The 55398-nt window shown below is 73.7% G+C and carries 53 protein-coding genes and 5 tRNA genes (1 of these 58 only partly in view); 30 read left to right on the top strand and 28 right to left on the bottom strand.

Annotated elements, in window-relative coordinates:
• The 3 genes from PUR71_RS22475 to PUR71_RS22485 form a co-directional block, all read left to right on the top strand.
• A partial coding sequence (locus tag PUR71_RS22475) for a carboxyl transferase domain-containing protein (RefSeq protein WP_329928876.1) occupies positions 1-424 on the top strand: 424 nt, incomplete at its 5' end.
• Positions 425-444: 20 nt separating this feature from the next.
• Positions 445-681, top strand: coding sequence for an acyl-CoA carboxylase subunit epsilon (locus PUR71_RS22480; RefSeq protein WP_329928877.1), 237 nt, complete (start codon positions 445-447; stop codon positions 679-681).
• A gap of 117 nt (positions 682-798) precedes the next feature.
• Positions 799-3783 (top strand): AfsR/SARP family transcriptional regulator, encoded by a 2985-nt coding sequence (locus PUR71_RS22485; RefSeq protein WP_329928878.1) that lies wholly within the window; start codon positions 799-801, stop codon positions 3781-3783.
• 21 nt (positions 3784-3804) lie between these two features.
• On the opposite strand, the gene PUR71_RS22490 is transcribed toward PUR71_RS22485, so the two are convergent.
• On the bottom strand, positions 3805-4041 hold the full coding sequence (locus PUR71_RS22490) for a hypothetical protein (protein ID WP_329928879.1): 237 nt from the start codon (positions 4039-4041) through the stop codon (positions 3805-3807).
• A 218-nt stretch (positions 4042-4259) separates the two neighbouring features.
• Here PUR71_RS22490 and PUR71_RS22495 point away from each other — a divergent pair, with 218 nt between their 5' ends.
• Entirely contained in the window at positions 4260-6071 is a 1812-nt protein-coding gene (locus PUR71_RS22495) for an AfsR/SARP family transcriptional regulator (RefSeq protein ID WP_329928880.1), read from the top strand.
• Positions 6072-6105: 34 nt separating this feature from the next.
• Here PUR71_RS22495 and PUR71_RS22500 read toward each other — a convergent pair whose 3' ends face one another.
• Positions 6106-6333: a DUF6269 family protein gene (locus PUR71_RS22500; protein WP_329928881.1), complete on the bottom strand. Its 228-nt coding sequence runs from the start codon at positions 6331-6333 to the stop codon at positions 6106-6108.
• A 157-nt stretch (positions 6334-6490) separates the two neighbouring features.
• Here PUR71_RS22500 and PUR71_RS22505 point away from each other — a divergent pair, with 157 nt between their 5' ends.
• The gene (locus tag PUR71_RS22505; protein ID WP_329928882.1) at positions 6491-7966 is read left to right on the top strand and encodes an FAD-dependent oxidoreductase; all 1476 of its coding nucleotides are present in this window, start codon (positions 6491-6493) and stop codon (positions 7964-7966) included.
• Positions 7967-8573: 607 nt separating this feature from the next.
• Here PUR71_RS22505 and PUR71_RS22510 read toward each other — a convergent pair.
• Positions 8574-8646, bottom strand: a tRNA-Lys gene (locus PUR71_RS22510).
• Positions 8637-9431 carry a nucleotidyltransferase domain-containing protein gene (locus tag PUR71_RS22515; protein ID WP_329928883.1) on the bottom strand — a complete coding sequence of 265 codons (795 nt, stop codon included), beginning with the start codon at positions 9429-9431 and terminating at the stop codon, positions 8637-8639. Before PUR71_RS22515 ends, PUR71_RS22510 begins: the two co-directional genes overlap by 10 nt.
• 156 nt (positions 9432-9587) lie before the next feature.
• Between PUR71_RS22515 and PUR71_RS22520 the strand changes: the two genes are divergently transcribed.
• The 3 genes from PUR71_RS22520 to PUR71_RS22530 all read left to right on the top strand — a co-directional run bounded on the left by PUR71_RS22520 (position 9588) and on the right by PUR71_RS22530 (position 12384).
• The gene (locus tag PUR71_RS22520; protein ID WP_329928884.1) at positions 9588-10823 is read left to right on the top strand and encodes a DNA glycosylase AlkZ-like family protein; all 1236 of its coding nucleotides are present in this window, start codon (positions 9588-9590) and stop codon (positions 10821-10823) included.
• A gap of 9 nt (positions 10824-10832) precedes the next feature.
• The gene (locus tag PUR71_RS22525; RefSeq protein ID WP_329928885.1) at positions 10833-11591 is read left to right on the top strand and encodes an SDR family oxidoreductase; all 759 of its coding nucleotides are present in this window, start codon (positions 10833-10835) and stop codon (positions 11589-11591) included.
• Positions 11592-11679: 88 nt separating this feature from the next.
• Positions 11680-12384, top strand: coding sequence for a tyrosine-protein phosphatase (locus PUR71_RS22530; RefSeq protein ID WP_329928886.1), 705 nt, complete (start codon positions 11680-11682; stop codon positions 12382-12384).
• Positions 12385-12413: 29 nt separating this feature from the next.
• On the opposite strand, the gene PUR71_RS22535 is transcribed toward PUR71_RS22530, so the two are convergent.
• A complete protein-coding gene (locus tag PUR71_RS22535) occupies positions 12414-12854 on the bottom strand; it encodes an RICIN domain-containing protein (protein ID WP_329928887.1) in 441 nt (146 codons plus the stop codon).
• Positions 12847-14001 (bottom strand): low temperature requirement protein A, encoded by a 1155-nt coding sequence (locus tag PUR71_RS22540; RefSeq protein ID WP_329928888.1) that lies wholly within the window; start codon positions 13999-14001, stop codon positions 12847-12849. The genes PUR71_RS22535 and PUR71_RS22540 overlap by 8 nt, the downstream gene beginning before the upstream one ends.
• 119 nt (positions 14002-14120) lie before the next feature.
• On the opposite strand from PUR71_RS22540, the gene PUR71_RS22545 reads away from it, so the two are divergent.
• Together PUR71_RS22545 and PUR71_RS22550 are read left to right on the top strand one after the other, a co-directional pair.
• Complete coding sequence (locus PUR71_RS22545; protein WP_329928889.1) at positions 14121-15215, top strand: hypothetical protein; 1095 nt, start codon at positions 14121-14123, stop codon at positions 15213-15215.
• 99 nt (positions 15216-15314) lie between these two features.
• On the top strand, positions 15315-15653 hold the full coding sequence (locus tag PUR71_RS22550; protein WP_329928890.1) for a hypothetical protein: 339 nt from the start codon (positions 15315-15317) through the stop codon (positions 15651-15653).
• 53 nt (positions 15654-15706) lie between these two features.
• Here PUR71_RS22550 and PUR71_RS22555 read toward each other — a convergent pair whose 3' ends face one another.
• Both PUR71_RS22555 and PUR71_RS22560 read right to left on the bottom strand, forming a co-directional pair.
• Complete coding sequence (locus PUR71_RS22555; RefSeq protein ID WP_329928891.1) at positions 15707-16531, bottom strand: TIGR02452 family protein; 825 nt, start codon at positions 16529-16531, stop codon at positions 15707-15709.
• Positions 16532-16760: 229 nt separating this feature from the next.
• Positions 16761-19097: a DEAD/DEAH box helicase gene (locus tag PUR71_RS22560; protein ID WP_329928892.1), complete on the bottom strand. Its 2337-nt coding sequence runs from the start codon at positions 19095-19097 to the stop codon at positions 16761-16763.
• Positions 19098-19404: 307 nt separating this feature from the next.
• On the opposite strand from PUR71_RS22560, the gene PUR71_RS22565 reads away from it, so the two are divergent.
• Entirely contained in the window at positions 19405-19965 is a 561-nt protein-coding gene (locus tag PUR71_RS22565; protein ID WP_329928893.1) for a hypothetical protein, read from the top strand.
• Between the two features lie 379 nt (positions 19966-20344).
• Here PUR71_RS22565 and crcB (PUR71_RS22570) read toward each other — a convergent pair whose 3' ends face one another.
• From crcB (PUR71_RS22570) to crcB (PUR71_RS22580), 3 genes are read right to left on the bottom strand one after another with little or no spacing between them, the layout of a single operon-like run.
• On the bottom strand, positions 20345-20719 hold the full coding sequence (crcB, locus tag PUR71_RS22570; RefSeq protein WP_329928894.1) for a fluoride efflux transporter CrcB: 375 nt from the start codon (positions 20717-20719) through the stop codon (positions 20345-20347).
• The gene (locus PUR71_RS22575) at positions 20716-21138 is read right to left on the bottom strand and encodes a DUF190 domain-containing protein (RefSeq protein ID WP_329928895.1); all 423 of its coding nucleotides are present in this window, start codon (positions 21136-21138) and stop codon (positions 20716-20718) included. Before PUR71_RS22575 ends, crcB (PUR71_RS22570) begins: the two co-directional genes overlap by 4 nt.
• On the bottom strand, positions 21135-21638 hold the full coding sequence (gene crcB, locus PUR71_RS22580) for a fluoride efflux transporter CrcB (RefSeq protein ID WP_329928896.1): 504 nt from the start codon (positions 21636-21638) through the stop codon (positions 21135-21137). Before crcB (PUR71_RS22580) ends, PUR71_RS22575 begins: the two co-directional genes overlap by 4 nt.
• 70 nt (positions 21639-21708) lie before the next feature.
• Here crcB (PUR71_RS22580) and PUR71_RS22585 point away from each other — a divergent pair, with 70 nt between their 5' ends.
• From PUR71_RS22585 to PUR71_RS22600, 4 genes are all read left to right on the top strand, one after another.
• Positions 21709-22050 carry a metallopeptidase family protein gene (locus PUR71_RS22585; RefSeq protein WP_329928980.1) on the top strand — a complete coding sequence of 114 codons (342 nt, stop codon included), beginning with the start codon at positions 21709-21711 and terminating at the stop codon, positions 22048-22050.
• A gap of 174 nt (positions 22051-22224) precedes the next feature.
• Positions 22225-22297, top strand: a tRNA-Glu gene (locus PUR71_RS22590).
• Between the two features lie 57 nt (positions 22298-22354).
• Positions 22355-22428, top strand: a tRNA-Asp gene (locus PUR71_RS22595).
• A 27-nt stretch (positions 22429-22455) separates the two neighbouring features.
• Positions 22456-22529, top strand: a tRNA-Phe gene (locus PUR71_RS22600).
• A gap of 118 nt (positions 22530-22647) precedes the next feature.
• On the opposite strand, the gene PUR71_RS22605 is transcribed toward PUR71_RS22600, so the two are convergent.
• Positions 22648-23052 (bottom strand): type II toxin-antitoxin system VapC family toxin, encoded by a 405-nt coding sequence (locus tag PUR71_RS22605; RefSeq protein ID WP_329928897.1) that lies wholly within the window; start codon positions 23050-23052, stop codon positions 22648-22650.
• On the bottom strand, positions 23049-23279 hold the full coding sequence (locus PUR71_RS22610; RefSeq protein ID WP_329928898.1) for a FitA-like ribbon-helix-helix domain-containing protein: 231 nt from the start codon (positions 23277-23279) through the stop codon (positions 23049-23051). Before PUR71_RS22610 ends, PUR71_RS22605 begins: the two co-directional genes overlap by 4 nt.
• 165 nt (positions 23280-23444) lie before the next feature.
• Here PUR71_RS22610 and PUR71_RS22615 point away from each other — a divergent pair, with 165 nt between their 5' ends.
• Positions 23445-23636 carry a hypothetical protein gene (locus PUR71_RS22615; RefSeq protein WP_329928899.1) on the top strand — a complete coding sequence of 64 codons (192 nt, stop codon included), beginning with the start codon at positions 23445-23447 and terminating at the stop codon, positions 23634-23636.
• A gap of 17 nt (positions 23637-23653) precedes the next feature.
• Here PUR71_RS22615 and PUR71_RS22620 read toward each other — a convergent pair whose 3' ends face one another.
• On the bottom strand, positions 23654-24730 hold the full coding sequence (locus PUR71_RS22620) for an alpha/beta hydrolase family protein (protein ID WP_329928900.1): 1077 nt from the start codon (positions 24728-24730) through the stop codon (positions 23654-23656).
• Positions 24731-24753: 23 nt separating this feature from the next.
• A complete protein-coding gene (locus PUR71_RS22625) occupies positions 24754-25674 on the bottom strand; it encodes a zinc-binding dehydrogenase (protein WP_329928901.1) in 921 nt (306 codons plus the stop codon).
• A 159-nt stretch (positions 25675-25833) separates the two neighbouring features.
• On the opposite strand from PUR71_RS22625, the gene PUR71_RS22630 reads away from it, so the two are divergent.
• Positions 25834-26835 carry a LysR family transcriptional regulator gene (locus tag PUR71_RS22630; protein WP_329928902.1) on the top strand — a complete coding sequence of 334 codons (1002 nt, stop codon included), beginning with the start codon at positions 25834-25836 and terminating at the stop codon, positions 26833-26835.
• Between the two features lie 15 nt (positions 26836-26850).
• Here PUR71_RS22630 and PUR71_RS22635 read toward each other — a convergent pair whose 3' ends face one another.
• Positions 26851-28041, bottom strand: a complete 1191-nt coding sequence (locus tag PUR71_RS22635; RefSeq protein WP_329928903.1) for a serine hydrolase domain-containing protein — start codon at positions 28039-28041, stop codon at positions 26851-26853.
• A gap of 652 nt (positions 28042-28693) precedes the next feature.
• Here PUR71_RS22635 and hrpA point away from each other — a divergent pair.
• Both hrpA and PUR71_RS22645 read left to right on the top strand, forming a co-directional pair.
• Positions 28694-32677 carry an ATP-dependent RNA helicase HrpA gene (gene hrpA / locus PUR71_RS22640; RefSeq protein ID WP_329928904.1) on the top strand — a complete coding sequence of 1328 codons (3984 nt, stop codon included), beginning with the start codon at positions 28694-28696 and terminating at the stop codon, positions 32675-32677.
• A 119-nt stretch (positions 32678-32796) separates the two neighbouring features.
• Positions 32797-32870 (top strand) — tRNA-Asp (locus tag PUR71_RS22645).
• Between the two features lie 348 nt (positions 32871-33218).
• Here the strand turns inward: PUR71_RS22645 and bldC are convergent.
• Positions 33219-33425, bottom strand: coding sequence for a developmental transcriptional regulator BldC (bldC, locus tag PUR71_RS22650; protein WP_014137253.1), 207 nt, complete (start codon positions 33423-33425; stop codon positions 33219-33221).
• Positions 33426-33922: 497 nt separating this feature from the next.
• Positions 33923-34831 carry a hypothetical protein gene (locus PUR71_RS22655; protein WP_443077526.1) on the bottom strand — a complete coding sequence of 303 codons (909 nt, stop codon included), beginning with the start codon at positions 34829-34831 and terminating at the stop codon, positions 33923-33925.
• A 197-nt stretch (positions 34832-35028) separates the two neighbouring features.
• Between PUR71_RS22655 and PUR71_RS22660 the strand changes: the two genes are divergently transcribed.
• Both PUR71_RS22660 and PUR71_RS22665 read left to right on the top strand, forming a co-directional pair.
• Entirely contained in the window at positions 35029-36186 is a 1158-nt protein-coding gene (locus PUR71_RS22660) for a Glu/Leu/Phe/Val dehydrogenase dimerization domain-containing protein (protein ID WP_329928906.1), read from the top strand.
• Positions 36187-36581: 395 nt separating this feature from the next.
• The gene (locus PUR71_RS22665; protein WP_280674041.1) at positions 36582-36839 is read left to right on the top strand and encodes a DUF3073 domain-containing protein; all 258 of its coding nucleotides are present in this window, start codon (positions 36582-36584) and stop codon (positions 36837-36839) included.
• Positions 36840-36997: 158 nt separating this feature from the next.
• On the opposite strand, the gene purM is transcribed toward PUR71_RS22665, so the two are convergent.
• From purM to PUR71_RS22680, 3 genes are all read right to left on the bottom strand, one after another.
• Complete coding sequence (gene purM / locus PUR71_RS22670) at positions 36998-38083, bottom strand: phosphoribosylformylglycinamidine cyclo-ligase (RefSeq protein ID WP_329928907.1); 1086 nt, start codon at positions 38081-38083, stop codon at positions 36998-37000.
• Between the two features lie 109 nt (positions 38084-38192).
• Complete coding sequence (gene purF / locus PUR71_RS22675; RefSeq protein ID WP_329928908.1) at positions 38193-39773, bottom strand: amidophosphoribosyltransferase; 1581 nt, start codon at positions 39771-39773, stop codon at positions 38193-38195.
• Positions 39774-40028: 255 nt separating this feature from the next.
• Entirely contained in the window at positions 40029-40874 is an 846-nt protein-coding gene (locus tag PUR71_RS22680) for a diacylglycerol kinase (RefSeq protein ID WP_329928909.1), read from the bottom strand.
• 126 nt (positions 40875-41000) lie between these two features.
• Between PUR71_RS22680 and PUR71_RS22685 the strand changes: the two genes are divergently transcribed.
• On the top strand, positions 41001-42284 hold the full coding sequence (locus tag PUR71_RS22685; protein WP_329928910.1) for an adenylosuccinate synthase: 1284 nt from the start codon (positions 41001-41003) through the stop codon (positions 42282-42284).
• 143 nt (positions 42285-42427) lie between these two features.
• Positions 42428-43030 (top strand): GNAT family N-acetyltransferase, encoded by a 603-nt coding sequence (locus PUR71_RS22690; RefSeq protein WP_329928911.1) that lies wholly within the window; start codon positions 42428-42430, stop codon positions 43028-43030.
• A gap of 53 nt (positions 43031-43083) precedes the next feature.
• Here the strand turns inward: PUR71_RS22690 and PUR71_RS22695 are convergent, their stop codons facing one another.
• Entirely contained in the window at positions 43084-43239 is a 156-nt protein-coding gene (locus tag PUR71_RS22695) for a hypothetical protein (RefSeq protein ID WP_329928912.1), read from the bottom strand.
• A 307-nt stretch (positions 43240-43546) separates the two neighbouring features.
• Between PUR71_RS22695 and PUR71_RS22700 the strand changes: the two genes are divergently transcribed.
• The 3 genes from PUR71_RS22700 (at position 43547) to metG (ending at position 46478) form a co-directional block, all read left to right on the top strand.
• Positions 43547-44401 (top strand): helix-turn-helix domain-containing protein, encoded by an 855-nt coding sequence (locus PUR71_RS22700; protein ID WP_329928913.1) that lies wholly within the window; start codon positions 43547-43549, stop codon positions 44399-44401.
• Positions 44398-44616: a DUF397 domain-containing protein gene (locus PUR71_RS22705; RefSeq protein WP_329928914.1), complete on the top strand. Its 219-nt coding sequence runs from the start codon at positions 44398-44400 to the stop codon at positions 44614-44616. The genes PUR71_RS22700 and PUR71_RS22705 overlap by 4 nt, the downstream gene beginning before the upstream one ends.
• Positions 44617-44750: 134 nt before the next feature.
• Positions 44751-46478, top strand: coding sequence for a methionine--tRNA ligase (metG, locus tag PUR71_RS22710; RefSeq protein WP_329928915.1), 1728 nt, complete (start codon positions 44751-44753; stop codon positions 46476-46478).
• Positions 46479-46498: 20 nt separating this feature from the next.
• Here the strand turns inward: metG and cutA are convergent, their stop codons facing one another.
• The 3 genes from cutA to PUR71_RS22725 form a co-directional block, all read right to left on the bottom strand.
• The gene (gene cutA, locus PUR71_RS22715; protein WP_329928916.1) at positions 46499-46843 is read right to left on the bottom strand and encodes a divalent-cation tolerance protein CutA; all 345 of its coding nucleotides are present in this window, start codon (positions 46841-46843) and stop codon (positions 46499-46501) included.
• A 66-nt stretch (positions 46844-46909) separates the two neighbouring features.
• Complete coding sequence (locus tag PUR71_RS22720; RefSeq protein ID WP_329928917.1) at positions 46910-47815, bottom strand: class I SAM-dependent methyltransferase; 906 nt, start codon at positions 47813-47815, stop codon at positions 46910-46912.
• 185 nt (positions 47816-48000) lie between these two features.
• The gene (locus tag PUR71_RS22725) at positions 48001-48933 is read right to left on the bottom strand and encodes a hypothetical protein (protein WP_329928918.1); all 933 of its coding nucleotides are present in this window, start codon (positions 48931-48933) and stop codon (positions 48001-48003) included.
• A gap of 156 nt (positions 48934-49089) precedes the next feature.
• Here PUR71_RS22725 and PUR71_RS22730 point away from each other — a divergent pair, with 156 nt between their 5' ends.
• Complete coding sequence (locus PUR71_RS22730) at positions 49090-50145, top strand: aldo/keto reductase (protein WP_329928919.1); 1056 nt, start codon at positions 49090-49092, stop codon at positions 50143-50145.
• A 45-nt stretch (positions 50146-50190) separates the two neighbouring features.
• Here PUR71_RS22730 and PUR71_RS22735 read toward each other — a convergent pair whose 3' ends face one another.
• Together PUR71_RS22735 and PUR71_RS22740 are read right to left on the bottom strand one after the other, a co-directional pair.
• Positions 50191-50763, bottom strand: a complete 573-nt coding sequence (locus PUR71_RS22735; RefSeq protein WP_329928920.1) for a GNAT family N-acetyltransferase — start codon at positions 50761-50763, stop codon at positions 50191-50193.
• 23 nt (positions 50764-50786) lie between these two features.
• Entirely contained in the window at positions 50787-51671 is an 885-nt protein-coding gene (locus PUR71_RS22740) for an NAD(P)-dependent oxidoreductase (RefSeq protein WP_329928921.1), read from the bottom strand.
• A 96-nt stretch (positions 51672-51767) separates the two neighbouring features.
• On the opposite strand from PUR71_RS22740, the gene PUR71_RS22745 reads away from it, so the two are divergent.
• The 3 genes from PUR71_RS22745 (at position 51768) to PUR71_RS22755 (ending at position 54563) form a co-directional block, all read left to right on the top strand.
• The gene (locus PUR71_RS22745) at positions 51768-52118 is read left to right on the top strand and encodes a winged helix-turn-helix transcriptional regulator (protein ID WP_329928922.1); all 351 of its coding nucleotides are present in this window, start codon (positions 51768-51770) and stop codon (positions 52116-52118) included.
• A gap of 18 nt (positions 52119-52136) precedes the next feature.
• Entirely contained in the window at positions 52137-52649 is a 513-nt protein-coding gene (locus PUR71_RS22750; protein ID WP_329928923.1) for a GNAT family N-acetyltransferase, read from the top strand.
• 78 nt (positions 52650-52727) lie between these two features.
• On the top strand, positions 52728-54563 hold the full coding sequence (locus PUR71_RS22755; protein WP_329928924.1) for an NHL domain-containing thioredoxin family protein: 1836 nt from the start codon (positions 52728-52730) through the stop codon (positions 54561-54563).
• A 63-nt stretch (positions 54564-54626) separates the two neighbouring features.
• Here PUR71_RS22755 and PUR71_RS22760 read toward each other — a convergent pair whose 3' ends face one another.
• Positions 54627-55398 carry the 3' portion of a M18 family aminopeptidase gene (locus PUR71_RS22760; RefSeq protein ID WP_329928925.1) on the bottom strand. It continues 536 nt past the right edge of the window, so 772 of the gene's 1308 nt are visible here — the last part of the coding sequence; its start codon lies off the right edge, out of view; it ends in the stop codon at positions 54627-54629.

Consider the following 55398-nt stretch of genomic DNA (forward strand, 5'->3'; position numbering starts at 1 on the left):
CATCATCCGGCACGGCGCCAAGCTGCTCTACGCCTACTGCAACGCCACCGTCCCGCGCATCTCGCTCATCCTGCGCAAGGCGTACGGCGGCGCCTACATCGTCATGGACTCCCAGTCCATCGGCGCCGACCTCACCTACGCGTGGCCCTCGAACGAGATCGCCGTCATGGGCGCGGAGGGGGCGGCCAACGTCGTCTTCCGCCGCCAGATCGCCGAGGCCGAGGATCCGGCGACGATGCGTCAACAGCTCGTCAAGGAGTACAAGACCGAGCTGATGCACCCGTACTACGCGGCCGAGCGCGGCCTCATCGACGACGTGATCGATCCCGCCGGGACCCGCGCCACCCTGATCCACGCCCTCGCCATGCTGCGGACCAAGCACGCCGTCGGACCGGCCCGCAAGCACGGCAACCCCCCGGTGTAGGCGAAGGAGTGAGCAGAGGAGTGAGCAGAGGAGAGAGCGTCATGCCCGGCGAGAGCGCGTCCGCGCTCGAAGGCCCGCTCGGGCCCGCCCTGTTCCGGGTCATCGGCGGCAGCCCCACCCCGGAGGAACTCGCCGCGATCGCCGTCCTGCTGAGCGCCCGCGCGAGCGCGCGGGACACCGCCGACGACCGGGCCCCGGCCGCCCGCTGGGAGGCGGGCGAGGTGATCCCGCCCGCCTCCTGGGCCGCACGGCACTAGCGTCGCTGGCAGCTTGCTGCCGTCCGCGTTGCGGCCCCGCTCCGACGACCTGTAACTCAGAGTGAAGAGGTCGGGGCCATTCCGGATGTGGCGGCGGCCGAGTCGAGGAGGGCAGCCGTGCTTCAGGTGGTGTTCCGGATCCTGGGGCCGCTGGACATCAGCGCCGACGGACGGCCGGTCGCCCTCCAGGGCGCCCGCCAGCGCACCGTGATGTCCATGCTGCTCCTCGCGCCCGGCCGGGTGGTCTCCGTCGACACCCTGGCCGACGCGGTCTGGAACGGCAGCCCGCCCGCCACCGCCCGCAACCAGATCGCCATCTGCGTCTCCGGCCTGCGCAAGACCCTCAAGACCGCCATCGGCATCGACGACCTGATCGTCACCAGCCACCCCGGCTACCTGCTGCACCCCGGCGAACACCGCATCGACGCCGTCGAGTTCGAGGAGCGCGCCGCCGAGGGCCGGGAGGCCGCCCGGCGCGGGCGCCCCGAGGAGGCCCGCGCCCACTACGAGGACGCCCTCGCGATGTGGCGCGGCCCCGCCCTGGCCGGCATCACCGCCGACGCCGTCGAGGCCGAGGCCGCCCGGCTGGCCGAGCTGCGCCTGGACGTCCACGAGCAGCTCACCGCGCTGCGCCTGGACCTCGGCGAGCACCGCGAACTCATCGGCGACCTCACCGCGTTCGTCCGCGAACACCCGCTGCGCGAGCAGTCCCTCGCCCACCTGATGCTCGCCCACTACCGTGCCGGCCGACGCGCCGAGGCCCTGGAGGCCTACCGCGACGGCGCCCGGCTGCTCGCCGACGAGCTCGGCATCGACCCCGGGCCGACGCTCCAGGAGCTGCACGAGGACATCCTCAACGACGCCCCCAAGCTCACCCTGCCGACTGCCCCCGCGGCGGCGCCGGCCCTGGCCGTACCAGCCCACCTGCCGCCGGTGCCCGCCGCGTTCACCGGCCGCCACCAGGAACTCGCCGCGCTGGACCGGCTGCTGGAGCACCAGGGCGGCGCGTCGCTGCCGGTCGGCTCGATCATCGGCACCGGCGGCGTCGGCAAGACCGCGCTCGCCGTCCACTGGTCCCACCAGGTCGCCGCGCGCTTCCCGGACGGCCAGCTCTTCGCCGACCTGCGCGGCTACGACGAGGAGGAGGAGCCGCGCCGCCCGGCCGCCGTCCTCGACCGCTTCCTGCGCGCCCTGGGCGTGCCCGGGCCGCAGGTCCCGGCCGACCCGACCGAGCGCACCGCGCTGTTGCGCAGCGTCCTGTACGACCGGCGGGTACTGATCGTGCTCGACAACGCGCGCTCCTTCGAACAGATCCGCCCGCTGCTGCCCGGAGGGTCGAACTGCTGCGTGCTCGTCACCAGCCGCGACAGCCTGAGCAGCCGGCTCGCCGGCGACTACGCGTTCGTCCCGCTGCACCTGGCCTCGCTCGGCGAGGACGAGGCCGTCGCACTGCTGTCCCGGGTGGCCGGCCCCGAGCGCTTCGCCGCCGACCCGGCCGGCGCGGCCCGGCTCAGCGAACTGTGCGACCGGCTGCCGCTCGCGCTGCGGATCGCCGCGGCCCGCCTGGCCGCCAAGCCGCACTGGACGGTGCGCACCCTCGTCGCCCGGCTGGAGGACCAGCACCGGCGGCTGGACGAACTCAGCCTGGACGCCCGCGGGGTGCGGGCCGGCTTCCGGCTCAGCTACCGCGACCTGCCTGCCGGCGCGGCCCGGATGTTCCGGCTGCTCGGCTCGCTCAACGTCACCGAGTTCTCCGCCTGGGCCGGCGCCGCCGTGCTCGACATCGACCCGGTCGACGCCGAGGACCTCATCGAACAGCTCGTCGACGCCCAGCTGCTGGAGCCGCTCAGCGCCAGCGCGGGCCACGTCCGCTACCGCTTCCAGGACCTCCTCCGGCTCTTCGCTCGCGAGTGCGCGCTTGCCGAGGACGGAGAAGGTGACCTGAGGCAGGCCCTGCGGCGGGCCTGCGCGGTGTGGCTGGGGCTGGCCAAGGAGGCCCACCGCCGGGTCTACGGGGGCGACTTCACCGTGGTACCGGGCACCGCCCCGCTGCATCCGCTGCCCCGCCACCTCACCGACGACCTGGTCGAGGACCCGATGGAGTGGTTCGAGGCCGAGCGCGGCGCGATCAACGGGCTGATCCAGCAGGCCGCCCGCGACGACGAGTCCGGCTACGCCTGGGACCTGGTGATGACCACCGTCACCCTCTACCAGAACCGCAACTACCTGGAGGACTGGCGCGAGGGCGCCGAGGCCGCGCTCGCCACCGCCCGCCGCACCGGTGACGCCCTCGCCGAGGCGGCGATGCTGCACTCGCTCGGCACCCTGGAGATCGTCCAGTACGAGCACGACAGCGCCTACCGGCGGCTCGGCCTGGCCCTGCGCCTGTTCGAGGAGCAGGGCCAGGACCAGGGCCGCGCCCTGGTCCTGCGCAACCTGGCGCTGTGCGAACGCCAGCGCGGCGACCTGGACCGGGCCGTGGAGACCGGCCGGCGCTCCCTGGAGATCTTCCGCAGGGGCGGCGACCGCTACGCCGAGGCCCATGTGCTGGGCCTGCTGGCGCAGATCGAACTGGAGCGCGGGGACGCGCAGGCGAGCCTGGTGCTGTCGTCGGAGGCGGTGGCGCGCAGCAGGGGGCTGGGCACCGTGCGGGGCGAGGCGCAGAGCACCGTCCGGCTGGCGGAGGCGCTGATCCGCGCGGGCGACGGGGTGCGGGCCGAGGAGGCCTGCCGGCGCGCGCTGGAGCTGGTGCTCGGCAGCGGCGACCGGCGCGGGGAGACGCACGTGCTGCGGGCGCTGGGCGAGGCCCTGTGGTGCCAGGGCCGGGGCGAGGAGGCGGAGCCGGTGCTGCGCAGCGCGCTCCAGGCCGCGGAGGCGGTGCCGGACACGTTCCTCCAGGCCAGGGCGGGCGCGGTGCTGGGCTGCGTGCAGGCGCTGCGCGGGGACCGCGACGGCGCGGTGGCGATGCTGCGGACCGCGTCGGGCCTCTTCGCGGAGGTCGGCGCGGGCGGCTGGTCGGAGCGGGTCGACGGGCTCATGGTGGCGATCGCGGACGGCGGACCGGTCGACTCGGGGCGGCTGTTCGGCCTCGTGCAGCCCTGACGGGGAGCGTTCCTCGCGGGATCAGGTCCACGGGTCGTCCTTCTTCAGGGTGGAGCCGACCGGGTGGGTGCTGGCAGCGGCGGCCCGGACCGAGGCGTTCGTGGCGTTCGAGGAGTCCGCCGCGACCGCGGTGCCCTGGCCCGCCGCCACCCCGCCGACCGCGACGAGGAGCACGGCCGCGCTCGCGGCGAGCCTGCCGAGCGGGGCGACCACCGCGGTGTGAGCGGTCTTGCGGGCGGAGAGAAGAGCGCTGTTCACGGTGGCCTCCAGGACCTCTCGTTCGTCCGCCTGACCCGGTGTCCTGCGGTACGCCGTGAACGCTACGGAGACCGCGTTTTGGGGCGCTTTCAAAGCGCTTTCGATCCGCCGAAATCGATCCGAGAGCGGCCCGACAGCGGGATATAACCGCAGGTCAATAGCGTTTCGCCCAGGTCGGCCCGCGGGCGTTCGCGGGCCCTGGACGGTCGGGGGCCGGCATGGACTTCACGCTTCTCGGGCCGGTGTCGGCCGCCGTCGACGGCCGCGCGGTCGAGCTCGACGGCGCCAAGCAGCGCACCGCGCTGGCCGCCCTGCTGCTCGCGGGCGGCCGCCTCGTGCCCGACGAGCGGCTCACCACCCTGCTGTGGGGCTGGGAGCCGCCCGCGACCAGCACCAACCAGCTCTACACCTACGTCTCCCGGCTGCGCACCCGGCTCGGCGCCGGCCACGGCCTGCACCGCCACGGCGCCGGCTACCGGATGGACACCGCCGGCACCACCGTCGACTGGGACCGCTTCCGCGAACTCGCCGACGCCGGCCGGGCCGACCTCCGGGCCGCCCGCCACGCCGAGGCCGAACGCCGCCTCGCCGACGCGCTCGCGCTGTGGCGCGGGCCGGCCCTCGGCGACGTCACCGAGCACCTGGCCGCCGCCGAGGGCCCCCGGCTGGCCGAGGCCCACCTCGCCGCCGTCGAACTGCACGCCGAAGCCGCCCTGGCGCTCGGCCGGCACGACGAGCTGCTGCCCGCGCTCACCCGGCACGTCACCGCGCACCCCGTCCGGGAGCGGGCCCGCGCGCAGCTGATGACCGCGCTGTTCCGGGCCGGACGGCAGGCGGACGCCCTCGCGCAGTACGAGCAGGCGCGGCGGCTGCTCGCCGAGGAACTCGGCATCGACCCCGGCCCCGAGCTGCGCGCCCTGCACCAGGAGATCCTCACCGGCACCCTGGCGGGACCGGCCGCGCCCGAGCGGACGGCCGTCACCGTCGCCCCGGCCGCGGCCGCCGAGGAGCCCGCCGTCTCCTGTGCCGAAGAGCCCGCCGCCCGCCCCGCGCTGCTCCCCGCCGCGCCGCGCGACTTCACCGGCCGCGAGAGCGAACTCCGGTTCGTCCTCGACGCGTTGCAGGACGGGAGGGACGTCACCGTCACCGGTGCCCCCGGCACCGGCAAGTCCGCCCTCGCCCTGTACGCCGCCGAACGCGCCCGCGACGCCTTCCCCGACGGCCAGCTCCACGCCGACCTGCGCGAGACCGACGGCACCCCGCGCAGCCCCCGGCAGGTCCTCGGCTGGTTCCTGCGCGCCCTCGGCACCGCGCCCGCCCACATCCCCGACGGCCTCGACGAACGCGCCCACCGGTACCGCACCCTGCTGGCCGGCCGCCGCATGCTCGTCGTGCTCGACAACGCCGCCGACGACGCCCAGGTCCGCCCGCTGCTGCCCGGCGGCGGCGCCACCCGCACCCTGGTCACCGGCCTGCGCCCGGCCCTCGCCGCCCTGGAGGGCGCCCGACTCGTGCGGCTCGGCCCGATGAGCCCCGCCGAGGCCGCCCGACTGCTCGCCTCCGTCGCCGGCCCCGAACGCCTCGCCGCCGACCCGGAGTCCACCGCCCGGATCGCCGAGTACTGCGACCGCCTCCCGCTCGCCCTGCGGATCGCCGCCGCCCGCCTGGCCGACCGCCCGCACTGGCGCCCGGCCCGGCTCGCCGACCGGCTGGCCCCCGCCGAGCGCCGGCTCGGCGAACTGCGCATCGGCAGCCTGGACATCACCACCGCGCTGCGCCCCGCCCTGGCCGCACTCGACGCCCCGGCCGCGCGCGCCCTGGCCGTCCTGGCCGCCGCCGGCCTCGCCGCCCTCACCGCGGCCGACGCGGCGGCCCTGCTCGACCTGCCCCTCGACGACGCCGAGGACGTCCTGGAGCGGCTCTGCGACGCCCGGCTCCTGGAGCCCGGCTCCGGCGCCGACCGCCCGGCCCGCTACCGGATGCCGGCCCTCGTCGGCCTGCTCGGGCGCTCCGCCGTCCTGGCGGCCTGAGGCCCTCTCCCTCAGGCCGCCCGCCGCTCCGCCCTCACCCGCACCCACCGGCGTGGCCCTCGTCCAGCCCGAAGGTCGCGATGTACCCGTTCTCCGCGGTGCCCCGCACGGCCAGCTCGCTCAGCGCGTCGACGTAGTCCGCCAGCAGCTCGGCCCACGGCGTGCCCCCGTCCTGCAGCAGCACGTCCTGGTCCAGGGCCGCGGTGCGCTCGATCTCGGACAGGACGTCCAGCGGGTGCTCGACCTTCAGTTCCTCGAACATCGTTCCCTCGTTTCGGTTCCGTCGGTGGCGTCGGGCCGTCGCCGGCCCCGCACCAACAGACTGGAACCGGCGCCTGTACCCGCCCTCCGCTCCGCCTTGCACCGCCCGTACAGATCCCCTATGGGCCTGCCACACAAGGTCGTTGAAGGATCCGGCCATGACCCTCGACGCCCGCACGCCCGCCCCCGTCGACCGCATCGTCATCGTGGGCGGCACGCTCACCGCCTGGATCGCCGCGGCCCGGCTGGCCTCCGCCCTGCGGGACACCGTCCGCGTGACGGTCGTCGAGACCGCCGAGCGCCCCACCGCCCAGGTCACCGCGCTCGCGCCCACCTTCCGGCGCGACCTGCTCGACCGGCTCGGCACCCCGGAGAGCGCCTGGCTGCGCGCCTGCTGCGCCTCCTTCAACGCGGCCACCCGCTACCGGGGCTGGCGCCCCGAGCCGGTCTACCTGCCCAACCCCGGCGCCGCCCCCAGCTGCGAGGGCTTCCCGCTCACCGACTTCTGGCAGCTGCGCCGCACCAGCGGCCACACCCTGGAACCCGTCGACCACGCGTGCTTCGTCACCCCGCCGCTGCTCGACGCCCGGAAGTCACCGCGCTGGCTCGACGGCCGCACCGCCTTCCCCCACGGCTGGCACGCCGACACCGCGATGCTCACCCACTTCCTGCGCCGCACCGCCGTCCGGACCTGCGGCGTACGGCTGCACAGCGCGGAGGTCCTCGGCGCCGAACGCGACCCGGCGGGCCTGGTCACGGCGCTGCACACTACCCGCGGCCGCGAGGAGGCCGACCTCTTCCTCGACTGCACCGGCCGCGCCGCCCGCCTGCTCACCGGCGTCCTCGGCGAACCGTTCCGGCCCGCCGACGACGGCCTCCTCCCCGACGCACTCGCCACCGTTACCCTCCCCCACGACAGCGCCCACCACGGCGTCGCGCCCTACACCACCGTCACCACCCGGCCCGAGGGCCACACCTGGCAACGCCCCCTCCTCGACCGCCGCACCACCGGCCTCGCCTACGCGAGCGGGTGCACCGACGCCGCCGAGGCCGAACGGATCCTCGGCGCACCGCCCGGCGCCGTCGTCACCCACACCGCCGCCCCCGCCGGACGGCTGCGGCGCAGCTGGGTCGGGAACTGCCTGGCCCTCGGCACCGCCGCCGCCAGCGCCGACCCCCTCGACGAGGACCACGCCGACACCCTCGCCCTGCTCGACCAGCTGGTGCGCGACTTCCCCTCCCGCGACGGCCGCACCACCCCGGCCGCCCGCTTCGACGCCACCGCCGCCGCCCTGCACGAGCGCGCCCTCGACCTCGCCCGGCTCCGCCGCCTCACCTCCCCCTACGCACCGCCCGTCCCCGCCCCCGACCACCTGCGCCGGGTCCTCGACGCCCACGCCGCCGGCCTCGCCCCAACCGCCGACGAGCTGCCGCTGCGCGCCCTCCTCACCGCCCTCACCCCGCACACCGCCACCCCGCCCCCGTCCCTCGCCCACCACCCGCACGCGATCCGCACCGCCGACGACGCCTTCACCCGCATCAAGCGCCACCAGCGGACCCTGCTGGAAACCCTCCCCGACACCCACACCTACCTGACCGCCGCCACCTCCCTCCCGACCCCGGCCCTCACCTGACGGGGGCAACGTGAACCGATCACCGAATGGGGTGGAAGAGCTTCGGACGCATCGGCTACCGCCGGACAACGGACGGAGACGTGCCGCACGTACCGATCGTCGACGGCCACGCTGTCCGCCGCACCTCTGGGCCTCCGGCATCGAGGACGCCGCGAGCGTCGAGCCCGTCGACGTCGCCCCCGAGGGACGCTACCGTGCCGCCCCCGCGTGGCTGGACTTCCTGCGCTCGGCCCACGACCGCAAGCTGTCCCCCACCCAGGTCCTCACTGAGCTGACCGGCCGCCCACCGGAGGACACCGAAGGCCCGGCCGGGCGACCCTGCGCAACCGCGCCCTGTGGTTCGCGAAGAGCCTGCCGCTCGACCAGGAGGACACCACCAGACTCAGCCTGGATCACGGCAGCGAACGGTTGGGCACGCGACACCATCGACTTTGACCTGCTAGGAGCCGACCTCTCCGACACCGCCGCGCCGAACACCTCGTTCACCGACCACGCCGTGATCACCCGAGCCGAGGCCGAGGCCTCACCACGCCCGCACATGGCCGTCCAGTTCGTCGCCGCTGCTTGGCCCCGCCCTGCGAACGACATGTGGTCACCCCGTCCTTTGTGGGCCACCAGGGGCTCGAACCCTGAACCTACGGATTAAAAGTCCGCAGCTCTGCCAATTGAGCTAGTGGCCCGCAGCCCCGTCCCGTGTGGGGAGGGCCACCGCGATCCTACCCGGTGGGCACCAGGGGTCCGCCAGTGGATTGGGGGGACGCGCCGGAGCCGGGGATGCCGACGGTGGGGTGTAGTGGGCGGCACGGACGCGGCGGAGCCAGGCCTCGGCGGGACGCGGGTCGGGGGCGGCGGGGAGGACGCCAGGGTGGTCGAGGCGGTCGGCGGCGGCGGCGAGGAGCGGACGGGCGGCGGCCGGGTCGTCGGCGATGCGTTCGCCGAGGTCGCGGATGCGTTCGGGGTCGGGCAGGCGGACGAGGTTGGTGCCGGTCTCGTGCAGGCGGACGGCCTGTTCGACGAGCCGCGCCAGGTGGCGGGCGTGCTTGGCGGCGCGGCGCCGCGAGGTGGCGTCCGCGGTGTCGCGAGTCGACAGCTTGCGCAACTGCTGGTCCGCGTAGCCGAGGTAGGCCCTCCGGACGGCCGGCGCGCTGAGGAACGAGCTCCGGATGCCGATGAGTTCGTCGCCGAGCGGGGTGCGCGTGTCGTACAGGTCGTCGGGCAGCCAGACGAGTTCGGACGCGGTGGGGTTGCAGGAGAGCGCGAGGCGGCACCACTTGGCGGCCTCGTGCAGGGTGGCGTCCGGCCGGGTGGTCACGTGGGACTCGGCCGGGCGGTGCAGACCGTGCAACTCCTCGGTGGGGGTGGCGAACAGGCCGAGCCGGTCGATGTCGGAGCCGGCGTGGGCGAAGCCGTACGCGGTCGAGCCGACGATGCCGGCGAGGAGGACGGTTCCGGGTGCTGCGGGCATGCGGGTTCCCCTCTCGAACAGCTCGAACAGCTCGGACAGCCGCGGCGATGGTGCGCAGCGATGGTGCGCGGCACTTGACCGCATCCTCCCCGAGCAGGGCCGCGCCGGGCGACCGATTTCCTGCTCGGAGCCGGTCCGGCGGCCGATACTGGCCCCATGGAGCACGGACCGGAGACCCCCACCGAAGCCCACGCGGACGCCGACACCGCGAAGCTGCGCGCCTGGTGGTCGCACCGCCAGTGGCTGGACCGCCCGCGCCCCGGCGCGCCCGCCGCCGAGGTGCTGGCCGCCACCGGGTGGGCGCGGTCGGTGGGCGGCGCGGCGCCGTACCTGGGGCTGTTCGCGCGGGCCGGGCTGCGCCGGGCGGCGGTGGACGCGGCCGTGGCACGGCTGGAGGTGCACGAGCTGCCGGCGGCGCGCGGCTGCACGTACGTCCTGCCGGCCGCCGACTTCGCGCTCGGGCTGGCCGCCGGCGCCGGTGGGCCGGTCGCCGAACTGGTCGCCGCCGAGAAGCACTTGGGGGTCGGTCGGGACGAGGTGGAGAAGCTCTGCCTGGCCATCGAGCGCGTGCTGTCGGAGGCGGAGCCGCTGGACCCGACGTCGATCCGGGAGGCGGTCGGCGATGCGGTCCGTCCGCTCGGGGAGGCGGGGAAGAAGCGCGGCGTGTCGACGACGCTGCCGCTCGCGCTCGGGCTGATGCAGTCGCGCGGCCGGATCCGCCGGGTGCCCGTCAACGGCCGTCTGGACCAGCAGCGTTACGGTTACGTGGGCTGGGACCAGCCGGTGGCCGGGGGCGCCGTCGACCTCGCCCGCCGCTACTTCGCCTGGGCCGCCCCGGCCACCCTGCGGCACTTCCGCTGGTTCTCCGGCTTCACCGCGGCCACCGCCCGCCGGGCCGTCACCGAGGCCGGACTGGTGCCGCTCGCGCCCGGTTCGGAGTTCCTCATGCCACCCGAACTACTCGATGCATACGCCGAGTTCACGGCCCCGGACGAGCCGCACTACACGCTGCTCGCGGGCATCGACGGCATCCACCTCCTGCACCGCGACCTCTCCCGGCTGCTCGACCCCGCCGACGCCGCGCGCCCACTGCCCGCCGGCCGGGCCGGACGGTCGTTCGGCAGCGAGGCCGACCCGCAGACCCACGTGGTGCTCGACCGGGGCCGGATCGTCGGGCTGTGGGAGTACGACACCGACCGCGCGGAGATCGTCCTCCAGTCCTTCGTGCCGCCGGACGACGCGCTGCGCGAAGCGGTGGCCCGCACCGAGGCCTTCGTCCGCGACGAGCTCGGCGACGCGCGCGGGTTCAGCCTCGACTCGCCGAAGAGCCGCGCACCGAAGATCGCGGCCCTGCGGGCGATGGCGGGCACCGCCGGCCGGGCCACCGGGTAGCGTACGGACATGTCGACCACTCCTCCCGAGGTCCTGCTCGTCACCGGCGCGGGCCGCGGCATCGGCGCCGCCACCGCCCTGCTCGCCGCCCGTCGCGGCCACCACGTGTGCGTCAACTACCGCTCCGACGAGGCCTCCGCGGACGCCGTCGTGGCCGCGATCCGGGCCGAGGGCGGCACCGCCGCCGCCGTCCGGGCGGACGTCACCCGCACCGCCGAGGTGGAGCGGCTGTTCGCCACCGTGGACGGCGAACTCGGACCGCTCACCGGCCTGGTGAACAACGCGGGCACGCTGGAGCGGCAGTGCCGGCTCGAGGACCTCGACGAGGACCGGCTGAACCGGATCTGGGCGGCCAACATCACCGGCCCGTTCCTGTGCGCGGCGCAGGCCGTCCGCCGGATGTCCACCCGGCACGGCGGGCGCGGCGGGGCCATCGTCAACGTCTCGTCGGCCGCCTCCCGGCTCGGCTCGCCGAACGAGTACGTCGACTACGCGGCCGCCAAGGGCGCCGTCGACTCGATGACCCGCGGCCTCTCGCTGGAGGTCGCCGCCGAGGGCATCCGCGTCAACGCCGTCCGCCCCGGCCTGATCCACACCGACATCCACGCCCTGGGCGGCGAGCCGGGCCGCGTCGACCGGGTCGGGCCCCACCTGCCGATGGGGCGCGGCGGGCAGCCGGAGGAGGTCGCGGAGGCGATCCTCTTCCTGCTCTCCCCGGCCTCCTCGTACATGACCGGCGCGTTCCTGGACGTCGCCGGCGGCCGCTGACCGGGCTCGCGCGCAGCGGCCGGAAGGCACCGAAAGGCCTCTTCCGGTTTCCTTCCGCCGCCACCGCCCGCACCCGTACCGTGGTGCCATGACCGACGCCATCGACGCCTTCATCGACATCCCCGGCGTGCGCAACTTCCGCGACGCCGGGGGCATCGGCGCCCTCCGCCGCGGCGTGCTCTACCGCTCCGGCTCCCTCCACACCCTCACCGAGGAGGGCGCCCGGCGCCTCAAGGCCCTCGGCCTGCGCACCGTGATCGACCTGCGCAGCGCGTTCGAGCTGGAGGTCTGGCCCGACCTGCGGCACGGCCTCGACCACCAGACCCTCCACGTGCCGACCCTCCCCGCCGACCGCGAGGACGACGAGCACCCGTGGCCCGAGGACCAGGCCGCGCTCTATCCCTTCATGGCCCGCACCGGCGCCCCGTCGATCGCCGCGGCCGTCCGCCGCCTGGCCGCCCCGGAAGCCGTCCCGGCCGTCATCCACTGCGCCGTCGGCAAGGACCGCACCGGCCTCACCATCGCGGTCGTCCAGTCCCTCCTCGGCGCCTCCGAGGCCGAGATCACCGAGGACTTCCTGCGCTCCAACACCGGCCTCGGCCTCCTCGACGGCCCCACCCCGTACGTCGACGAGACCGGCACCGAACGCGTCTCCCGCCCGGTGTCCGCCGCCCTCCTCGCCTCCTCCCTCACCTGGATCGAAACCCACCACGGCTCCATCGCGGCCTACCTCGCCCCCCACGGCATCACCGCCGCCGACCTCACCGCCCTCCGCACCAACCTCTCCGCCTGACCCGAGCCGACGGGCGAAGCCCCGCCGACCTACCCCCGGCGTTCCAGGTGCCACCACTGGGTCGGGGAGTCGGCGTCCTCGCGCTGCTCCACGCCGGTCTCGGTGGCGGTCAGGGGCTTGCCGCCGATGAAGCTCGTGATGGTGTAGGTGCCCGGGGCGTCGTCGTGGTGTTCGAGGAGCCATTCCTGGGCGCCGAAGGCGTTGGCGGACCACTGCTGGATGGGGACGCCGTCGTCGGGGGAGGCGTTGGTGACGTCGAGGCGCTTGCCGCTGTTGGCGTTCTCCAGGTGGTAGAGGGCGCCGCCGGGGTGGACGGCGGTGAGGTGCCAGAGCTGGGCGTCGGTGCCGGTGGCCGCGCCGCAGCGGACGCGGGCTCCGCTGCGGCGGCTGCCGTCGGCGACTTCGAGGAGCAGGCCGTCGGCGGCGTTGCGGATCAGGTAGGTACCGTCCGTGATCGCGGTGTCAGTCACGGGGGAAGTCTGCCACCGGGGACCGACGGGCCTCGTAGGTGAAGGCGGCGGCGAGGACGGTGGCGGTGGCCGCGACCTGGGCGAGGGCGGAGACGGTGGTGCCGAGCCGGACGGTGGCGAGCAGGAGTGCCGCCGCGACGAGCCGGGGCGCGTTGGGGGTGAGGCCGAAGGTGCGGCGGATGGCGGTGTTCACCACGAGGTAGAGCGCGATGCCGCCGGCGAGGGCGCCGGCCTGCGGGAGGGTGATCGGGGCGCCGGGGTGGGCGACGGCGGACTTGACCCCGGCGGCGAACAGCAGGATGCCGAGCAGGAGTCCGCCGTGCCCGAGGTAGTAGACGGTGACGGCGGTCCAGTTGCGGCGCGCGGACGTGAGGGTGGCCATGTGGTGCTCGGCGCGCGCGTCGTCGTCGTGCCCGAAGTAGGCCCACCAGAGCCCGACGCAGACGGTGAGGCTGAGCAGCGCGACGGCGACGAGGGGCAGGGTGAGGTCAAGGCCCCCGGCGCCGACGCCGATCGCGATGACGGACTCGCCGAAGGCGATGATGACGATCAGGCCGTGGCGTTCGACGAAGTGGTCGGCGCGGAGCCGGAACTCGGGCAGCCGGGCGACCCGCGGGGTCACGAACTGCATGGCGAAGGCCGCAGCCCAGAAAACGAGTTGGAGGGTGCCCGTGCAGTAGCCGCCGGTCACGACCAGCGCGCCGCCGACCAGGTTGGCCCCGCCCATCCGCAGCACGGAGGCCAGCACGACGCCGGAGGCCGCGAACATGCCGGTGTGTACGGCGACGACGACCAGGTACGCCCAGCCGAACGCGACGCCGCTGCCCTCGAAGGCGTGCGGGACGGACAGCGACATCACCAGGAACGCGCCCATGGCGAGCATGAGGAGGCCGCGCCGGGGGTGGTTGCTGGGCGGCATCGCGTTGGTGAGCCAGATGAAGGCGTCGTACATCCACCAGATGACCGCCAGCATGACGAGCACCTGGACGAGGCCGTCGGCGGTGAGGTGGTGGGCCAGGCTGCCGGTGAGCTGGGTGATCGTGAAGACGAAGACGAGGTCGAGGAAGAGTTCGAGCGGGGCGACTTTCAGGGCGGGTTCCGCCTCGGTGCCGGCGGCGGGGGTGCGTATCGGATGGGGCGCAGTCACCGCGTGAGTATGCGTCACGGGACTTGCACCGCGCCGCGGGTTCCGCCGAAGCGCTCCGGGCGACCCCGCGCACCACCCCGCGCTGCCCTCCGCCCGGCCAGCCGCCTATGCTGCGGCGAATGGCTTCCCAGCACACCCCCACACCCCATCAGCAACTTGCGTTCACCGAGGCGGTGGCCGTCCTGGAGGCGGTGGTCGCGGCGGAGGAAGAGGAGCGGTTCGGGCCGGCGCTCGGCCTCGTCGGCAGCCTCTTCGGCCCGGCCGGCCCGCAGGAGGTGGCGGCGGCCGGACCCCGGCTGGCGGCGCTGCTGCCGGACGCGCCGCCGTTCCCGCGCTCGCACCTCGCGATGATCGTGGGTGCGTGCGTCGAGCGGGGCGCGGACCCGTCGGCCTGCGCCGGCCCGGTGCTGGCCGGTCTGCGGGGCGCGTTGACGGGCGCGCAGCGGCTGGTGGAGCGCTGGGAGGCGACCGGCGGCGGACCGCTGCCCGATCCGGAGGACGACGACCCGGGCGAGGCCCACGAGCGGATCGCGGATCCGGCCGTCCTGGACGCCTGGCAGGCGCACCTGGCCGTCGTCGGCTGGTGGACGCTGGAGCTGTGGCAGCAGGCCGCGTGGGCGGTGCTCGCGCACGCGCCGGTGCGGGCCGAGGCGCGCGCCTCGGGCGTGACCGCCGTGCTGCTGGAGCTGATCGCCCGGTACGGCGGCGAGCGGCACGACCTCAAGGGCCTCGCGTACCTGGCCCAGGTGCTCGACGACGAACCGCTGCTGGTGCTGGACCGCCCGACCGGCACCGGCTACCTGCTCCGCATGGACGGCCTGAGCGACACCTTCCAGCTGCACACTCTCCTCGCCGACGTGCTGATCGGCGGCGGCCACCTGCCGGGCGTCCGGCAGGACCCGGAGGTCGTGGCGCTGTGCCGCACCGCGCACCCGGAGGGCCGCCGCCTGATCGCGGCCGGCGCGTTCAACCTGGTGGCGCCGGACGGCTCGTGGCTCTGGAACGAGGGCACGCCCGCCGACATCCCGCTCCTGGACGGCGTACGCACGCTGGTGCTGGAGCCGCAGCCGTACGAGCGGACGTGGTCGGCCGGCCGGTTCATCCCGGACCTCCCGGGCGACCTGCGGCTGGAGCGAGTGCTGTCCCCGGCGGAGGCCGCCGAGCGGCTGTCCCGGACGGCGCCCGCGCAGAGCTCCGCGGAGGCGTTCCGTTAAGGCCCCCAGGGCACGGGTCGGCGGCTGCGAGGCCCCGGGGCGCGTGGGGTTATGGTCGGAAGCCGGAAGGCATCCCCGAACGGACGAGCGGAGTCGACGATGGCGAAGGTCCCGAACGTGATCGCGGACGGCGCGCCCGCCGCCCTGACCGCCGCGAGCGGCCTGATCGGCGGCTACGGCGTGGCCCGCTGGACCGGCCGGCGCGAACTGGGCGGCGCCGTGCTGGCGGTGGCAGGTGCCGGGGCGGCCGCGCAGTGGAACCGCCATTCGGGCGCGCGGACGGCGGCCGTGCTGACCGGACTGTACGTGGCGGCCTTCGGCGGCTCGCACCCGCTGGCGAAGCGGATCGGCGCGTGGCCGTCGGTGTTCGCCGTCACCGGGGTGGTCGCCGCCGCCTCGACCGTGGCCACGGCACTGTCCGGCCGCGCCGAGGCCTGAGCCCCCGGCGGACCCCGCAGGACGGAATCAGCCGGCGGAGCCCGCGGACGGGATCAGCCGGTGAACCGGGCCTCGAACGCGGCCCGGTTCACCGACACCGGCGAGCGGTCCCACACCGCGAACACGACGCGCTCGAAGGCGGCCCCGTACCGGGCCAGCGCGCCCTCGAAGGCCTCGGCGACCTCCGCCGGGTCGTTGCCGAACACGCCGCAGCCCCACGCCCCCAGCACCAGCGCGCGGACCTCGTGCCGGGCCGCCGCCGCGAGCACCCGCACGGCCCGCTCGGCGAGCACGCGGCGGACGTCGACGCCGGACGAACGCCGGGCCAGCTGGCCCGCGTTGGGCGCGGGCGAGGTCAGGAACGTGACGGGGTAGGGCCGGGCGAGGAGGTCGCCGTGCTCGCCCCGGACGACCGGCACGCCGGGCGAGACGATCACCCGATGGCTGTACCGGAGGTCGCTGGAGGCGCGGTGCGCCTCGTAGTAGTCGGGCGCCTCCAGCAGGCAGGTGTAGAGGAGCGCGCTGCGGCAGAGGTCCTCCTCCTGGGCGCGGGCGCCGCGCAGGTAGCCTCCGCCGGGGTTGCGCGCGGACGCGAAGTTGAGCACCCCGACCGGTCCCGCGCCGGCCTCGACCAGGCGCCGCGCGGCCTGGACGCTGCCCTCGGCCGTCACCTCGACCGCCCCGCGGCCCGGCCCCGGGCCGGGGTCGCCGGCCCGCAGGAGGGCGTCCAGCGCGGCCGGGGCGTAGGACACCGTCCCCGCCCGGGCCGCCGCCAACTGCTCTCCCACCTCGACGAGTTCGCCCCTGGCGGCCCGGTAGCTCCCCCGCGCCGCGATCTCCTCGTTCACCACGGCCACACCGTGCAGTCTGCTGCTCATGCGCCCGACGCTAACGGACTTCCCTCCGCCCGCGCCACAGGTTATTCTCACTACAAGAACAACGCCTCGGGGGAAACGTCCGGGGGGTCCCAGGGGGGGTATCGGGGGATATCGGGGACCCAGGAGGACGCCGGGGAAGTTCCGGGGGGAACGCCGAAGGGCCCGCTCCAAGTGGAGCGGGCCCTTCGTCCGTCAGCCGGCGGTCTCGTCACCTACCGGCGGTGCGGGTTCAGTTCTTCCAGCGGGGCTTGCGGTCGTCCCGGTTGAAGCCGCCGCGGTCCTCGCGGTTGAAGCCGCCGGAGCGGGCGCCGCGGTCGTCGCGGTCACGGCCCCCGAAGCCCGCGGACTGCGGACGGCCACCGGAGCGGTGGTCGTCGCGGCGCGAGAACGGGCGGCTGCTGCTGCCGCGCTCGTCGCGGTCACGGCCGAAGGACGGGCGGTCGCCGAAGGTGCGGGCCGGACGGTCGCCGAAGGAACGGCCGCCGCGGTCGTCGCGGTCCCGGTTGAAGCCGCCGCGGTCGTCACGGTCACGGCCGCCGAAGCCACCGCGGTCGCCACGGTCGTCACGGTTGAAACCGCCCGAACGACGGTCGTCACGGTCACGGCCGCCGAAGCCGCCGCGGTCGCCACGGTCGTCACGGTTGAAACCGCCCGAACGACGGTCGTCACGGTCACGGCCGCCGAAGCCGCCGCGGTCGTCACGGTTGAAGCCACCGGAACGGCCACCGCGGTCGCCACGGTCGTCACGGTTGAAGCCGCCCGAACGGCCGCCACGGTCGTCACGGTCACGGCCGCCGAAGCCACCGCGGTCGTCACGGTTGAAGCCACCGGAACGGCCACCGCGGTCGCCACGGTCGTCACGGTTGAAACCGCCCGAACGACGGTCGTCGCGGTCACGGTCGCGGTTGAAGGCCGGACGCTCGTTGCGGGCCTCGCGGTAGGCCGGGGTCCGCTCCTCGGCGACCGGGCCGGACTGCGCCGGCACGGCGACCGCGGTGTCGGCCGCCGGGGCGCCCTCGGCGACGGCGTCGCCCTCGGCGGCCGGGGCCTCGTCCTCGATGCCCAGCTCGGCCCGCTCGCGCGCCGCACGGGCGGCGAGGCGGTCGGCCTCCTCGCGCAGCTCGGTGGCGCGGCGCTGCGCGCGCTCCAGCTGGCGGGTCATGTCGGCGAGCTCGCGCTCGGCGGCACCGGCGATGTTCGCGGCGCTCTCGGCCTGCACCTCGGTCAGCGAGCGGGCGCCGGTGATCTTGGCGACCTCGGCGTCGAACGCGTGGTCCAGGATGTGGCGGCTGGCGTCGACGCCCGCGTCCTCCATGAGGCGGAAGACACCGCGGCGCTGGTGCGGCAGCACCAGGGTGACGACGGCGCCGGAGCGGCCGGCACGCGCGGTGCGGCCGGAGCGGTGCAGGTAGTCCTTGTGGTCGCCGGCCGGGTCCACGTTGAGGACCAGGTCGATGCCGTCGACGTGGATACCGCGGGCGGCGACGTCGGTGGCGACGACGACGTTGACGTAGCCGTCCTTGAAGTCACCGAGGACGCGGGTGCGGGCGCCCTGGGTCATGCCGCCGTGCAGCGCGTCGGCCTTCACGCCGGCCTCGAGGAGCTGCTCGGCGACGCGGTCGGCGCCCATCTGGGTGCGGACGAAGATGATCGTGCGGCCCTTGCGGGCGGCGATCGCGTTGGTGATCGGCGCCTTGTCCTTGGGCTTCACCACGAGGATGTGGTGGGTCATGGTGGTGACGGCGCCGGCCGACGGGTCGACCTCGTGGGTGACCGGGTTCTTCAGGTAGCGCTTGACCAGGGTGTCGATCTCGTTCTCCAGGGTGGCGGAGAACAGCAGGCGCTGGCCGCCGGCCGGCACCTGGTCGAGGATCTCGGTGACCTCGGGCAGGAAGCCCATGTCGGCCATCTGGTCGGCCTCGTCGAGCACGACGGTGCGGACGTCGTCCAGCTTGGCGCTGCCGCGGTTCAGCAGGTCGCGCAGACGGCCGGGGGTGGCGACCAGGACGTCGACGCCGCGCTCCAGCGCGTAGATCTGGTTCGACATCGAGGTGCCGCCGCAGACGACCTTGAGCTTGAGGCCGAGCACCGAGCCGAACGGCTCCAGCGCGTCGGCGACCTGCATGGCCAGCTCGCGGGTCGGGACGAGGATCAGGCCGCGCGGGTGCTTGGGCTTGGTGCGCTCGCCGTCGGCGAGGCGGGTGAGCAGCGGCAGACCGAAGCTGAGGGTCTTGCCGGAGCCGGTGCGGCCGCGGCCGAGCACGTCCTTGCCGGCCAGGGCGTCCGGGATGGTCGCGGCCTGGATCGGGAACGGGGTGGTCACGCCGCGCTTGGCGAGGGCACGCACGACGTCGTCGTGCAGGCCCAGGTCGGCGAAGGTGATGGTCGGCTCGGCGGACTCGACGGCGTCGGTCTCGACGGCGTCCGACTCGGCGGCGTCGATCTCGACGGCCTCGGTCGCGGTGGTCTCGACAGCCTCGACGGCGTCGGACTCGGGGGTGGTGGTGACATCGGCGGCGGACTCGCTCGCGGGCATGGCGAAGCGGGCGTCGTCAACGAGAGACATGCAAAACCTTCCGGAAGTGGCACGCGCCAAAGTCCGGGGTTCTGTTTCACAACCGCCTCTATGCGGTCAGCCACGGATCGCCGGAACGCGCCAAGGGCGCCGATTGGGAATAGGGCGCCAGACAAATGAATCAAACGAACGATCTACCACCATAGAGGATCCTGGGGATCAGAGGCAAACGCCCTGGCCATCCCCCTAATGCGTGCCCGCGTGGGGGCTCGGGGTCGGGGAACCCGAACTGCCGGAGGACGGTTCCGGGACCGGCGGGACGGTCACGGCGGGCGAGGAGTGATCGGGCTCGGGAGTCGTGGACGCGTGGCCGCTGGGCGACGCCGAGGGGGCGCCCGACGTGCCGCCGCCGGACCGGCCCTCCCCGGTGCCGCCGGTGCCGGAGCCGGCCGAGCCACCCGTGCCCGCCGTTCCGCCGCCCGCCGACGAGCCGCCGCCCGGCTTGGGTGCGGGGCTGGCGCTCACGCCCCCGGCCGCACCGCTCACACCCGGCGCTCCCTCCGCCGCAGGGGCGCCCGGCACGGGGATCACGCCCGCCGTGGCCGCGTTCGCGACCGGCGCGGGCTCCCCCGGCGCCTGTGACGTGCCCCCGACGGGCGCGCTCTCCGCCTGCAAGCCCCCCTGCCGCTCCGAGCGCCCGGACGCACCCCCGGGGTGCCCGCCGCCCGCCGTGGCCGAGGGGCCGGCCGTCGCCCCCGGCTTGGCGGCCGGACCGGCCTGGCCAACCGGCGCGACGCCGCCGTGCTTCTCCTCCGCCGCCGGGCCGACCGACATGCACCCCGTCAGCCCCAGTCCGGCCACCGCCAGCATCGCCGCCGCCCGCACCACACCGGTGCGCAGGTGCGCGCCGCGCACCTGATCCGCCGCCTGTGCCCGCGCCGAAACCGTACGCACCGCCGTCCGAACCGCCCGTACCGAAGCCACCGAGCTCCCTCTCTACCGCCCCACCCTGGCCGCCGCACGCCGCGCGGCCGCTCCCGGTGCCCAACGCCCGCCGGGCCCGGCGGGACACGGGCAGTGCACGAGGAAGCCACCGGCCGCCAACCACCCGGCCCCACGCCGACGGTTCAAACGCGTGCCGGTTGGAATTCACCCCCACGGGGGAGCGCAGAGCGGCGGACCGTCACGCTCGCGAGCGTCGGCCCCAGAGGCGTCGGCCCCAGAGGCGTCGGCCCCAGAGGCCTCGGCCCGCGAAGGGCGGGCCCGAACGTCGGCCCGAGCGCGTCAGCCTCGGAGCGTCAGCCCCAGAGAGCCGAGGCCAGCTCCGCCCCCGCGTAGACCGCCGTCAGCCCGGCCGCCAGGCTGCCGGCCACGTTCGCCGCCGCGTACCGCCCGGCCCCCGTCTCCACCAGCCGCAGCGTCTCGTACGAGAACGTCGAGTACGTCGTCAGCGCCCCGCAGAACCCCGTCCCGACCAGCAGCTGGACGTGCGGGGACGCGGCCCCCGCCGCCACCGCGCCGGTCACCAGGCCCAGCACGGCGCAGCCGCAGACGTTCACCACGAACGTCCCCCACGGGAACACCGAGTCGTGCCGGGACTGCACCGCCCGGTCCGTCAGGTAGCGCATCGGTGCCCCGACCACGGCCCCCGCCACCACCAACAGCCAGTTCACTTCCCGTCCTCCCCGGCACCGTCCGCACCGGCACCCCCGGCCGAACCTGCGCCCCCGGCCGAACCCGCCACCCGCCCGGACCCCGCCCGCCCGACGTACCGCACGACCTCGCACGGGTCGAGCACCACCAGGCCCTCCCCGACCAGCTCGTCCAGCTGCGGCAGGAAGCCCCGCACCCGCTGCTCCTCGTCCACGATCACCACCGCCACCGGCAGGTCCTCGCTCAGCGACAGCAGCCGCGTCGTGTGCACCAGCGACGACGCCCCGAACCCCTCGATCCCCCGGAACACGCTCGCCCCGGCCAGCCCGGCGGCGCGCGCCCGGTGCACGATCTCGCTGTACAGCGGCCGGTGGTGCCAGCGGTCGTTCTCCCCGACCAGCACGGTCAGCCGCAGCGCCGGCCCGTTCAACGCCGTCATCCCCGGCCACCTTCCCGGGCGCCGCGGTGGATCAGACGGCGCGTCACCGCGGCCGCCGTCCACACCGCGAGGAGCGCGCCCACCAGCGTCAGCCCGAGGTAGGCCAGGCCGGGACCGAGACGGTCCGCCTCGACCAGGCGCCGGATGTCCACCGCGTACGTCGAGAAGGTGGTGAACCCGCCCAGCACACCCGTCCCGAAGAACGGCCGCAGCAGCGGGTGCGCGGGGCGGCCCTCGGTGACCGCCACCAGGAAGACCCCGATCACCGCGCAGCCGACCACGTTGATCAGCAGCGTCGTCCACGGGAACGCGCTCTGCCCGCCGCCCGTCCACGCCAGCCCGGCCGCGTACCGAGCCACCGCGCCGATCGCCCCACCCACCGCGATCACCGCGACGGCCGACCCCTGCCCGCGCAGCACCGGCGGGCGCCGCCGCACCGCCGCCACGACCGGCGGCACCGTCCGTGCCACGTCGTCCACCGTCCCGTCCGAGGTCGTCATAGGGCCATGAAACACCGGGTTCCGCCCCCTGGCACACCCTCATCCCAGACCCGACAATGATCCGGTGGAGATGACCCGGGAAGAGTTCGAGACGCTGGTCGGGGACGCGCTCGACCTGATTCCCCCGCAGCTCGCGGCCTTGATGGACAACGTCGCGGTGTTCGTCGAGGACGAGCCCGAACCCGGCGACCCCGAGCTCCTCGGCCTCTACGAGGGCACCCCGCTCACCGAGCGCGGCGAGTGGTACGCCGGGGTCCTCCCGGACCGGATCATCGTCTACCGCGGCCCCACCCTGCGGCACTGCGAGACCCGCAAGGAGGTCGTCGACGAGGTCCGCACCACCGTGATCCACGAGGTCGCCCACCACTTCGGCTTCGACGACCACGAGCTCCACGACCTCGGCTGGTCCTGAGCCACCCCGGCGGTCCCGACGACCACCCGCCCCGGGAGGCCGCCGGCACCGGCCCCGGGGGGTGCCGGAACCGGCCCCCGCCCCACCCGGCCGAAACCCGTTTTGGCGATCCGCCCTGCATCCCATATGCTTCTCGACGTCCCCGAGCGCTGGAAACAGCGGGACAGGCCGCAAGCCCTCATCGTCTAGTGGCCCAGGACGCCGCCCTTTCAAGGCGGTAGCACGGGTTCGAATCCCGTTGGGGGCACGCAGTACCGTAGTAAAGTGCATGACCGCAAGACCTGGTGGCCCACCAGCCACTCAAGGTCCCGTGGAGCAGTTGGTTAGCTCGCCACCCTGTCAAGGTGGAGGTCGCGGGTTCAAGTCCCGTCGGGATCGCTCGTCTCGCAAGAGACGGTGCAGTACGGCCAGGTAGCTCAGTTGGTACGAGCGTCCGCCTGAAAAGCGGAAGGTCGCCGGTTCGACCCCGGCCCTGGCCACATAGCCTGACCAGGCACGATGCCCTCGAAGCAGCTCGCTTCGGGGGCATTTTCGTGCCGGTTGACGCCAACGGTGCAGCGGACAGTCGTTGCCCTGCTTCGGCCCGCCTGCACCCGGCTAGGCAAAGACCTCGATGGTGCACTTGGCCGCACCGCTGCGCTGGATTCGGACATCGCTGGTGACGAGCGGCACGCCGAGGGTCTCGGCGAGGGCCACATATTGGGCGTCATATGCGCTGATGTTGTGGTGCAGTTCTCGCACCCGCTGCCAGAGGATCAGCGTCTCGTATCGCGTGATGGCGAGTGCCTGGTAGTCGGCTACGGCCTTCACCGCTTCCTTCTCCACGAGCTTGCCGCCCCGCACCATGCCGAAGAGAGCCGACACGAGTTCGTAGTCGAGCAGGCCAGGGGCGGCGAGCGCATCCATCCCGCGGAGTCGGTCGCGGACGGCGTGGCCGACGGGGCTGTGGTCGGTGAGCACCCGCACCAGCGCAGAGCAGTCAGTGACGACGCTCGAATTCACCGACGCTCCCGCCCGTCATCGATCGCGGCGAGGATGTCAGAGGTACTGACGTCGGTACGGGTCTCCCGGTCAAGGCGGGCCATCATCTCGGCCAACGTCGGCGTGGCCGCGTCGCGGGTGACGAGGTCGAGCAGGTACGCCTGGAGGCTCTTCCCCGCCTTGGCCGCCTTGAGCTTGAGGGCTTCGAGAATCGGGTCCGGGACTTCACGAATCGTGATCGCGGTCATGCATGCATTTAGCTGCAACGCTTGCGAAATGCCTGCATCGATATTCCAGCAGCTTGGTCACGGCCCACGGGCCACGGGTGTCCCTCGGCGACCCCGTGAACGGAAGGAAGGCGTCAGCGGGGCACCGCGGTCGCCGGAGGGTCGGGGGGCACGGAGACCGTCCCGGTGGAGCCCTTCCTCCCGGTCACGGGGATCCCCGGCTCCCTGGCGGCGAAGGTGTACACGCTGTCCAGCCCCGCCGGTGCCGAACCGGGCGACCAGGGCGTGGCGGTCGTCCCGACCGGCCGCACGGACCTCCTGACCCACCTGGCCCGAGCGGCCGTCCTCGACCCGTGGCGGCTCGTGGTCGACGGCTGATCCTTCCCCGCCGGCACCTACCGCTGCGCCGTCAGACAGGTGGTGAGCCAGTCGGCGGTGGTGGGAAGCCAGTCCGGGAGCGCCGTGCCCAGGAGGTGGTTGCCGTGGGGGACGAAGAGGAGTTCGGCGGTCGGGACTTCGGCCGCGAGGGTGGTCGCGTCGGTGACGCCCGGGATCACGTCCTCGCCGCCCTCCACGACGAGGACGGGCACGGTGAGCGCGGGCACGAGGGCCGTCACGTCCAGCCGGGCGGCGAACGCGCGGGCGGCGTCAGCGCCGCCGCAGCGCTGGACGAGGGTCGCGTGGACGAACGGCGGCAGCTCCTCCCACGCCAGCCGGTACGGGCCGCTGACCAGTGCGGCGGCCCGGACGCGCGGCTCGTGGGCGGCGGACGTGGCGGCGTAGTAGCCACCGAGGCTCAGGCCGACGACGGCGATCCGGTCGAGGTCCAGACCGTCGCGACCGGCGAGGGCGTCGATCGCGCGGCCGACGACGCGGTGGTAGTCCGGTTCGGGGGCACTTCCCGCGACGAGGACGCCCTGGCCGGGACCGTCGATCGCGAGGACGACCGAGCCGCGGGCCAGCAGGGCCTCGATCAGCGCGTGGAACTCCTCCTTGCCGGAGTCCATCCCCGGCACGACCAGCACGACCGGCCGGGGCTCCGCCGGGCCGCCGGACGGGCGCCGCAGCCAGCCCACGAAGCCGTCGCCCCCGATCCGCTCCGTCGCCGGGTCGAGGTGTTCCAGCGCCCGGCGCATGGCCTCGTCCGCGTCGGCGGCGGTTCGGGCGGCGGCCTCGCGGTCGGGGTGCGGGAGCCACCCGGCGACGTGGTGCCAGCGGGCGGCCGTCCGGTACGCCTCGCCGGCGGTGACGCCCCGGCCCTCGGCGGCGGCGCGCCCGGCGGCCTCCGCGTACCGCTGCCCGGCGGCGGCGCACGCGGCGAGCCAGTCGCGGGCGGAGGCCAGGGAAGCGGTCACCCGGTCGTATTCGTACAGGTCGAGGCCGGCGCCGTGGGCGCGGGGGCGGCTGACCTCGACGAAGCCGGCGAGGAAGCCGGGGTCGTCGAGGAAGGAGAGGAAGGAGTCGTCGGACATCGTCGTTTCCCTTTCGCAGCAGGTCAGTTGACGGTCAGGACGGCCTTGCCGCGGATGCGGCGCTCGCGCAGGTCGGTGAGGGTGGCGGCGGTCTCGCTCCACGGCGCGACCCGGCCGAGCTCGGGCGTCAGACGGCCCTCCTCGACCAGGCGGACCAGGGTGGCGAGGTCGCGGCCGTCGGGGACGTCGGAGTCGGCGTAGTGGAAGTGCCGCAGGGTCGCGGACTCCGGACCGGTGAAGAAGTCGAAGAAGTCGAGGGTGGCGGGCCGCCGGGAGGCCTGGCCGAACCAGATCAGGGTGCCGCGCCGGGCCAGCCGGGAGAGGGCGAGCGGCAGGGCGTCGCCGCCGGTGGACTCCAGCACCAGGTCGTACGGGCCGAGCGCCGCGCCGACCTCGTGGACGACCTCGGCCGCGCCGAGCTCGGCGAGCCGCCGGCCGCGCTCGGGGGAGGCGGTGACGACGGTCAGTTCGGCCCCGGCGGCGGAGGCCAGCTCGGTGACGTAGTGCCCGACGCCGCCGGAGGCCCCGGTCATCAGCACCCGGCGGCCGGCCAGCGCGCCCGCCGTCCGGAGCAGGCGCAGCGCGGTGAGGCCGGCCAGCGGGAGCGCGGCGGCCCGGACGGCGTCGATGGACTCGGGGAGCTCGGCGAGGGAGCTCGTGGGGACGCGCACGTACTCGGCCCAGCCGTCCGCGGGCGGGTGGCCGACCACGCGGCGGCACACGCCCGGCCCGGAGCCGTCGGCGGCGGCCTGGACGACCAGGCCCGCGACGTCCTTGCCCGGCCGCCAGCCCGGCTCGGGGGCCTCCAGCTTGAAGGTCTCCCCCCGGTTGACCGAGAACGCCTCGACCTTGACCAGGGCCTCCCCCGGCCCCGGCTCCGGCTGCGCGACCTCCGCGAACCCGACCGGTGCGTCCGCCCGGCCGGTCGGTACCAGCGCCTTCATCCCGTTCGCCCCTCTCGGCGTGCGTCCCGTTGACCGGTTCAGCACACCGCTCCCGCCCGGAGCCGGTCCAACAACCGCGGGGCGCCGCCGACAACGGCCGGTTGTCGTCCGAGGACCGGGTGCCGCCGAAGGTCGAGGGGACACCTAGGCTGACGCCCCATGGATCTTGATCTCGCGCAGGTGCGGGCGTTCGTGGCCGCCGCCGAGGAGGCGCACTTCGGGCGGGCGGCGGGGCGGCTCGGGGTCAGCCAGCAGGCGCTGTCGAAGCGGGTGGCCCGGCTGGAGGGAGCCCTCGGGGTGCGGCTGCTGGACCGGGACTCCCGGGGCGTGGGCCTCACCGAGGAGGGCCGGCGGTTCCTGGAGCCGGCCCGGCGGGTGCTCGACCAGGGGGACCGGGCGGTGGCAGCGGTGACCTGCGCCGCCCGCCCGCTGCGGATCGACGTCTGGGGGCACCTGTTCGCGCCGATGCGGACGGTCGCGCAGGCGCTGGACGGCGCGCCGGGCCTGGAGGTGGATCCGGTACCGGGCTGGGACCTGCCGTCGGTCGCGGCGGCGCTGCTGCGCGGGGAGTCGGACGCGGGCTTCGGCCGGGTGCATCCGCTGCCGGACGGACGGGACGCCGGGCTGACGCACCGGCTGGTGCGGCTGGAGCCGGTGGACGCGCTGCTGTCGGCCGACCATCCGCTGGCCGGCCGGGAGGTGCTGCGCCCGGCCGACCTGCGCGGCAGCGTGCTGCGCTACCCGGCGGCGGTGGGCCGACTGGACTTCCTGACCAGGTTCGCGGACCGGTTCGGCATCGAGCGGCGGGCCGGCTCGACCAACCTGGGGCTGGAGCACTTCGTCGAGCAGGTCCGCGCCGCCCCCGACGAGTTCTCCCTCGTCCCCGCCGACGTCCCGCTGCCGGACCGCCCCGGTGTGCGGACCGTCCCGTTGGTCGAGCCGACGCCGCTGTACGCGTGGTCGCTGCTCTGGCGCACCGACGGCGGCCCGGGCGGCGGCACGGGCGGCGGCACGGGCGGCGGCGGGACCGCCGATCAGCACCCCCGGCTCCAGCCCCTGCTGCGGGCGTTCGCCGAGGAGGCGCGGCGCAGCAGGTGGCTGGAGTACGACCCGGTCCGCGACTGGCTGCCGGGTCCGGACGAGGCCGCGCTCATTCCGTAGGGCGCCAGGGCGCCGTCACGCCACCGACTGGTAGGCGAGCACCTCGAAGTCCCGTGCCACCGCGGGCGGGGTGGGGCCGTCGAACATGCGCTGGGTGAGCAGGATGCCCGTCAGTCGTTCCACCGGGTCGTTGAACCAGGTGGTGCCGAGGCCGCCGTCCCAGCCGTAGCGGCCGGGGGCGGGGAGGCCGTCACGGGTGGTGGTGACCGAGAGGCCGAAGCCCCAGCCGGTGAGCTCGGCACGGCCCAGCAGCGGTGCGGAGGCGGCGAGCTGGGCGGGGGTGAGCTGGTTGGTGGTCATCAGCTCGACCGTGGGGCGGGAGAGGATCCGGACGTCCCCGTGGGTGCCGCCGGCGAGGAGCATGCGGGCGAAGGCGAGGTAGTCGTCGACGGTCGAGACGAGGTCGGCGCCGCCGTCGTCGAGGACGGCCGGCCGGGACCAGGCGCTGTCGGCGGGGTCGTCGTAGACGACCAGGCCGCGGTCCGGGTCGTGCCAGTACTCGACGGGGAGCCGGTGCAGTCGGTCGGCCGGGACGGTGAAACCGGTGTCCCGCATGCCCAGGGGGTCGAGGACGCGCTCGCGCAGCACGTCGCCGAGGGGCCGGCCGCAGGCGCGGGCGAGCAGGATCCCGAGGACGACCGAGCCGGTGTGGTAGTGCCAGCCGGCCCCGGGCTGGTGCAGCAGCGGCAACTCGCCGAGCCGGCGCAGGAATTCGTCCGGCCCGGGGTAGTCGGCGCGCGGCGGCAGGACGCTGACGCCGCGCTCGGCCATGGCGGCGGCGATCGGGGCGGTCGGCGGGATCATGGTGAGGCCGTAGCCGAGCCGGAAGGTGAGCAGGTCGCGCAGGCTGATGGGGCGGACGGCGGGCTCGGTGTCGTCGAGCGGACCGTCCGGCCGGCGCAGCACGCGCCGGCCGGCGAGTTCGGGCAGGAGGTCGTCGAGCGGGTCGTCGAGGCGCAGGACGCACTCCTCGACCAGGGTGAGCGCGGCCACGGCGGTGACGGGCTTGGTCATGGACGCGATGCGGAAGATCGTGTCGCGCTGCACCGGCGCGCCGCCCTCGGCCGTGAGGCGGCCCAGGACCTCGACGTGCTCGTCGGCGTCCCGGGCGACCGCCGCCACCAGGCCGGGCACGGCGCCCCGTTCGACGTGCCCCGCCAGCACCCCGTGCAGGCGCTCCAGCCGCTGCTTCGACAACCCGCTCATCGTCCACCGCCCTTCCGGACCACTGACGGCCCGTCGATCAACGCGTCCGGTACCACGATGGCGCACGGCGCCGACAATCGGCGGCGGGCGCGGGGGGCGGCGGCTCAGTTCGTGCGGACCCAGTGGTCGGTGGTGTGCAGCACGGAGCCGTTCGCCGCGCAGGCGGTGTGGGTCCGGACGCCGGACCCCTGCGTCGCCATGGGGCCGTACCAGCGCATCGTGGAGTCCCCGCCCCGGCCGGCACCACCTCGGCGGAGCTGTCGGCCTCCCAGGCGATCACGATCTTCGCCACGGCGGGCGCGACGCCGCCGACCGGCACCGGCGGGAGGCCGGACTTCGCCGTGTCCTCGAGGCCCGGCGACGCGGCCGCGCCGACGCCTCCCCGGTACGGCCCCTCGGGCGCGCCGAAACCCGCCCGGAAACCCGCCCGGAACCCTGCCCGGAAACCCGCCCGGAACCCTGCCCTGAAACCCGCCCCGAACCCCGCCCGACAGCCGCCGTCGCCACCCGCCCGGAATCCTCCGGACCCGTCTCGGCGTTTGCGCACCGACCCGGCCACCCGCCGTTCGCCGATCGCCACCGGCGACTGTGACACTGGAGGGGCTCGAAAACCGAGGTGCGCGCCGCCGTGCCTCCTTGCGAACCTAGAGGGATGCCCGCAGTGAGTTCTCCCGCAGTCCAGTCCGCCGCCGCTCCCGCGGAGGGCCCCGGTATCGGCGAGCTGGCCGCCCGCCTGCCCGAGCTGACCTTGCGCGACGAGGTGCGGATCGGACGCCGGCTGGAGGGGGCCCGCCGGGTCCGCAAACCCGAGGCCCGGCAGAAGATCGCCACCGAGATCGCCGCCGACATCGAACGCGCCGAGCTGCTGGTCGAGCAGCGCCGGGGCGCCGTCCCGGCCATCACGTATCCCGCCGAGCTCCCGGTCAGCCAGAAGAAGGACGAGATCCTGGCGGCGATCCGCGACCACCAGGTGGTGATCGTCGCCGGCGAGACCGGCTCCGGCAAGACCACCCAGATCCCGAAGATCTGTCTGGAGCTCGGCCGGGGCGTGCGCGGCCTGGTGGGCCACACCCAGCCCCGCCGGATCGCGGCCCGCACGGTGGCCGAGCGCGTCGCGGAGGAGCTGCGCAGCCCGCTCGGCGAGGCCGTCGGCTGGAAGGTCCGCTTCACCGACCAGGTCGGCCAGGACACCCTGGTCAAGCTGATGACGGACGGCATCCTGCTCGCGGAGATCCAGACCGACCGCGACCTTCGCCAGTACGACACCCTGATCATCGACGAGGCGCACGAACGCAGCCTCAACATCGACTTCATCCTCGGCTACGTCAAGCAGCTGCTGCCGCGCCGCCCGGACCTCAAGGTCGTGATCACCTCCGCGACCATCGACCCCGAGCGGTTCGCCCGGCACTTCGGCGACGCCCCGATCATCGAGGTCTCGGGGCGGACGTACCCGGTGGAGGTCAGGTACCGGCCGATCCTCGACGAGGACGCCGAGGACGACTCCGCCGACGCCGACCGCGACCGGGACCAGATCCAGGCGATCTGCGAGGCCGCCCAGGAGCTCCAGGCCGAGGGGCCCGGCGACATCCTGGTCTTCCTCTCCGGCGAGCGCGAGATCCGCGACACCGCCGACGCGCTCACCCGCCTGAAGCTGAAGTCCACCGAGATCCTGCCGCTCTACGCCCGGCTGAGCTCGGCCGAGCAGCACCGGGTGTTCCAGCGCTCGGGCAGCCGCCGGATCGTGCTGGCCACCAACGTCGCCGAGACCTCGCTGACCGTCCCCGGCATCAAGTACGTGATCGACCCGGGCACCGCCCGCATCTCCCGCTACAGCCACCGCACCAAGGTGCAGCGGCTGCCGATCGAGGCGATCAGCCAGGCCAGCGCCAACCAGCGCAAGGGCCGCTGCGGACGCACCTCGGACGGCATCTGCATCCGGCTGTACTCGGAGGAGGACTTCCTCTCCCGGCCGGAGTTCACCGACGCCGAGATCCTGCGCACCAACCTGGCCTCGGTCATCCTGCAGATGACCGCCGCCGGCCTGGGCGACATCGCCGCGTTCCCGTTCCTGGACCCGCCGGACTCGCGCAACATCAAGGACGGCGTGCACCTGCTGCACGAGCTCGGCGCCCTGGACCCGGACGAGAAGGACCCCCGCAAGCGCCTCACCCCGCTCGGCCGCAAGCTGGCCCAGCTCCCGGTGGACCCGCGGATGGCCCGCATGGTGCTGGAGGCGGACCGGAACGGCTGCGTGCGCGACGTCATGGTGATCGCCGCCGCGCTGTCCATCCAGGACCCGCGCGAGCGCCCCACCGAGAAGCGCCAGGCCGCCGACGACCGGCACCGCCGGTTCACCTCGGAGACCTCCGACTTCCTCTCCTACCTGGCGATGTGGCGCTACGTCCGGGAGCAGCAGAAGGAGCTGTCGTCCTCGGCCTTCCGCCGCATGTGCAAGACGGAGTTCCTCAACTACCTGCGCATACGGGAGTGGCAGGACGTCTACACCCAGCTGCGCACGGTGGCGAAGCAGTTGGGCGTCACGATCGAGGAGCCCCACCCGGACGCCGAGCCGGACGCCGACCGGATCCACCAGTCGCTGCTCGCCGGACTGCTCTCCCACATCGGCCTGTTCGACGTGGAGAAGCGCGAGTACGGCGGCGCGCGCGGCGCCCGGTTCGCGGTCTTCCCGGGCTCCGGGCTGTTCAAGAAGCCGCCGCGCTGGGTGATGTCGGCCGAGCTGGTCGAGACGTCCCGGCTGTGGGCCAGGATCAACGCGAAGATCGAGCCGGAGTGGGTCGAGCCGCTGGCCGGCCACCTGCTCAAGCGCAGCTACAGCGAGCCGCACTGGGAGAAGAAGGCCGGCGCCGTCCTCGGCTACGAGCGGGTGACGCTCTACGGGATGCCGATCGTCGCCCAGCGCAAGGTCAACTACGGGAAGATCGACCCGGAGCTGTGCCGCGAGCTGTTCATCCGCAACGCGCTGGTGGAGGGCGACTGGGAGACCCACCACAAGTTCTTCGCGGAGAACCGCAGGCTGCTCGGCGAGGTCGAGGAGCTGGAGAACCGGGCCCGCCGGCGCGACATCCTGGTCGACGACCAGACCCTGTTCGACTTCTACGACGCCCGGCTGCCCGAGGACGTGGTGTCCACCCGGCACTTCGACGCGTGGTGGAAGAAGGCCCGGCACGAGCAGCCGGACCTGCTCAACTTCGAGAAGTCGATGCTGATCAACGACGCCGCGGACGGCGTCACCGAGGCCGACTACCCGGACCACTGGCAGCAGGGCAAGCTCCGCTTCAAGCTGACCTACCAGTTCGAGCCGGGCAGCGACGCGGACGGCGTGACCGTCCACATCCCGCTGCCGGTGCTCAACCAGGTCACCGCGGAGGGCTTCGACTGGCAGATCCCCGGCCTGCGCGAGGAGCTCGTCACCGCGTGGATCAAGTCGCTGCCGAAGGCGGTCCGGCGCAACTTCGTGCCCGCGCCGGACTTCGCCAGGGCCGCGCTGCGCGCCGTGAAGGACCGCCAGGAGCCGCTGCTCCCGTCGCTGGAGCACGCGCTCAAGCGCCTGACGGCCGTCACCGTCCCGCCGGAGGCCTGGGACGACGACCGGGTGCCGGACCACCTCAAGGTCACGTTCCGGGTCGTGGACGGCCGCCGCAAGCTCGCCGAGTCCAAGGACCTGGAGGAGCTCCGGCTGCGGCTGAAGCCTGAGCTCAAGGAGACGCTCTCCTCGGCGGCCTCCGGCCAGGGCATCGAGCAGAGCGGGCTGACCGCCTGGCCGGCCGGCCTGCCGGTGCTCCAGCGCACGTTCGAGCAGCGCTCCCGCGGCCACTCGCTGCGCGCCTACCCGGCACTGGTGGACGAGGGGCAGTCGGTCGGCGTGAAGCTGTTCGACACCCCGCAGGCCCAGGAGCGGGCGATGTGGGAGGGCACCAGGCGGCTGCTGGTGCTGACCACCAACTCGCCCGCCAAGTCGATCCAGGGCCGCCTGGGCAACCAGGCCAAGCTGGCGCTCTCGCACAGCCCGCACGGCTCGATCACCGAGCTGTTCGAGGACGTGGTGGCCTGCGCGACGGACCGCCTGATGACCCTGGGCGGCGGCCCGGCCTGGGACGAGGCGGCCTTCGGCAAGCTGCACGACAAGATGCGCGCGGACCTGTACGAGCTGTCCGCGGACACCACGCTGAAGACGGCCGCCGCGCTGATCGCCTTCCACAAGGCGTCGACCCGCCTGCGGACGGTCAGCAGCCCGGTACTGCTGACCGCGGTGAACGACATCCGGCTGCACCTGGCCTCGCTCGTCCACCCCGGCTTCGTGACGGACACCGGCTGGCAGCGCCTGCCGGACCTCAAGCGCTATCTGCTGGCGGTGGACCGCCGGCTGGAGGCACTGCCCAACCACCCGCAGCGCGACGCCCAGCAGCTGCTGAAGGTCCAGCAGGTGCAGCAGGCCTACGGGGAGCTGCTGGCGGCCGTCCCGGCCGAGCAGCAGCCGTCCCCGGAGGTGCGGGCGGTCCGCTGGATGATCGAGGAGCTGCGGGTCAGCTTCTTCGCGCAGTCGCTGGGCACGCCGACCCCGGTGTCGGAGAAGCGGATCATGAAGGCGATGGAGGCGGCGCGGGCCGCGCTCTGAGTTCCCGCCGGTGGCCGGGGTGGGGCCCTCAGGAGCCAGTTCGACCTGGGGGCCCGACATGGGCTACGATCTGTCTTGTTCGCAGCGCGGCAAGCGAGTGAACGAGATCAGAAAACTCTGGTCCCGTGGAGCAGTTGGTTAGCTCGCCACCCTGTCAAGGTGGAGGTCGCGGGTTCAAGTCCCGTCGGGATCGCCGTAGTGCGAGAGGCCCGGAACCGTTCAGGTTCCGGGCCTCTCGCGTTTTGGACGCCGCCCCCTTACCCCACCCTAGGTCTAGACCACAAGCGCCGGGGCGCGTGACGGTCGTCACTTACGGCTTCCTCACAACCGGCGCGTCGGGGCCTCGCGCGGAAGCCACTAATTTAATATGTAAAATTGTACAGTTATTCACTGTAAATCCCCCCCGCCCCATGTGCATCGAATCGTTATCCGGAGTTCAACGTTCCGACAGATCGGCGGCCGGCCGCGGGCACGGCAAAGGGGCCGCTTACCGGACCCGGCGGAGTCCGGTAAGCGGCCCCTTTAAAGAGCCTTCGGCCTATCAGGCCTCGGTGCGCTGGGCGGGAATCCCGGCCAGCAGTGCGCGCACCTCCGCCTCGCGGTAACGGCGGTGACCGCCGAGCGTGCGAATGGACGTCAGCTTGCCCGCCTTGGCCCAGCGGGTGACCGTCTTCGGGTCCACGCGGAACATGGTGGCAACCTCTGCCGGCGTCAGCAGCGGCTCAGCATCAGGGGTACGAGCGGTCATGAGCGGCCTCCTCGGGAGAACCGAACCAGGGCGGTTCTATCCTTCAAATTCTGCACCTTGGCCCGCGATGCCCGAAATGGCATACACGGGCCGAGTCGGTTATAGGACGAACGGCTTGTCCTGGTGTCTACAACTACACCATCCGTCCAGCCCTATCGACCAAACCGCCAAAATTGACCCCTCACGGGTTCAAGGCCGACGGATGGCGATGGACCACCCCATAACGGACAGTCACGCGCCAGTGACGTCCGGTTACGAGGGGACCAGACCCTCCGTTCCCCCGCAAAGCACGCATCGACTCCAGAACCACCCAAAAGTGGGCACGCTCGCGTGGAGTTGGGCTGGTTGTCCCATTTTTGCACATAGGGGTAAGTTCGCGTCAACGGTGAGTAGTGTCACGTTCGGCAGGTATTGACCCGAACCAGGACCTTCGTCATGCGGCTCGGGCCCAAGGACCCCCACAGTCATACACGCCGGCTCGGACGCCAGTTCGGCCGCTAGTTCGCGTACCGCAGCGCCAGGACCCGCCGCCAGCGCACCGTCAGCTCCCCGTAGACCCGCAACGCCTCCGCGTCGTCCCCCGCCCGCAGCGCCCGCAGGCCGTCCTCCAGCTCCCCCGCCGAACGGTCCGCCAGCAACCGCTCCGGCCCGAGCAGATGCACCAGTCCCCCGTAGTCCAGCTCCACCAGCGACCGCGGATGGAACTCCTCCAGCCACCGCCCGACCTGCTCCGCCCCCCGCACCAGCTCCCCCTCCGGAACCGCCTCGCGCAACGCCCGGTAGGCCCGCGCCACCCGCCGGCGCGCCTGCGACATCGGCGTCAAGTAGAACAGCGCCGGCGCCCGGCCCCCGGCCCCCTCCCCCTCGTCCCCCGCTTCCGCCGGAACGAAGCAGCGGTCCTCCTCCCCGAACGGCAGGAACCACCGCACCGGCACCTCCCACCGGCTGGTGAGGATCCACGGCCGGGCGTCCGGGTGCCCGGCCCGCCAGCGTTCCCGGTCCGCCTCCGCGGCGGCCCGCGCCACCGGCGGCAGCGCGGTGTCCAGCAGCGCCACCGGCGCCCCCGCCATCAGCTCCTCCAGCGCCTGCCAGCTGCGCAGCCTGGTCGCCCACGGGCAGACGTAGAGGACGCCGTCCACCAGCCGCACGAACGCCCGCTCGCTCTCCCGCTCGGGCAGCGCCCGGGGCGTGCGCCCGACCAGCCCGGCGAGCGCCTCGCGCTGCTCCGCCAGCACCGCCTCGGCCACCGGACGGGCCGCCTCCGCGGCGTCCGGACCGTGCTGCGCCGCGTACGCCTGCCAGTGCGCCCGCTCGGGCTCCGGATAGGCGGCCAGCGGCTCGTAGACCCGCAGGTGGGCGGCGTACGGCGGCTGTACGGAAGTACGGACGACGGTCACGTCCTGCATGGTCGCACGCGGCGCGCGGCGCCGGGAGGGCGCGCCCCCGAACCGTTCGCGCCCGCACTCAGGGGCCCTCCCGTCTCACCCTTCGGACAACCGGCACAAGCTCGGACAAGAGGGCAGATCGTCGACGGGCACGCGACTACGCTTCGCCTTAGGCGCCCGCACCACAGCAGCGGGCCTTCGATACTGGAGTCACCACAGTGACCGACGTACAGACATCCGCCACGCACCCCGCACCCGGCGTGCTCAGCAGGATCTTCCGTACCGAGCAGGACGGCGCCCCCGGCGACGGCCACGAGCAGGTCGTCCTCTGCCACGACCGCAGCTCCGGGCTCAAGGCGATCATCGCCATCCACTCCACCGCGCTGGGCCCGGCCCTCGGCGGCACCCGCTTCTTCCCGTACGCCTCCGAGGAGGCGGCCCTGGAGGACGCGCTGAACCTGTCCCGCGGGATGTCCTACAAGAACGCGCTCGCCGGGCTCGACCTCGGCGGCGGCAAGGCCGTCATCATCGGCGACCCGAACAAGGACAAGAACGAGGCGATGCTCCGCGCATACGGCCGCTTCGTCGAGTCCCTGCGCGGCCGCTACATCACCGCCTGCGACGTGGGCACCTACGTCCAGGACATGGACGTCATCGCGCGCGAGACCGAGTTCGTGACCGGCCGTTCGCCCGAGCACGGCGGCGCCGGCGACTCCTCCATCCTGACCGCCTTCGGCGTCTTCCAGGGCATGCGCGCCAGCGCCCAGGCCCGCTGGGGCCAGCCGACCCTGCGCGGCAAGCGGGTCGGCGTCGCGGGCGTCGGCAAGGTCGGCCACTACCTGGTCGGCCACCTCGTCGCGGACGGCGCCACCGTCGTCGTCACCGACCCGTTCGAGGCCGCGGTCAACCGCGTCCGCGCCGCCCACCCGGACGTGGAGGTCGTCGCCGACGCCACCGCCCTGCTCCAGGCGAAGCTGGACGTCTACGCCCCGTGCGCGCTCGGCGGCGCCCTGACCGACGACGTCGTCGCCGCCCTCGGCGAGTTCGGCACCTCGATCGTCTGCGGCGCGGCCAACAACCAGCTGGCCCACGCCGGCGTCGAGAAGGACCTCGCCGACCGCGGGATCCTCTACGCCCCGGACTACCTGGTGAACTCCGGCGGCGTCATCCAGGTCGCCGACGAGATCGACGGCTTCAACTTCGAGCGGGCCAAGAACAAGGCCACGAAGATCTTCGACACCACCCTGGAGATCTTCACCCGGGCCGCCGCCGACGGCGTCCCGCCGGCGGTCGCCGCCGACCGCCTGGCCGAGAAGCGGATGCGCGAGATCAGCGCGCTGCGCACGGTCCTGCTCCCGGGCGCCCGCCGCGCCTGACCCGGCCCCGTCCGGAGCCGATCCGGTCATCCCGTGCGCGGGGGACGGTCCTCTTCCGTCCCCCGCGCATCACGATGTGGAACCGGATTCTCACTTCTGCGCCCGAACGGGTGATCCGAGGTCCCCCTTGGGGGGATAATCGATCCCGGAACGACGGACCTCAGACACCTCCGGACAGCGCGCAAACCGCCGCAAAACCTCCCTTGACCTGGGAAGACCTGGTCGCGGGTGAGGTCGGTGCGCGCCACGTCACACCGACGACGTACCGTCCAGCGGCGGAAACAGGTACCGTTAATGCTCCAAGGGACGGTCCTCCCCATTCGGGCAGGCCGGTCCTGATCATGAACACGTGTCAGACTCGGGGCCGTGAGCCCCATCGTTGAGGGGGTCGACCCATGGGGCGCGGCCGGGCCAAGGCCAAGCAGACGAAGGTCGCCCGCGAGCTGAAGTACAACAGCGGCGGGTTCGACGCTAACCGTCTGTCCAACGAGCTGGGCGTATCGCCGTCCACCGCTTCGATCGACCCCGAGCCGATCGAGGAGGAGGAGGACGACGACCCGTACGCGGAGTACGCCGCCCGCTACGCCGACCTCGACGACGAGGACGACACCGAGCCGGGCACCGGGCCGTCGCAGGCCTCCCGCCGCTCGTAACCGCCGTAACGCCGGACCGGTCCGGACGCCCCAGGGCGCCGGGCCGGTTTTCGGCGTTCCCCGGGCGGGCCGCCGGCCACCGGCGTCCCCGGGGACGCGAGAGGGCCCCTCCGGCGCACCGGAAGGGCCCTCTCGTCACATCACCCGCCGGGCCAGGCTCAGCCCGCCGTGAAGCCCTCGTAGGCGTTGTAGAGCGCCGCGCCGCCGTCGTGCTCGTCGGTGCGGTCGACGATGTCGCCCAGCAGCCAGGCCTCGACGCCGCGGTCCTCCAGGACCGACAGCACGACGTCCACCGAGTGCGGCGGGACGACCGCGACCATGCCGACGCCCATGTTGAGCGTCTTCTCGATCTCCAGGGTGCTCACCTTGCCGACCTCGGCGACGGTCTGGAAGACGGGCAGCGGGGTCCAGGTGCCGCGGTCCAGGCGGGCGTGCAGGCCGGCCGGGATGACCCGGGCCAGGTTGGCCGCCAGGCCGCCGCCGGTGACGTGCGAGAAGGCGTGGACCTCGGTGGCGCGGGTGAGCGCCAGGCAGTCCAGGGAGTAGATCCGGGTGGGCTCCAGCAGCTCCTCGCCGAGGGTGCGGCCGAACTCCTCGACCTCGCGGTCCAGCTGCCAGCCGGCCTGGTTCAGCAGCACGTGGCGGACCAGCGAGTAGCCGTTGGAGTGCAGGCCCGAGGCGGCCATCGCGATGACCACGTCGCCGGCCCGCACGCGCTCGGCGCCGAGCAGCGCGTCCGCCTCGACGACGCCGGTGCCGGCGCCCGCGACGTCGTACTCGTCCGGGCCGAGCAGGCCCGGGTGCTCGGCGGTCTCGCCGCCGACCAGGGCGCAGCCGGCCAGCGCGCAGCCCTCGGCGATGCCCTTGACGATCGCGGCGACGCGCTCCGGGACGACCTTGCCGACGCAGATGTAGTCGGTCATGAACAGCGGCTCGGCGCCGCACACCACGAGGTCGTCGACGACCATGCCGACGAGGTCGTGGCCGATGGTGTCGTGCTTGTCCATGGCGGCGGCGATGGCCACCTTGGTCCCCACGCCGTCGGTGGCCGAGGCCAGCAGCGGCCGCTCGTAGTTCTTGAAGGCGGACGCGTCGAAGAGCCCGGCGAAGCCGCCGAGGCCGCCGACCACCTCGGGGCGGTTGGCCTTCTTCACCCACTGCTTCATGAGCTCGACGGCGCGGTCGCCCGCCTCGATGTCGACGCCGGCGGCGGCGTAGGTGGCGCCGTTCTGGTTCGTGGTCACTGCGGTGCGGCCCTTTCGGGTCGAGGTGGGGGTGGTTCGGAACAGCAGGGTCGGTCAGGGGTGGGAACGGCGGTGGGGTCCCGGGTTCCGGGACCCCACCGTTGAGGTACTACGGGCGGCGCAGCGCGTCGGCCGCGCCCGCTCCGCCGAGCAGCGACTGGACGCCGTCCAGGTCGCTGCCGGTCGGCTTGCCGCGGACCGCGGGCGGCTGCTGGCCGCCCTTGATCTCGGCCTCCAGCAGGAGTTTGCCGAGCAGCGCCGGATCGGGCAGCTCCATCGGGTACTCGCCGTCGAAGCAGGCCCGGCAGAGCTTGTCCTTGGGCTGCGTGGTGGCCTCGATCATGCCGTCGATCGAGATGTAGGCGAGCGAGTCGGCGCCGAGGGTGCGGCCGATCTCCTCCACCGTCATCCCGTTGGCGATCAGCTCCGCGCGGGTGGCGAAGTCGATGCCGAAGAAGCACGGCCACTTCACCGGCGGCGAGGAGATCCGGATGTGGACCTCGGCGGCGCCGGCCTCGCGCAGCATGCGCACCAGCGCGCGCTGGGTGTTGCCGCGCACGATCGAGTCGTCGACGACGACGAGGCGCTTGCTGGCGATGACCTCGCGCAGCGGGTTCAGCTTGAGCCGGATGCCGAGCTGGCGGATGGTCTGGCTGGGCTGGATGAAGGTGCGGCCGACGTAGGCGTTCTTCACCAGGCCGGAGCCGTACGGGATGCCGCTGGCTTCGGCGTAGCCGATCGCGGCGGGGGTGCCGGACTCGGGCGTCGCTATCACCAGGTCGGCCTCGACCGGGGCCTCCTTCGCCAGCCGGCGGCCCATCTCCACGCGGGAGAGGTGGACGTTGCGGCCGGCGATGCTGGTGTCCGGGCGGGCCAGGTAGACGTACTCGAACACGCAGCCCTTGGGCTTCGCCTCGGCGAAGCGGGAGGTGCGCATGCCGTTCTCGTCGATGGCGATGAGCTCGCCGGGCTCGACCTCGCGGATGAACGAGGCGCCGCAGATGTCCAGCGCCGCGGTCTCGGAGGCGACCACCCAGCCGCGCTCCAGCCGGCCGAGCACCAGCGGGCGGATGCCCTGCGGGTCGCGGGCGGCGTACAGGGTGTGCTCGTCCATGAAGACGAGCGAGAACGCGCCCTTGACCTTGGGCAGCACGACCTTGGCCGTCTCCTCGATGGAGAGGTCCGGGTGGCCGGCGAGCAGCGCCGTCACCAGGTCGGTGTCGTTGGTCGCGGCGGTCCGCCCGGAGCGGGAGACGTGCTCCTCGCCGGGGAGTTCGGCGACCATGGCCGCCAGTTCGGCGGTGTTCACCAGGTTTCCGTTGTGCCCGAGGGCCAGCGAACCGTGCACGGTCGCCCGGAAGGTCGGCTGGGCGTTCTCCCAGACCGAGGAACCGGTGGTCGAGTAGCGGGCGTGTCCGACGGCGATATGCCCGTGCAACGACCCCAGGGAGGCCTCGTCGAAGACCTGGGAGACGAGCCCCATGTCCTTGAAGACGAGAATCTGGGAGCCGTTGCTCACTGCGATGCCCGCGGATTCCTGACCGCGGTGCTGCAGGGCGTAAAGGCCGAAGAACGTGAGCTTGGCGACCTCCTCGCCGGGAGCCCAGACACCGAAGACGCCGCAAGCGTCCTGGGGGCCTTTCTCGCCGGGAAGAAGATCGTGGTTGAGTCTTCCGTCACCACGTGGCACGCCTTCGAGTCTAGGGCAGTTGGCACAGGCTTCCGGAACCCGGGATGCCGGGATTGTCGGGCGATCGTTCGGCAACGCGCGTAGACAAAACCCCTTACCGGGTGGGCATTTAGGCCCGGGGGAATTCCCGTGTGCGCGGGATGGCCTTGTGGTTCGCGCCTGTTGGCGCATTCCGGGTGCGAAGCGCCCGCCGTCGGGACGGCGTCGAACGTGAGCCTGCTCACCCGGAGTTCACGCGGGCGTCACCGGGCGCCCTCAGGCCGCGGGGAGCAGCAGGCCCCACGCGGCCGGGTGGACCGTCCAGGTGCGGGCGCGGACCGGGCCGACCGGGCGGCCGTCGACCTCGTAGCCGAAGCCGCGGCCGACCACGGAGACGCTCGCGGCGCGGGCGCGCACCAGGGCGCCGGGCCCGCGGACGACGACCTCCATGACGCCGGAGCCGTCCGAGGCGCCACAGGGGAGGGACACCTGCACGAGCCGGACCGGCCGGTGGACGTCCGCGAGGAGCCGCCCGTCGGCCTCGACCCGGATCCGGGAGTCCTGCTCGGTGGCCTCGACGGTGAGTGCGTTCCCCTGCTCGGCCGCAGCCAGTTTCGCCCATAGCGAACGCCAGCCACCCGGACGGCCGATCAGGCGCCGGGCCCCCGCCCCCGCGATCCGCACCCCGCCCAGCGCGACGCCGCCACCGTCGTCGACCAGCAGGTCCAGTTTCCGCGGCGCACCCGACAGCACCGCCCGCGCGGCGGGCACCGGCTCACCCGGGACCCCGAGCGCGCGGGCCGCCGCCAGCTCCTCCGCGCGGCCGACCGGAACCATGCCCACCGGATCCGTGCCCAGCTCACGGTGCCGGTGCAGGGCCTGGAGCACCCGCTGCAGCGCGAGGTCGGAACCGATCACCACCGGTCGCCGCCGACCCCGGTGCGAAAGCACCCGATCGAGTTCGGACGAGCTCTCCGGGTACACCACCTTGACGTCCGCACCTCCGCAGAGCACGTCCTTCGCGATCCGCACCGACTCGCCGTCGGTCTGCCGGGCCACCGGGTCGAGGAGCAGCAGGAGCGGCTCGGAGCCGCCGGTGGCAGGCGTGGACAGGGACGACACGACCGGTCCTTCCTCAGGTAATCTCTCGGTGCAAGAGCCCCTTGCGCTACTGCGCCAGGGGCTTCGTCTATCTCGGGGCAGACTGCGGCCTACGCAGGATGCCCCAACCGGAAGGGGTGTACGCCTGTGCCGGCACTCGTGCTCGTTGGCGCTCAGTGGGGGGACGAGGGCAAGGGGAAGGCGACCGACCTCCTCGGCGGCTCCGTCGACTACGTCGTCCGCTACCAGGGCGGCAACAACGCCGGTCACACGGTGGTCATCGGCGACCAGAAGTATGCCCTGCACCTGCTCCCCTCCGGCATCCTCAGCCCGAACGTGACGCCGGTGATCGGCAACGGCGTCGTGATCGACCCGGGTGTGCTGCTCTCCGAGCTGGCCGGCCTGAACGAGCGCGGCATCGACACCTCGAAGCTGCTGATCTCGGGCAACGCCCACCTGATCACGCCCTACCACCGCACCCTGGACAAGGTCACCGAGCGCTTCCTCGGCAAGCGCCGGATCGGCACCACCGGCCGCGGCATCGGCCCGACCTACGCGGACAAGATCAACCGCGTCGGCATCCGGGTCCAGGACCTGTTCGACGAGTCGATCCTGCGCCAGAAGATCGAGGCGGCGCTGCACGACAAGAACCAGATCCTGGTCAAGCTCTACAACCGCCGCGCCGTCCCGGCCGAGCTGGTCGTCGAGGAGTACCTGGGCTACGCGGACAAGATCAAGCCCTTCCTCGCCGACACCACCCTCGTCCTGGACGAGGCCCTCAAGGCGAACAAGGTCGTCCTGCTGGAGGGCGGCCAGGGCACCCTGCTCGACGTCGACCACGGCACGTACCCCTTCGTGACCTCGTCGAACCCGACCTCGGGCGGCGCCTGCACCGGCGCCGGCATCGGCCCCACCAAGATCGACCGGGTCATCGGCATCCTCAAGGCCTACACCACCCGCGTCGGCTCGGGCCCGTTCCCGACCGAGCTGCTCGACGCGGACGGCGAGGCGCTGCGCCGCATCGGCGGCGAGCGCGGCGTGACCACCGGCCGCGACCGCCGCTGCGGCTGGTTCGACGCCGTGATCGCGCGCTACGCGACCCGGGTCAACGGCCTCACCGACTTCTTCCTCACCAAGCTGGACGTCCTGACCGGCTGGGAGCAGATCCCGGTCTGCGTCGCGTACGAGATCGACGGCCGCCGGGTCGAGGAGCTCCCCTACAACCAGTCCGACTTCCACCACGCCAAGCCGGTCTACGAGACGCTGCCGGGCTGGACCGAGGACATCAGCAAGGCGAAGACCTTCGCCGAGCTGCCGAAGAACGCGCAGGCCTACGTGAAGGCGCTGGAGGAGATGTCGGGCGCGCCGATCTCCGCCATCGGCGTCGGCCCCGGCCGCGACGAGACGATCCAGATCAACTCGTTCATCTGACCCGGCTCCGGACCGCCGTCCGGATCCTCCGGTCCGAGGGGCCCCGCGGGAGAGATCCCGCGGGGCCCTTCCGTTTGCCCCGGGGTTTTGCACTAGAACATAAATCCTTTGCATCTAGTGCAGATCGCCGGTACGTTCGGGTCATGACCGCCGAGCTGCCCGAGCCCGTCACCCTGACCGGCCGCCACGTCCGCCTGGAGCCCCTCGGGCGCCACCACGTCCCCGAGCTCTGGGCCGCCGTCGGCCCCGACCCGGAGGTCTGGCGCTGGATCCCCTTCCTCCCGCCGCAGAGCGAGGAGGAGCTGGGCGGGATCATCGACCACCGCATCGGCGAGATGGCCGCCGGCGAGGCGGTGAAGTTCGCCGTGATCGACCTGACGAGCGGCCGGGCCGTCGGCATCACCGGCTTCTACGACTTCAGCGCGACGCACGAGCTCGTCGAGATCGGCGGCACCTGGTACGCCCGCTCGGTGTGGCGCTCGGCCGTGAACTCCGAGTCGAAGCTGCTGCTCCTGCGCCACGCCTTCGGCGAGCTCGGCATGGGCCGGGTCATGTGGAAGACCGACGCGCTCAACGACCGCTCCCGCAACGCGATCCTGCGGCTCGGCGCCCAGTACGAGGGCACCTTCCGCCGCGACCGCCTGCGCGCCAACGGCGTCTGGCGGGACACCGCCTACTTCTCGATGCTCGCCGACGAGTGGCCGGCCGCCGAGGCCCGGCTGGTCGAACGGCTCGCCCGCGGCTGACGGTGCGCCCGCGGCTGACGGTGCGTCGGCGTCTCGCGGCGCCGGCCACGGCACTAGGTGTCCTCACCGCAGCGGGAGTGCCGGGCGGCGAACTCCGGCTTCGCCGAACGGGGATCCCTGGGCTGGACGTTGACCAGCCAGACCAGCCAGCCGACGAACAGCACCGCGAGCAGCAGGAGGGACAGGCCGGCGACGACCAGAGCGTTCACCGGCTCACCGGAACGCGTCGGGAACGGCGAAGGGGCGACGGAAGCGGCATGGGTGTCTCCGGTCGGGGATGACGCGCCTGCCGCCGGGCATCCGGTTCAGATCCACGGCCTCTTGACGGGCCGTTGGCGACGACCGGACGGCGACTGACTCGGCTTCGACCCTAGGGTCGAAGTACAAGACTTGCTACCGAGAGAGTGGACGTTCACTCCATCGTGGGGTATCCCCCGTTTCGGTAGCTAGGGTCCGGTTCGCACGGCACACTTCACCGGAAGCATCGACGGAGCCCGCGACCCGGAGAAGAGAGTCATGCCACCCCGCTTGTCGCCGACCGTGCGCCAGCAGCGCCTTGGCATCGAGCTGCGCAAGATGCGCGAACGCGTGGGCGTGACGCCCAAGACCCTGGCCGCCGCCCTGGGCACCGACCTGCCCAAGATCTCCCAGATGGAGAACGGGAAGTCCGGCATCAGCGCCGACCGGCTCCGGGCCTGGGCGCGCACCTGCGGCCTCGAGGGGGGCCGCTACCTCGACGCGCTGCTCGCGATGACCCAGGACCGCCGCAAGTACTGGTGGGACGGCTACCGCGGACGCGTCCCTAGCGGGGTCATCGACATCGCGGAGATGGAGCACCACGCCGAGTCGCTCACCATCCTGCACACCAGCTTCATCCCCGGGCTCCTCCAGACCTCCGCCTACGCCAACGCCGTGTTCGCGCGCCTGCGCCCGCCGTTGCCCCGGCACGAGACCGACGTGCGCACGGCGTTCCGGATCCAGCGCCAGCGCGTCCTGGTCGAACGGCCGAAGCCGTACACGGCCTTCGTCCACGAGTCCGCGCTGCGCATGCAGTTCGGCGGGCCGGCCGTGCTGCGCGACCAACTGCGCCGGCTGCTGGAGGACTCCGAGCGCCCCGGGGTGGAGATCCGCGCGATCCCGTTCAGCCTGGACACCTTCCCCGGCTCCGGGGAGAGCATGTACCTCGCCTGCGGGCCCGTCCCGGAGCTGGACACCGTCCAGATCGACCTTTCCCAGGGGCCGAAGTTCGTGCACTCCGAGGCCGACCTGCACACCTACCGCGAGATCAAGACGGAGACCGAGGCGATCGCCCTCGGGATCGACGACTCGCGGGAGTTCATCCGGACCATACTGAAACCAGCGTCCTCATGAGCAACTGGCAGAAGTCCTCGGCGAGCGCCGAGGCCAACGAGTGCGTCGAGATCCGCACCGCCGACGGGCTGGTGGAGATCCGCGAGTCGGAGAGCGCCGAGGTGGTCGTGCGCACCACCCCGCGCAAGTGGGCGGCCTTCGTGCGCGGGGTGAAGGCCGGCGAGTTCGACCGCCACGGCGACTTCGGCGGACTCCAGTCGCCGGGCGCGCCCTGACCGCCGGGGGGCGCCGTCAATCCACGGTCCGCCTCGACCCGCGACGGTAGGCTTTGGCACCCACAGTGGAACCCTGCGCCTGGCACGGCACCCCGGGCGGGGTGCGCGTGCGGGAGAAATCGGAGCATCCCAGGATGGCTCGGCACCTGATCACCAGCGCCCTTCCGTACATCAACGGGATCAAGCACCTGGGCAACATGGTCGGGTCGATGCTCCCGGCGGACGTCTACTCCCGCTACCTGCGCCGGCGAGGCCACGAGGTGCTGTACATCTGCGCGACGGACGAGCACGGCACGCCCGCCGAACTCGCCGCGCAGGAGGCCGGACTGCCGGTCGCCGAGTTCTGCGCGCGGGCTCACGACGCGCAGCGCGCGGTGTACGACGGCTTCGGCCTCTCCTTCGACTACTTCGGCCGCAGCTCCTCGCCGCAGAACCGGGAGATCACCCAGGAGATCGCCCGCGAGCTCCAGCGCAACGGCTTCATCGAGGAGCGCGCGATCCGCCAGGTGTACTCCAACGCCGACGGCCGCTTCCTGCCGGACCGCTACATCGTCGGCACCTGCCCGCACTGCGGCTACGACAAGGCGCGCGGCGACCAGTGCGAGAACTGCACGCGCGTGCTGGACCCGACCGACCTGCTGGAGCCGCGCTCGGCCATCAGCGGCAGCGCCGACCTGGAGGTCCGGGAGACCAGGCACCTGTTCCTGCTCCAGTCCAAGCTGACCGAGGAGGTCGAGGAGTGGATCTCGGCCCACGCCGACGACTGGCCGGTTCTCGCCTCCTCGATCGCCCGCAAGTGGCTCACCGAGGGCCTGCAGGACCGCTCGATCACCCGTGACCTGGAGTGGGGCGTGCCCGTGCCGGCCGACGTGTGGCCGGAGCTGGCCGCCGAGGGCAAGGTGTTCTACGTCTGGTTCGACGCCCCGATCGAGTACATCGGCGCCACCAAGGAGTGGGCGGACGCCGCCCCGGCCGACCGGCCCCGGGACTGGAGGTCCTGGTGGTACGAGGCCGACGACACCGTCCGCTACACCGAGTTCATGGCCAAGGACAACGTCCCGTTCCACACGGTGATGTTCCCGGCGACGATCCTCGGCTCGCGCCGTCCGTGGAAGAAGGTCGACCAGGTCAAGGCCTTCAACTGGCTGACGTACTACGGCGGGAAGTTCTCCACCAGCCAGAAGCGCGGCATCTTCACCGACGTCGCCCTGGACCTGCTGCCGGCCGACTACTGGCGCTACTTCCTGATGGCGCACGCGCCCGAGTCGGACGACTCCAGCTTCACCTGGGACCTCTTCGCCGCCGTCGTCAACAAGGACCTCGCCGACACCCTCGGCAACTTCGTCAACCGGGTGCTGACCTTCAGCCGCAAGCGCTTCGGCGACGACGTCCCCGGCGGGCACGCCGCCGGGGAGGCGGAGGAGCGGCTCGGCGAGCAGATCGCCGGCCTGCTCGCCGAGTACGAGGCACAACTCGACGCGCTCAACTTCCGCAAGGCGGCGCAGGCGCTGCGCGCCCTGTGGAGCGCCGGCAACGCGTACCTGGACGAGAAGGCGCCGTGGCTCCAGGTGAAGACCGACCCGGACGCGGCGGCACTGACGCTGCGCACGGCGATGAACCTGATCCACCTCTACGCGGTGGTGTCCGAGCCGTTCGTCCCGGCCACCGCGGCGGCGATGCGCGGCGCGTTCGCCCTGGCCGACGACGCCCCGGCGGCGGCGCAGCGCTGGATCAGCCCGGAGGAGGCCCGGTCGCTCGACCTGGTGCCGGCCGGGACGGCGTTCACCGTGCCGCCGGTGCTGTTCGCCAAGGTCACCGACGAGGACCTGGCGGCCTGGACGGCGCGCTTCGGCGGCGCGTAAGGGTTCCGGGGCGCGGGGCCTCAGGGAGCGGCCGTCTCGGCGGTGACCCACGCGAGGTAGCCGGGGCTGCCCGCGACCACCGGGACGGCGATCACCTCGGGCGTCTGGTAAGCGTGGCGCCCCGTGAGGAACTCGCCCAGACGGTCGGCGAGTTCCTCACGGGTCTTGAGGTCGATCCGCCACTCCTCGGCGTCCTGCACCTCGCCCTCCCACCAGTAGACGGACCGGACCGGGTACACCTGCGCGCACGCGGCCAGCCGCTCACGGACGGCGGCGGACGCCAGGGCCCGGGCCAGGTCCTCGGTCTCGTGGGTGGTCGTCACGACGACGAATCCGGGGCCGGTTCCGTGCTCGTTGCCAGTCATGAGGCGACGGTACCGGCCGCCGGGGTGCCTCCGGTTTCTCCCGGCGGCACCCCGGGGGCTCCGGGGCTACCCGGCCGCGCGGGCGGTGTGGACCGTCATCGCGGAGAGGTAGAAGGCGTCCGGCCGGTGCAGGATCCCGGTCGGGGCGTCCTCGTCCAGCAGGGCGGCCAGCGTGGCCGCGTCCTGCGGGTCCAGGTGGTCGGCGAGTTGGTCGTGCAGGCGGCCGAGCTGGGCGTGGAGGTGCTCGCGGGCGGGGGCGGCGAGCGGGGCCGGGTGGTCGATCAGGAAGGTCCGGGTGCCGGTCGGGGTCAGGCCGGCCCGGCCGAGCATGGCCGGCCAGTCCTCGATCTCCTCGGTGGCGCCCGGAAGTTCGGCGCGCATCGTGCTGAAGCCCGCCTCGTGGGCGGCGTCCAGGCGGGCCTGGAAACCGGCCGTCCCGCGGCCGAAGTCGCGCGGCAGGTAGCGCAGCGGCAGCCCGCGCTCGGCGACGGCCAGCACCCCGCCGGGACGCAGCAGGCCGGCCAGGCCGGTGAGCGCGGTCTGCTGGTCGCCGAGGTGGTGGATCGCGTTCGCGGACCAGATCAGGTCGGCCTCGCCGAGCTTGCCGAACTCCTCCGGCAGATCGGCCTGCCGGGTCTTCAGGCGCCCGCCGGAGCGGGTCCGGGCGCGCTCCAGCAACGCCGCCGACTGGTCGACCGCGACCACCTCGGCCGCCGGGAAGGCCTCCGCGAGCAGCCCGGCGAGCACGCCGGGGCCGCTGCCGACGTCGAGCACCCGCCGGACCCCGTCGCCGGTCAGCCCGCGCAGCCAGTGGGCGGCCGCGGTGACGGCGGAGGCCTTCAGCTCGGCCTCGCGCTCCAGGTGGGCGGCGAGCGCGTCCCAGTCGAAGTCCGCGGCGGGGACGTGGTCGTGGTCGTGGCCGTGCTCGCGGCCCTGGCCCTTGGTGTGGTGGTGATGGTGGCGGCCGGACATCCGGTGTCTCCGATCGTGGGGTCGTCGGGTGGTGCGGGAAAGCATGGGGGCACGGAAGGGAGCCTCCCCGTTCACACGGTGGCCGCAGCCTGGCCGTCACCTCCACCGCCAGGCTGCGGCCACCGCCGCCGTACCGGCAAGCTTTGTTGCCGTTCCCGCAAATCGACCCCGGCCGCGGACCGGGCTCAGCCGCCCGTGCGCCGCCAGTACGAGCGGACCGCGACCGCCAGCGCCACCCCGTACGCGGCGAACGCGCTCATCCCGACCCAGCCGACGAGCAGCGCGTCGTCCGGCGTCGGAAAGTCGCCCGTCCGGATCGTCGTCACGCCGATCGTGCACAGCGACAGGTACCCGACCCCCATCAGCCCGTACGGCGCGAGCGTGCCGGCCCCGATCAGCGCGGGGGCCAGCGGCAGCCAGCGCGGCACCCGGCGGCCGCTCAGCACCAGGGTCCACCGCGGAAAGACCTGCCCCCACGGGCGAACCAGGCCCCACAGCAGGAACACCCCGAGCGCGGCCATCAGCGCGGTGGCGTCGAGCCCCCAGTCCTCCAGCGCGAGCCAGAGCCCGGACGCGCCGTTGCGCTCGTCGGCCACCCGGATCCGGGCCCCGTCGAGCCCCGCGAAACTGCCGCCGAGCGCCCAGTCGAGCTTCATCACGACGTACGGGACGAACGCCACCGTGCCTGCCCAAGCGGCTAGTTGGACGGCCGCCGGAGCCTCGGACGGCGCCGCGGCCGAAGCCCGCCTCCCGGCGGACGGCCGGCGGCGCGCGGCACCCACCAGCAGCACCGTGCCGACCGCCGACAGCGCGTGCAGCACCGCTGCGGGCCCGCTGTCCACGGCCGCCCCGGTCAGCAGCGCAAGTACGTCCATCAGCAGCCCCCAGGCCGCCACCGCCGCCACCCCGGCCAGCCCCCACAGCACCGCCCGCAGCCCCGGCCCCGGCCTCCCCCGGGCCACCGCCATCCCGGTCGGCACCGCGACCGCCCCCGCCCCGGCGACCACCCAGCCGGGCCAGACGGCCCCGAGCAGCGCCGTCCCGCTCAGCGCGCAGCCCGTCCCGGAGCCGGCCCAGGCGACGCCCCAACCGACCACACTCCACGCGTTCCTCGTCATGCCCCCACGCTCACCCGCACGGCCCCGCCCCGGCCTCCCCCTGCGAGGGGACCCCGCTCCCCCGGCCGGGGGAATCCCGGCCCTTGCGTTGGAGCGCACTCCAACTCCTAGCCTCTGACGCAGAGAACGGGTCCCGACACTGCGGGGAGAACGACCATGCGCTACCGCGTCCTAGGCGGCACCGGCATCGAAGTCAGCGCCTACTGCCTCGGCACCATGATGTTCGGCGCGATCGGCAACCCCGACCACGACGACTGCGTGCGGATCATCCACACCGCCCTCGACCGCGGCATCAACTTCGTCGACACCGCCGACATGTACTCGGCCGGCGAGTCCGAGGAGATCGTCGGCAAGGCGCTGGCCGCCCGCGGCGACCGGGACGACATCGTGCTCGCCACCAAGGTGCACTTCCCGATGGGCGAGGGCCGCAACCGGGGCGGAAACTCCCGGCGCTGGATCGTCCACGAGGTCGAGGAGAGCCTGCGGCGGCTGCGCACCGACCGGATCGACCTGTACCAGGTGCACCGGCCTGACCACACCACCGACATCGAGGAGACCCTCTCCGCGCTCGACGACCTCGTCCGGGCCGGCAAGATCCGCGCCTTCGGCTGCTCGACCTTCCCCGCCGAGCAGATCGTCGACGCCCACCACGTCGCCGAGCGCCGCGGCCTCCCCCGCTTCCGCACCGAGCAGCCGCCCTACTCGCTGCTCGCCCGCGGCATCGAGGCGAACGTGCTGCCCACCGTCCAGAAGCTCGGCATGGGCGCGCTGACCTGGGGCCCGCTGGCCGGCGGCTTCCTGACCGGCCGTTACCGCAAGGGCGGGGCGATCGACCTCACCCGGGGCCGCGCCGCCATCAACCCGGGCCGCTTCGATCCGGAACTGCCGCTCACCCAGGCCAAGCTGGACGCCGTCGAGGCCTTCACCGCCCTCGCCGAGGGCCTCGGCCGCACGCTCCCCGAGCTGGCCGTCGCCTTCCCCCTGGCCCACCCGGCCGTCACCTCGGTGATCCTCGGCCCGCGCACGATGGAACAGCTCGAATCGGCCCTCGAGGGCGCCGACCTCGTCCTCGACGACGCCACCCTCGACCGCATCGACGCGATCGTCCCGCCCGGCACCGACGTCTACCGGGCCGACGGCGTCTGGCGGCCGCCCGCGCTCACCACCCCCGCACTGCGCCGCCGCCCCGCCACGGACCGCTCGGCGGGCTGACGGACGGCCCGCGGGGAGCCGGGCGGCTCCCCGCAGGCGACGTGGCTACGGCTCCCGGGGCGCCGCGAAGCAGTGGACGACGACGGTGCGCCCGCCGCCCCACTGCTGGTCGACACTGCCCAGCCAGGTCCAGCCGAGACGCCGGTAGCAGGCCACCGCCGCCGTGTCGGTGGCGAGGACGTCGAGGACGGGGTGCAGGCCCAGCGCCCGCGCGTGGGTCAGGGCGTTCGCCAGCAAGCGGGCGCCGACGCCCCGCCCGCGCGCGGCGGGGGAGACGTACAGCCGGTTCACCACGGCGGTGAGCTCGGGCCGGGCGCCGGTGCGGCGGCTCCACAGCACCGGGGCGGCGTCGCCCGGAGTGCTGCGGGAGAGGGCGACGTGCCCGAGGACGCGGGCGTCCGCCTCGGCCACCCAGGCGGCCAGGAGCCCCTCGGGGGCGAGCCAGGCGGCGGGGCGGTCGGGCCAGTCGACCGGGTAGCCGTCGGTGGCGTGGACGTCGCCCAGCAGCCGGACGCACTCGGCGAGGTCCGTGACGCGGCGCCGGCGGACCGGCACCCCCGCCCCGGCCTGCCGGGAACCGGACGCGACGACGTTGGCGCGTTCTTCAAGGTCAGCCATGCCGGTACGTTACCGGCCGGGCCTCAGCGCCGCAGCAGGTCGACCACCCCCGCCAGGTCCTCCTCGCCGCCGCCGATCGCGAGCCGCCGTTCCATCAACCGGAAGTACGGCGCCAGGAGTTCGTCGCTCACCCCCTGTTCCTCGGCCGTGCCCAGCAGCGTCCGCCGCCCGGCCACCTGCATCGCCAGGTTCGACACCACGTCCTTGGCGTAGTCGCCGCTCTCCAGTTGCTCCGCCATCTTCGCGATCGACCCGGTCATCGCCGTCAGCCACCCGGTCAGCAGCGGCGCGAGGTCACCGGGCGCGACCGCGGCCTCCTTCCCCACCAGCGCGAACGCGTGCGCGACCCCGGCGAACATCCCGTACATCGCGCTCAGCAGCGCCACGTCGTGCAGCGCCGCGTGCCCCGGGTCCGCCCCGACGTACCGGGTGCCGGCCGGCACGGCGAGCACCTCCGCGTGCTCCTCGAACAGTGCGGTCGAGCCGCTGTAGAACACGTACGGCCCGGCTGCCGGGACGCCGATCATCGGCGGGACGGCCATGATCCCGCCGTCCAGGTAGCGCGCACCGCGCGCCTGCGCCCACCCGGCGCGGGCCCGGGCCTGGGCGGGGGTGCCGGTGACCAGGTTGACCACGTCCTTCCCGGCGAGACCGGCGCCGGCCAGCGCCTCCTCCACGGAGGCGTCGTCGAGCAGGCAGACGACGACCAGCCGGTTCGCGGCGACGGCCTCCGCGGCCGTGGCGGCCACGACCGCGCCCTCGGCGGCGAGCGCCCCGGCCCGGGCGGGGGTGCGGTTCCAGACGGTCAGCGGGTGCCCGGCGGCGAGCCAGGCGCGGGCGAGGGCGGTGCCCATGGCACCGAGCCCGAGCAGGGTGACGGGGGTCTTCTCAACTCCGGTGCTTTCCATGCCGATCAGCCTCGGCGCCCGCTCACGGGTGATCAAGTACGCACGTGGAAGTGGGTGGTTACCCTGGGGTGAGTGACGAGGTGGGAGGGGTGGAGGATGGCGACCGTGCCGAGGCCGGGGGCGTACGTCTGCGGGATCGACGCCGCGATGGACGTGATCGGCGGCAAGTGGAAGGTGCTGATCCTCTGGGCCCTGGCCGACCGCCCGGGCTGCCGCTTCGGCGAGCTGCGCCGCCTGGTGCCGGGCATCACCGAGAAGGTGCTGGCCGCCCACCTGCGCGAGCTGGAGGCGGACGGCGTCGTGCACCGCGAGGCCCACGACGAGGTCCCGCCCCGGGTCGAGTACACGCTGACCGACGCCGGCGCCCGCCTCAACGCGGCGCTGGCCCCGCTGGGCGCGTGGGGACGGGAACACGTCCTCGGCGACACGAGCCCGTACCCGCACTGAGCGGCCTCGGACGAACCCGTGCACCCCGACACCGCCACGACCCTCCACGGCGAACGCCTCGACCTCGTCCCGCTGCGGCCCGAACACGCCGAGGAGATGGCCGCCACCCTCGCCGACCCCGCCCTGCACGCCTTCACCGGCGGCACCCCTGACGGCGCCGACGCCCTGCGCGCCCGCTACGCCCGGCTCGCCGCCGGTTCCCCCGACCCCGACGAGACCTGGGGCAACTGGGCGCTGCGCCTGCACGACGACGGCCGCCTCGCGGGCTACGTCCAGACCACCGTCCGCGGGGACGGCGCCGAGCTCGCCTGGGTGGTCGGCACGCCATGGCAGGGCCGCGGCCTCGCCGCCGAGGCCGCCCGTACCCTGCTCGCCCACCTCGCCGCCGCCGGCATCACCACCGTGACGGCCCACATCCACCCCGACCACCACGCCTCCGCAGCCGTGGCCCGCGCCCTCGGCCTCACCCCGACCGCCCACCGGCAGGACGGCGAAACCCGCTGGCAGGCTCACGTGGACCCGCCCGCCTGAGCCCCCGCCTACCCACCCGCCCCACCTATCCCACCCGCCCCGGAATGCCGGCCCCACCCGATGAGGTTGGATACAGCCATGGCATCTCGTGCACGAGTACGCGCCCCCGAGCTGGTCGGCGCAGGCGGTTGGCTGAACACCGGCGGCAAGGAGCTCACCCTCGCCGACTTCCGGGGCAAGATCACCGTCCTGGACTTCTGGACCTTCTGCTGCATCAACTGCCTCCACGTCCTCGACGAACTGCGCGAGCTGGAGGAGAAGCACCGCGACACCGTGGTGATCGTCGGCGTGCACTCGCCCAAGTTCGTGCACGAGGCCGACCACCAGGCCGTCGTCGACGCCGTCGCCCGGTACGAGGTGCACCACCCGGTCCTGGACGACCCGGCGCTCGCCACCTGGAAGCAGTACGCCGTCCGCGCCTGGCCCACCCTCGTGGTGATCGACCCCGAGGGGTACGTCGTCGCCCAGCACGCCGGCGAGGGCCACGCGCACGCGATCGCGCGACTCGTGGAGGAACTGGAGGAGGAGCACGCCGCCAAGGGCACGCTGCGCCGCGGCGACGGCCCGTACGTGGCGCCGGAGCCGACCGCCGGGGACCTCACGTTCCCGGGCAAGGCGCTGCGCCTGGGCGACGGCCACTTCCTGGTCGCCGACTCCGGCCACCACTCGCTGGTCGAGCTGGCCGAGGACGGCGAGACGGTGGTGCGCCGGATCGGCGACGGGCGGCGCGGCCTGGTCGACGGCACCGAGCCGCGGTTCAGCGAGCCGCAGGGCCTCGCGCTGCTGCCCGAGGGCCACCCGTACGACTACGACGTGATCGTCGCCGACACCGTCAACCACGCCCTGCGCGGCGTCCGGCTCGCCGACGGCCACGTCACCACCCTGGCCGGCACCGGCCGCCAGTGGTGGCAGGGCTCGGCCACCGACGGCCCGGCCCGCGAGGTGGACCTCTCCTCGCCGTGGGACGTCGCCTGGTTCGACGGCCGGGTGTGGATCGCCATGGCCGGCGTGCACCAGCTGTGGGCGTTCGACCCGGCGGCCGGCACGGTCGCCGTCGCGGCCGGCACGACCAACGAGGGCCTGGTGGACGGGCCCGCCGACGAGGCCTGGTTCGCCCAGCCGTCCGGCCTAGCGGTCTCCGCGGACGGCGAGAGGCTCTGGGTCGCCGACTCCGAGACCTCGGCCCTGCGCTGGGTCGGTCGATCGGAAGGGGCACGTGGCACCCACGCCGTCCACACGGCCGTCGGCACCGGCCTGTTCGACTTCGGCCACCGCGACGGCGCCGCCGAGCAGGCCCTGTTCCAGCACCCGCTCGGCGTCACCGTCCTGCCCGACGGCTCGGTGGCCGTCGCCGACACCTACAACCACGCGCTGCGCCGCTTCGACCCGGCGACCGGCGAGGTCAGCACACTGGCCACCGACCTGCGCGAGCCGTCCGGGGCCGTCCTGGTGGGCGAGGACATCGTCGTGGTCGAGTCGGCCCGGCACCGGCTGACCAGGCTGCGGCTGCCCGAGGAGGCCGTGCGGGTCGAGTCGGTCGCGCACCGCACCCAGCGCGCGGCGACCGAGGTCGCGCCGGGCCCGTTCCGGCTGGACGTGGTCTTCTCCGCGCCGAGCGGCCAGAAGCTGGACGAGCGTTACGGCCCGTCCACCCGGCTGCTGGTCAGCTCGACGCCGCCGGAGCTGCTGGTCTCCGGCGCGGGCGCGGACTGCGACCTCTCGCGCGAGCTGGTCCTGTCCGACGAGGTCACCGAGGGCGTGCTGCACGTGTCGGCGATGGCCGCCTCCTGCGACGACGACCCGGAGATCGAGTACCCGGCCTGCCACGTGCACCAGCAGGACTGGGGCGTGCCGGTGAAGCTGGCCGCCGACGGCGCCCGCCGCCTGCCGCTGGTGCTCGCGGGCATGGAGTAACCCGGCAGGACGTGCGGAGGGCCCGGCGGGGATTGCGCCGGGCCCTTCGCACCTCCGGACGTCTCAGCCCTCCAGGAAGGCCTTGATCGCGCTGGCGAGCAGGTACGGGTCGTCCGCGCCGCACAGCTCGCGCGCCGAGTGCATGGACAGCGCGGCGATGCCGCAGTCGACCGTCCTGATGCCGAGGCGGGCCGCGGTGATCGGGCCGATCGTCGTGCCGCAGGGCATGGCGTTGTTGGAGACGAAGGACTGCCACGGCACGCCGGCCCGCTCACAGGCGGCCGCGAACACGGCCCGGCCGACGCCGTCGGTCGCGTAGCGGTTGTTGACGTTGACCTTGAGGATCGGGCCGCCGTTCGGCATCGGGTGGTGGCCCGGCTCGTGCCGCTCGGTGTAGTTCGGGTGGATCGCGTGGCCCATGTCCGAGGAGAGGCAGACGGTGGCGGCCAGCGCCCTGGCGCGGTCCTCCGGGGAGCCGCCGCGCGCGTGGACGGTGCGGTCCAGGACGTTGCCGAGCAGCGGGCTCTGCGCGCCGGTGTCCGACTCGCTGCCGGTCTCCTCGTGGTCGAAGGCGGCCAGCACCGGGATGTACGGCAGCTCGGAGGCGCCCTCGGCGGTGGCGACGGCGGCGAGCGCGGCGGTGGCCGCGTGCACGGACAGCAGGTTGTCCAGGCGCGGGCCGGCCAGCAGCTCGCGGTCGCGGCCGAGGTAGGAGGCGGGCTGCACGTCGTGCGTCATGAGGTCCCAGCCGACCACGTCGGCCGGCTCCAGGCCGGCCCGCTGGGCGACGTAGGAGATCAGGCCGCCCTCGTCGACCGGGCCGAGGCCCCAGATC

Source organism: Streptomyces sp. SP17BM10, from assembly GCF_036322405.1.
In the GTDB taxonomy this organism is placed as follows: domain Bacteria; phylum Actinomycetota; class Actinomycetes; order Streptomycetales; family Streptomycetaceae; genus Kitasatospora.

What these genes read in the sequence shown, in the direction of transcription:
- PUR71_RS22515 (WP_329928883.1), bottom strand. Translation starts at nt 9,431, where the DNA reads ATGCCCGCAGCACCCGGAACCGTCCTCCTCGCCGGCATCGTCGGCTCG.
- PUR71_RS22740 (WP_329928921.1), bottom strand. Translation starts at nt 51,671, where the DNA reads ATGGAAAGCACCGGAGTTGAGAAGACCCCCGTCACCCTGCTCGGGCTC.
- PUR71_RS22530 (WP_329928886.1), top strand. Translation starts at nt 11,680, where the DNA reads ATGACCGACGCCATCGACGCCTTCATCGACATCCCCGGCGTGCGCAAC.
- PUR71_RS22500 (WP_329928881.1), bottom strand. Translation starts at nt 6,333, where the DNA reads ATGTTCGAGGAACTGAAGGTCGAGCACCCGCTGGACGTCCTGTCCGAG.
- hrpA (WP_329928904.1), top strand. Translation starts at nt 28,694, where the DNA reads ATGCCCGCAGTGAGTTCTCCCGCAGTCCAGTCCGCCGCCGCTCCCGCG.
- PUR71_RS22550 (WP_329928890.1), top strand. Translation starts at nt 15,315, where the DNA reads ATGGCGAAGGTCCCGAACGTGATCGCGGACGGCGCGCCCGCCGCCCTG.
- crcB (WP_329928896.1), bottom strand. Translation starts at nt 21,638, where the DNA reads ATGACGACCTCGGACGGGACGGTGGACGACGTGGCACGGACGGTGCCG.
- PUR71_RS22520 (WP_329928884.1), top strand. Translation starts at nt 9,588, where the DNA reads ATGGAGCACGGACCGGAGACCCCCACCGAAGCCCACGCGGACGCCGAC.
- PUR71_RS22545 (WP_329928889.1), top strand. Translation starts at nt 14,121, where the DNA reads ATGGCTTCCCAGCACACCCCCACACCCCATCAGCAACTTGCGTTCACC.
- PUR71_RS22555 (WP_329928891.1), bottom strand. Translation starts at nt 16,531, where the DNA reads ATGAGCAGCAGACTGCACGGTGTGGCCGTGGTGAACGAGGAGATCGCG.
- PUR71_RS22755 (WP_329928924.1), top strand. Translation starts at nt 52,728, where the DNA reads ATGGCATCTCGTGCACGAGTACGCGCCCCCGAGCTGGTCGGCGCAGGC.
- PUR71_RS22585 (WP_329928980.1), top strand. Translation starts at nt 21,709, where the DNA reads ATGACCCGGGAAGAGTTCGAGACGCTGGTCGGGGACGCGCTCGACCTG.
- PUR71_RS22700 (WP_329928913.1), top strand. Translation starts at nt 43,547, where the DNA reads ATGCCACCCCGCTTGTCGCCGACCGTGCGCCAGCAGCGCCTTGGCATC.
- PUR71_RS22495 (WP_329928880.1), top strand. Translation starts at nt 4,260, where the DNA reads ATGGACTTCACGCTTCTCGGGCCGGTGTCGGCCGCCGTCGACGGCCGC.
- PUR71_RS22505 (WP_329928882.1), top strand. Translation starts at nt 6,491, where the DNA reads ATGACCCTCGACGCCCGCACGCCCGCCCCCGTCGACCGCATCGTCATC.
- PUR71_RS22610 (WP_329928898.1), bottom strand. Translation starts at nt 23,279, where the DNA reads ATGACCGCGATCACGATTCGTGAAGTCCCGGACCCGATTCTCGAAGCC.
- PUR71_RS22690 (WP_329928911.1), top strand. Translation starts at nt 42,428, where the DNA reads ATGACCGCCGAGCTGCCCGAGCCCGTCACCCTGACCGGCCGCCACGTC.
- PUR71_RS22655 (WP_443077526.1), bottom strand. Translation starts at nt 34,831, where the DNA reads ATGCAGGACGTGACCGTCGTCCGTACTTCCGTACAGCCGCCGTACGCC.
- cutA (WP_329928916.1), bottom strand. Translation starts at nt 46,843, where the DNA reads ATGACTGGCAACGAGCACGGAACCGGCCCCGGATTCGTCGTCGTGACG.
- PUR71_RS22720 (WP_329928917.1), bottom strand. Translation starts at nt 47,815, where the DNA reads ATGTCCGGCCGCCACCATCACCACCACACCAAGGGCCAGGGCCGCGAG.
- PUR71_RS22625 (WP_329928901.1), bottom strand. Translation starts at nt 25,674, where the DNA reads ATGAAGGCGCTGGTACCGACCGGCCGGGCGGACGCACCGGTCGGGTTC.
- PUR71_RS22525 (WP_329928885.1), top strand. Translation starts at nt 10,833, where the DNA reads ATGTCGACCACTCCTCCCGAGGTCCTGCTCGTCACCGGCGCGGGCCGC.
- PUR71_RS22745 (WP_329928922.1), top strand. Translation starts at nt 51,768, where the DNA reads ATGGCGACCGTGCCGAGGCCGGGGGCGTACGTCTGCGGGATCGACGCC.
- PUR71_RS22725 (WP_329928918.1), bottom strand. Translation starts at nt 48,933, where the DNA reads ATGACGAGGAACGCGTGGAGTGTGGTCGGTTGGGGCGTCGCCTGGGCC.
- bldC (WP_014137253.1), bottom strand. Translation starts at nt 33,425, where the DNA reads ATGACCGCTCGTACCCCTGATGCTGAGCCGCTGCTGACGCCGGCAGAG.
- PUR71_RS22730 (WP_329928919.1), top strand. Translation starts at nt 49,090, where the DNA reads ATGCGCTACCGCGTCCTAGGCGGCACCGGCATCGAAGTCAGCGCCTAC.
- PUR71_RS22630 (WP_329928902.1), top strand. Translation starts at nt 25,834, where the DNA reads ATGGATCTTGATCTCGCGCAGGTGCGGGCGTTCGTGGCCGCCGCCGAG.
- PUR71_RS22705 (WP_329928914.1), top strand. Translation starts at nt 44,398, where the DNA reads ATGAGCAACTGGCAGAAGTCCTCGGCGAGCGCCGAGGCCAACGAGTGC.
- metG (WP_329928915.1), top strand. Translation starts at nt 44,751, where the DNA reads ATGGCTCGGCACCTGATCACCAGCGCCCTTCCGTACATCAACGGGATC.
- PUR71_RS22620 (WP_329928900.1), bottom strand. Translation starts at nt 24,730, where the DNA reads ATGTCCGACGACTCCTTCCTCTCCTTCCTCGACGACCCCGGCTTCCTC.
- PUR71_RS22560 (WP_329928892.1), bottom strand. Translation starts at nt 19,097, where the DNA reads ATGTCTCTCGTTGACGACGCCCGCTTCGCCATGCCCGCGAGCGAGTCC.
- PUR71_RS22635 (WP_329928903.1), bottom strand. Translation starts at nt 28,041, where the DNA reads ATGAGCGGGTTGTCGAAGCAGCGGCTGGAGCGCCTGCACGGGGTGCTG.
- PUR71_RS22735 (WP_329928920.1), bottom strand. Translation starts at nt 50,763, where the DNA reads ATGGCTGACCTTGAAGAACGCGCCAACGTCGTCGCGTCCGGTTCCCGG.
- PUR71_RS22575 (WP_329928895.1), bottom strand. Translation starts at nt 21,138, where the DNA reads ATGACGGCGTTGAACGGGCCGGCGCTGCGGCTGACCGTGCTGGTCGGG.
- PUR71_RS22665 (WP_280674041.1), top strand. Translation starts at nt 36,582, where the DNA reads ATGGGGCGCGGCCGGGCCAAGGCCAAGCAGACGAAGGTCGCCCGCGAG.